This window comes from Bacillus sp. 1A (assembly GCF_052682215.1).
The window spans coordinates 625,172-682,842 of sequence record NZ_JBQYLZ010000001.1 but is presented as its reverse complement, the minus strand read 5'-3'; the positions used below and the strand labels follow the sequence as shown (position 1 = coordinate 682,842).

Sequence of the window (57,671 nt, the reverse complement as noted above, 5' to 3'; positions counted from 1 at the left end):
CCCCGCCTTGCCCATGAACAATGAACCATTGACTATCCTTGTTTGTTCCATTTTGAATTGGAATTAAACACTCACTGTCTATTCCTCTATTCCTACTTATTACATCACTTAATTGTTCAATAGTAGCCTTTTGAAATAATAAACTTAATGGCAGTTGCACATTAAACATTCTCTTGATATTTTCGAATAACTTTAATCCCTTAAGAGAATGACCACCTAATTCAAAGAAATTATCATTTATACCAATATTATTTACCCCTAATATACTACTCCAAATATCAATTAAACTACTATCTATTTCATTTCTTGGTGGTACATAATTACTATTGCTCATTGTATTTAGCTTCGGTAACTTGCTTCTATCTATTTTTCCATTTTGTGTTAATGGTATATTGTGAATTGATATGAGTTGTTGAGGTATCATATAATGTGGTAACTTTGTTGCCAAATATGCTCTTACCTCTGGAATAGGAATATCTTTTTCGGTAACTACGTATGCACATAAATACTTTTCTCCAGCTTCATCTTCTTGATCTATTACTACGGCCGTTTTGATTGTCTCATATTTTAACAAACTCGCTTCTATCTCACCTAGTTCTATTCGATATCCCCTTATTTTTACTTGATGATCGACTCGGCCCAAGTATTCAATGTTACCATCAGGTAGCCACCTTGCTATATCTCCTGTTTTATATAGTTTCTCACCTGGTTCAAATGGATGATCAATAAATTTATCTGCTGTTAATTCTTTTCGATTGATGTATCCTCTAGCTAACCCTATGCCAGAAATACATATTTCGCCTGGAACACCTATAGGTTGTATCCTGTGAAATGAATCCAATATATAAATTTTAGTATTTAACAATGGCGAACCTATCGGTACGTTTTGTGTTGTAATTTCTTTATCACTCTCATATCGATAAGTTGTACAACAGACTGTAGCCTCTGTAGGTCCGTATCCATTTAATATTTGGAGGTTCCCCCTAAATAGATGATCGTATTTTGCGAGTAATTCTGTTTTAATTGGTTCTACTCCCACAAGTAGCTTATTTAACACTATCTTCTGGTTATCTCTAACAAAATAATCATATATTTCATTTAATAAAGTAGGTGGAATATATGATAACGTGACCTGTTCCTCAAGAATGACTTGTACAAGTTTTGGTACATCAAACTTCTCACCTTGATAAATGGTCATTCTTGCGCCATATACCAATGGGACAAATATTTCAAATATAGTAACATCAAAAGAGATACTACTAGAGAATAGAACGTTATCAGTTATCCCTATATCTTGAGAGAAATCTTCATACATTGCACACAAAAAATTAGTCAAGGATCGATGTTCAATCATTACTCCTTTAGGTTGGCCTGTAGAACCTGATGTATAAATAACATACGCTAAGTTGTGAGGTTCTATCATCATTTGCATGTCTTCTCCTTGTTCTTCTTCAAAAGACATATCCATTAGATCTATTACATTACCTTGGAATTCTATCCCCTTTATAATAGAGTTTTGATGTATTAATACATGTGAACACCCACTGTCTGTCAGCATATATTTCACTCTTTGTTTTGGTAAGTCGGTATCAATTGGTAAATACGCTCCACCTGCTTTTAAGACACCTAATATGCCTATAACCATCTCGATGGAGCGTTCCATCATCACTCCAACAATGGATTCTCTTTTAACTCCTTCGTCTAATAACCTTCTCGCCAACTGATTAGCTTTTATATTTAATTGCTTATATGTAATTTCTTTTTCATTACATACAACGGCTATTTGATTAGGGTTCCGTTTTACTTGTTCTTCAAACATTTTATGCACTAATAAATGATTAGAATTTAAATTCTCTTTTTTGTTAAATTCATTCATTATACAATGTTCTTCTTCTACAGATAACATATTAATATTACGCAATCGTATTTTAGGGTTATTAGTTACTTCCTGAACTATATTTGTAAAATGTACCATTAACCTTTCTATTGTCTCCGCTTTAAATAACTTAGTACTATATTCTACTTTTAAATGAATATTATTATCTATTTCCGTTGCTACTAATGACAAATCAAATTTTGAAACTGACTGCTTAAACTGATACGGTGTAAATTCTAATTCACCAATAGATATTGGATCCATATCCATGTTTTGAAAAACAAACATGGTATCAAATAATGGATTTCTACTTGTATCCCTATGCAAGTCTAAATCTTCTAATAGTTCTTCAAAAGGATAGTCTTGATTTTCATAAGCTTCTAATGTATTGAGTTTTAATCTACTCAAAAACTCAATAAACTCATCGTCATTTTCTAGATAATTTCTCATTACCAAAGTATTAATAAACATACCAATCATATGATTAGTATCAGAATGAGACCTTCCAGCAATAGGCGAACCTACAATAATGTCTTGTTGACCTGTGTATCTAGATAAAAGTATGTTATAAATGGCCAATAAAATCATATATGGCGTGGTACCAGTTTCAGTTGCTAGCTTATTTACTTTAAAAGTTAAATCTGTTCCCAAATTAAAGGAACAAACCTTACCTTTAAAGCTTTGTATAGTCGGTCTTTGAAAATCGGTTGGAAAATTTAAAACCGGGAGTTCTCCTTTTAAAGTTGTTAACCAATAATTCTTTTGTTCACTAATTAGATTCTTATAGTAAGGTCCATTTTGCCACATCACATAGTCTTTGTACTGTACTCTCAATCTTGGAAGTTCATTTCCTTTATACAATTCTACAAACTCTTTTATTAATATCCCCATTGATAAACCATCAGATATTATATGATGCATATCTACTACAAGGATATGTCTTTCTTCTGCTATCCTTAAAAGCAACACCCTTAATAATGGAGGTTTTGATAAATCAAATGGACTTATAAAATCATGTATTAAATAATCCGCATCTTTTTCATTTACATGAACGTATTCAATATTGAATTCTACATTAGGCTCAATTTTCTGCACTAATTCCCCATCTAAAATTTGAAAAGAAGTTCTTAATATTTCATGTCTCTGAATTAAAGATTGAAATATATTTTCAAACTTATCTTTACAAATATCCCCTTCTACTTTAAGTATTGTGGGCATATTATAAGTTGTATTTGTACCATCTTCAAATTGATCTACTATAAACATTCTCTTTTGTGACGTAGAAGCTAAATAATACTCTTGTTGTTTTACAGGTTCTATGGAAATATAATTACTTTTTTCCATTTCTAATATACATTTTGAAAAATCAACCAAAACAGGAAACTTAAATAGGGATTTAATAGATAATTGCACATTAAATTCTTTATTAACGATAGAAATTAGCCTAGCAGCCTTTAATGAATGACCACCTATCTCAAAAAAATTATCCTGTATTCCTACCCTTTGTATTCCTAATACATCTTTCCAAATCTCAACTAATTTTCTTTCTGTAGAATTTGTCGGCTCTAGATGACTAGATTTCAAATTATAAATAGGTTGAGGTAATTTTTTTCTATCTATTTTTCCGTTTTGTGTTAACGGTATGTTTTGAATGGATATGATTTGTTGAGGTATCATATAATATGGTAACTTGGTTGCTAAATATGCTCTTACCTCTGGAATAGGAATATCTTTTTCGGTAACTACGTACGCACATAAATACTTTTCTCCACTTTCATCTTCTCGCTGTATTACTACGGCCGTTTTGATTGTCTCATATTTTAACAAACTTGCTTCTATTTCACCTAGTTCTATTCGGTATCCCCTTATTTTTACTTGATGATCGACTCGGCCCAAGTATTCAATTTTACCATCAGGTAGCCACCTTGCTATATCTCCTGTTTTATATAGTTTTTTACCAAGTTCAAATGGATCATCAATGAATTTATCTGCTGTTAATTCTTTTCGATTGATGTATCCTCTAGCTAACCCTATGCCAGAAATACATATTTCTCCTGGAACACCTATGGGTTGTATCCTGTGAAATGAATCCAATATATAAATTTTAGTATTTAACAATGGCGAACCTATCGGTACGTTTTGTGTTGTAATTTCTTTATCCCTCTCATATTGATAAGATGTACAACAGACTGTAGCCTCTGTAGGTCCGTATAAATTTAATATTTGGAGGTTCCCCCTAAATAGATGATCGTATTTTGCGAGTAATTTTGTTTTAATTGGTTCTACTCCCACGAAAAGTTTATTTAACGATATCTTCTGATTCGCCCTTACAAAATAATCATATATTTCATTTAATAAGGTAGGTGGAATATATGCTAACGTGACCTGTTCCTCAAGAATGACTTGTACAAGTTTTGGTACATCAAACTTCTCACCTTGATGAATAGTCATTCTTGCGCCATATACCAATGGGACAAATATTTCAAATATAGTAACATCAAAAGAGATACTGCTTGAGAATAGAACATTATCAGTTATCCCTATATCTTGAGAGAAGTCCTCATACATTGCACACAAAAAATTAGTCAAGGATCGATGTTCAATCATTACTCCTTTAGGTTGGCCTGTAGAACCTGATGTATAAATAACATATGCCAAGTTGTGAGGTTCCATCGTTATCTGCAAATTTTCTACTTGTTCTTCTTCAAAAGGAATATCCATTAGATTTATTACACTACCTTGGAATGCTACTCCCTTTATAATAGAGTTTTGATATGTTAGTACATGTGAACACCCACTGTCTGTCAGCATGTATTCCACTCTTTGTTTTGGTAAATCGGTATCAATCGGTAAATACGCCCCACCTGCTTTTAAGATACCTAATATGCCTACAATCATCTCAATAGAGCGTTCCATCATCACACCAACAATGGATTCTCTTTTAACTCCTTCGTCTAATAACCTTCTCGCCAACTGATTAGCTTTTATATTTAATTGCTTATATGTAATTTCTTTTTCATTACATACAATCGCTATTTGATTAGGATTCTGTTTTACCTGCTCTTCAAATAATTGAGGAGCTGTTACAGTCTCACAAAGTAATGTTTTATGAACTCTAGTCGTATGATTGAAATCATATAATATTTGATTCTTTTCTGCTTTAGACATTACATCTAGATCCATTGCAGATTTATTTGGATCTTTCATTAATATATCTAAAATATTATATAAATGATTAACTATTCTACGAACTAACCCTTCACTATATAAAGTAGAATTATAATCCACTTGAACCTTTAACTGTTCTTCATTTTTCATAAACCTAATAACCATATCAGAGTTTATTTTATCTGTACTCTCATAACAATGAATATCATCTAACATTACTATTGTATTTAATAAGGGAAGATTATTACTCTCTCCATCTAGACTTAATAATTGAGTAAGTTTATTAAAAGGAAAATGACAATGTTCATTTGACTCTAAAATTGTTTCTTTAATTTTATATATTATTTCTTTGAAATTATCTTCTTGATTTATTTGAGTACGTAATAATAAAAAGTTGTTTTGAAAAACCGTCTCTTCTTGACCTTTCTTAAAAACTGGCATTCCAATTACTACATCATCCCTATCGGTATATCTACTTAAGAGGTATTTCACACCTGATAATAAAATAGTGTACAGTAACATATCAGAATTATTGCTAATTGCTACAGCTCTCTTCGCAATATCCGATGGGAATTGACAATAATAACTTTCTTTAGAAGCCTGAATATTATTTAAAGACAGACAATCACAAGGAAATCTACTTAACTCAACATCACCTGATAACTTGTCTAACCAATATTCTTTTTCTTTTTTAAATTTTTCACTAGATAATAAAACCTGCTGGGTAAATTTATCAAGCATTTTTTCTTCCCACCATTCTCTATGATATTGATACTAAATACTACATATTTAGTGGTTATGTTCCCCATAGACCCATCCGTTTTATCATGAGGGAGCACAATCATACTCGTCATTGGGAGTTTTCTTCCTCGGTAATAAAACTCCCAATGACGACCAATTGGATTGCTACTTTAGCGATAGAAGTTTCAACATAAAGCATAGAAATGCACTTTTCTCTTACTCAGATACATCCCTTAATTTTTTCACTTCACAGATTTTACCCTATCTAATATTTTCATAATTAACTCGCCCACGATGTCAGCTTGATGTAGTAAAAACATATGACCACCATTAACTGTTAAAAAATGAACCTCATTGCCCCATTCTACCCACTTCTTAGCCCCTTTTACTGTATAATTGGAGTCTGTTGTTCCACTAATAATGTACAGAGGCGCTTTCAACAATGTTGTGTCATCATTTATATAATTCTCAATGGCACGAAAGTCTGATCGAATAACTGGAAGGATATAGTTTAAAAGCTCCTGATGTTGTAATACTTCATCCGGTAATCCTCCCAAAGACTTTATATAATCTATAAAGTCTTTATCATCTAAATGATTTGTTTTTCTTCTTATTTCCGGTGGATTCATAGCAGAGATAATAACATTTTTAGGATTTATGTCCTTACTTTCTAAAATCTGAGCCATACGGTGAACTATAATTCCTCCCATGCTATGGCCAAATAATGTAACCTCTCCCTCTAAAATTGGTTGCATCTCCTTTAAATATAAATTAACAAGATCATCTATGTTATCAACTAGTGCAGAAAGATTGGGACCATGGCCTGGAGGATCAAATGAAATAAGTTTTATATCTTCCGGTAAATAATTCTTTAAAGGTAAAAAAGAATTTGAATAGCCCCCAGCATAAGGAACACAAACCAAATATTTGTTACTATTCAATCCTGGCGATAAATCTTTCATTAATTTTCTCAAGTGACTTCTCCTTTATTAAATAAAATTTTCATCAAATAGTTGTTTAGTCAAACAAATTATCAATTTCTTCATCACTAAGGTTTAAGGTTTCAAAATCTGATGAAGTAAATTCTTTTGTTTGCATTTGACAACAGGAATGGATATATGTCTGTAGTCGTTCTAGATAATCTAAAAATAAATTTTCTACAAAATTCTTTTGAAAATGATTCGTACTAAATGTCACATGAATTTCTAAGTTTTTATTCTTAACCATGGCCACAATATCTAATAATGCAGTAATATGATTATCTTTCGATTGTTCTCTTCCACTTTGATAATCAACAATAGTAAACCATCCATCTCCGAGAGAATTATCTATCTCTCCTAAATAATTAAAACGAATTGTATTTTGAGTTACATCTTTGCAAGAAGGAAACTTCTCTTTTAGAATTCCATATCCAATTCCCTTATTAGGTCTTTTACGAACTTCTTCTTTCACACTCTTTATTTGATTAGCAATATTAGGTGAAACTTGTAATACAATAGGATACATCGTCGTAAACCACCCTACTGTACGTGAAATATCAAGATACTCAAACAATTCCTCTCGACCATGGCCTTCTAACTCAAATTTAATTTGATCTTGGTTTGTATATCTACCTAAATTTTCTGTCAACACAGCAAGTAACAACTCCATTGGCTGTGTGTTATAAGGCACATTTGCAGTAGTTAATAGTTTTCTTGTATCATCTGCATTCAATGTAAAGGTAAGAGTAGTACAACTTTCAACAGTACTATTTTCTTTTTCTCTATTAATTTGAAAATTATTATCTAGCGTGTTATCTATGGATTCCCAATAATCTAATTCAGCACGTACTAAATTAACTCCTCGACTATTTAAAGCTTCAGACCAATCTTGGAAAGAGTTAGTTTTTAATGGTAGCGATGGAACTTCTCCTAAATACAAGCTATTCAAACATCGGTTTGCATCTTCAATTAAAATACGCCAGGACACAGCATCAACAATAAGATGGTGTGCAGTTAATAACAACAACTGTTGATCATTTGGAAGCCGGAATAAGACCCCTTTAAATAATGGTCCTTCATTCAAATTTAAACTTCCTTTTAACTCTTCGCCTTTTATATGAACTTGATTCAAAGCTATTTCAATTGGAATTTCAGACAGATCAAACATGGTAACCTTAGAATCAGCAATGGACATATCTTCGTCATAATAGAAGTAATCTTGCTTATCCTCATACCTTAGCCGCAACAAATCATGATGATGCATGATCGTATTTAACATCTCATTAATATATTCTTCTTTAACTGGCTTCTTCAAAGACAGTAGTACCGATTGATTCCAATGATGCGGGTTCTTAAACTGTTGATCAAGGAACCAACGCATAATAGGAGTAGGCTCTACCTTGCCTGTTACCAATGTTTGTGAGACTGTAACATCTTTTTGTTTAACTAACATTGCTGCCAATTCACTTACAACTGGATAATTTAGTACATCTTTAACTCTAACTTTCCATCCCAGTTCTTGTAATCTAGCGCTCACTTGGATCGCTTTAATAGAATCTCCACCTAAATGATAAAAATTACTATGCAATTCGATTCTATCAGTCTGTAATATTTCCTTGAGAACTTCACTAACCATTCCAGTAACATCTTCATCTACTTCTTCTAAATGAGTATGGTTAGAACCGTTATTTAACATCGGATCTGGCAACGCTTGACGATCTACCTTTCCGTTGATAGTAAGCGGTAGCTGATCCATATAGATAAAAAATGAAGGAATCATATAACTTGGTAGCATATGCGAAATAAAACTGCGTATTTCTATATTTTGAACACTGCCTTTCAAAACAATGTAAGCAACTAGATGATTTGAATTATCCTCACCTTGCCAATTTATCACTACTACATCTTTAATAAACTTGTATTGTAACAGTGCATTCTCAACTTCCCCTATTTCAATACGATATCCTTTAACTTTCACTTGAGAATCCATTCGTCCTTGATACTCAATTAATCCATTTGGCAACATGACAGCTAAGTCACCACTTCGATACATCTTCTCACTCGAAATAAATGGATTGGATAAAAAACGTTGCGCTGTTAAATCCGGACGATTCAAATAACCTTTAGCTACCCCATCACCCGATATATAAATTTCTCCTTTTACACCTATAGGAACCGGCTGAAGATTCTTATCCAATAAATAAATTTGAACATTATCAGCTGGTATACCAATTGGTACGGATGCCCTTCGATCTAGCTCTGGATTATAACGATGAATCATACATCCAACCACGGTTTCAGTTGGTCCATATTCATTAATTATTTCAACTTTACCGCTAAAAAGATCGTATATCTTCTCGGCTACTGAGGTTTTCAAATCCTCTCCACCCACAATCAATCTACGAAGAGATGAAACTCTTGGGAGTTCATAGTTATTTAACAACGCTAAATGTGAAGGCGTAACCTTCAACACTGTAACTAAATTTTCCTTTAGTATTTTTGACAAAATAAACTCATCTTCATTATCATGATATATCACTAACAATAAACCGCTTATTAAAGAAGTGAATATTGAAGTTACTGTTAAATCAAAAGAAACGGATGAATATAATGCAAAAACATCATTTTCACTACTAATATAGTTCTTTTTAGCCCAGGAAATATAGTTAACTAATCCACGTTGAGTGATTACAGTGCCTTTAGGATTCCCCGTGGTTCCAGAGGTATAAATTATATATATTGGATCATTTGTTGCAGTTACTAGGGTTAAATTGGAATTATCTCCTTCATAAAGTTTCTGATCACATATATTAATTTTCTCACCTAAATATTCTAAATTCCCCTCATTTGTATAGTCAGTTAAAAGTAATGTTGTGCCACTATCATTCAAAATATAACGAATTCGATCCTCTGGGTAGGAAGGATCTATAGGCAAATATGTACCTCCAGCCTTAATAACTCCCCAAATTGCAATTACTATCTCAAGTGAATGTTTAGCTAGTATACCCACGACTTGACCATTTTTGACTCCTTTTTCTCGTAACTTTCTTGCTAACTGATTAGATTTCTTATTTAATTCAAGATAAGTCATTGATCTATCAGCATGTTGAATTGCTATTTTTTCTGGTGTCTGTTTTACTTGTTCTTCAAATAATTCTTGAATAGTTTTTTCTTTCGGATACACAACAGCTGTATTGTTAAATTTCTCTAACATAAACTTTTGCTCATCATCCGATAACAAAGATAATTCTTTTATCGATTGATCTTCATTACGTAAAACTTGTTCTATTAAAGCTAAAAACCTCTCATGCATACAATTGATTTGATCTTCTTCAAAATCCGCGACTTTATAATCATATTGAATTTCTAAACCTTCATCTGCCCATTCCTTAATAACTAACTGCAATGAATAGGCTTGGTAGCCACTATAAAACTCCACGTTTTCTAAAGAAAATCCATCGATAGTATTTTTAAGTTTTGTATTATAGTAATTCACACTATATTGAAATAAACCATCGTATCCTTTACTAGTCAATTGCAAGTCTTTTACCAATAAGTTATAAGGATAACGCTGGTGAAATAGACATTGTTTTATTTCATGATTTACTCTTTTAATGAAAGATAGAACACTCTCATCTTCATCCACATTTAACCGTAACGGCATTGTGCTAGTAAACATACCTACTATTTTCTTTTCTAGTACACCGGAACGATTTAGTACAGGAGATCCAATGATTATGTCTGATTGATCATACATTTTATGAATATAAATAAGCATAAAGGTTGAAAATAATGTATTCATAGATATTCTATGTTTTTGTATAAAAGACTGTAGAGCAACCGATTTTTCTTTTTCAATTAAAAATATCTTTCGTTTCCCTTCTAGAGAATGAGATGTTTTTGATAAAAAGAAATCTGGCAGATTCATAAATTTCTCATTCCAATAATTCTTATTTTTTACGTATCGAGGGGATTCCAGATATTTCTCCTCTGCCTGTAAATAAGACAGATAAGTAGATTCAACCGTATCATTTATATGCTCATCATTCTTTAACTTAGAGTAAAAATCGATAATTTGACTCGTCATAAGTTGGATTGTCCAACCATCAGCTATAATATGATGAAACTTAACAAAATAGGAGCTTTCTACATCACTTATTTTCAAGAGCACAAATTCAAACAGAGGGCCTCCTTCAAGTGGAATTTTTTTTTGAAATTCATCCTGGGCCCATTTTCTAGCTTCTAAACTTGGATTATGATGATTAGAAAAATCAATTAAACGTATTGGTGTAGGTTCAAATGGTGATATAAATTGGTGGGGTTCTCTATGTTGTTGAAAAATCCGTAGACGTAAACCATCATTTTTCTTAATGAATAATTGAATTGCTTTTTCTAAAATTGTAAAATTAATTTCCCCCTTAATAAGAACCATCCCTCCGATGTTATACATAGATGTGTTTGGATAAATTTGTTCATTATACCAAACTCTTTTTTGTGGATGCGTAAGAGAATGCTTTACAATTGTTTGTTGCATATTTCCACTTCCCCTCTATCCACATCCGTTGGTGTTTCCGGAAATTGTATATTAATATAGTGAGGATAAGGATTTATATTCTCAAGATTATGTTCTAAAATTAATATTCCATTTTCGTTGCTAGTTTCCTTAAATCCAGCTAATCGGTACGTAACAAACATCATACGGTTACGGTCTGTCTGTCGAAACTCAGCCAAAAAGCGTTTACCTGCCTGTTTTGTTCTTTCCATTAGATATGTGAGGAGTATAGTACCAACGCCACGGGACATTACACGACAAGACATGAGAAGAAGTTTTAGGCAGTCGGCTTCCTCCGTCCTTTTTACAAGTGTTAAACCAATCTTCCCATAGGAGCCATATTTATCTGATAACTCACAAACTAATAATAAATAATCTGGATGATTACAATAATAGTTTAATTCATCATAATCATAGGTAATACCAGTCGAATTTAATTGATTCGTACGTACTGTTAACTCCTCTGCCCGCTGCAAATCTTCCTCACGAGCCTCACTAATCACAAAATTCATCCCAAGTGAAGCTAAAAATTCTTCTTTTGGGCCTTCATATTCTTCTTCATCCTTCGTTCTCTTAAGATTTTCTAAATACATCAGTCTTCGACGACGTGAATCTTCTGTAATTCTTTTTGGTTGTAGTCGTGGCAAGTCTAATAACGACTTATATTCATTTACATGTATACACAGAATATCATTATGAACACTCTGTACTTCTTCTAATTCAAAAGGTTGGTCATCAATGAACGCAAAAGTATCAATACCTATGTTTAAATTTTTTCTAATTTTCTCAATGGAACTAGATTTAGAGTTCCAATGAATCTCTGGATATAAAAAATACTCTTCTATTCCAAATTCCCGTAATTTAGCTATTGCATCTTCGTAGTTATTTTTACTAGCAACTGATTGCAGTATTCCACGTCGATCTAATTCACATATAATTTCATAAATTCCAGGTTTTAAAGTAACTGTACCACTCTCTAATAAAACACCATCCCAAATTGTACAATCTAAGTCCCAAACAACACATTTAATTTCCTTACTCATGATAATGCCTCCTTTGTTTTATTCATTTTCACAGTTCCCATCTCCATCACTATAAGCTTATCTGCCAAATGAAAATATTGATCGTCGTGAGTAATAGCAATAATACATTTACCCTTCGCTCGCATTTGAGGTAACAATTCTTCATAAAAGAAGCGTCTATAACCAGGATCTTGATCCGCTGCCCATTCATCAAATAAAAGTATAGGTCGATCTTCCAAATACGTAACCAGCAATGCCAACCTTTTCTTTTGTCCAGTTGATAGTTGCGTAGTAGTAAAGCGCCCATTCTCAATGCCAACCTTGTCACTCAGTTGGAGAAGTTCTAAATAATGATCGATTTCTGCTTTCATTCCTTCTGTATTAATTCCATATAGCCTATCAAAAACATGAAAATCACTCAGGATAGCTGAATAGTATTGATTCAATTCCTCTGGAGCTATTTCTTTTCCATTTAATAAAATGTTACCTTCATTAGGTTCATATAACCCAGTAATCAGTTTTGATAAAGTAGATTTTCCACTCCCATTACCACCAGCAATAAAGACTATTTCTCCAGAATTAAACTCCATGTCTATTGGACCAATACCAAAACCAGTAAAATCTCCATCTTTATTCTTATACTTATAACTTACATTTTGTAGCTGCAAACAAATTGGCACATCTAAGTACTCTTTTGTTGTCGCGATTTGCTCATTTGCCTTTATATGATCTACACTCTTCACCATTTGTTGAATACGTTGCCAAGAAATACGTACATTTACGAGCTGAGGGATACCGCCCAGTATTTCATTAACTGGACCTGTCATATACAGAAAAACGATTACATAGTTACTTATCGTCTCTTTCGGCATATTAACAAAAATTTCTGGAAATACGAAAACTACAATACCAATAACAAAAATGAATAATAGTTCTCCCAGAACAAACACATTTGCAAATTTAATATCTCCTATCGTTCGTTTAACACGATAGTTATTACAGCTTTCATTCATAACTTCTCGAAAATCGTTTCGTTTTCCAGTATGAAGCCTAAGCTCTTTGAAACCATGCCTTAGATCACCAATCAAACGAAAATATACATTCTGAATATCTCTTGTTTCATTCCAAACTTTATCTGCTTGTCGTCCGATCAAAGAATATACCCCTGCAGTAATAAAGATGATACACAAGGATAGTAAAAAGGCATACATATTCATTACACCAAGATAGAGAAAACAAAATAGTAACGTTAATAAACTTGTTCCAGCAGTAACTAATAGATTGAGAGAACGAGAGATAACTTCCGTATCGTTATTTAATGTCGCCTCTATTCGGCCCTTCTCAATCAACTCCAATTTGTAATAAGGAGTCTGTAACAACTTATCTGTTAATTCCATCCTTTTTTCATAAACTAGCTCGTTTGTATACGATACAATGCTAGTTCTAATAATACGTTGTGAAAAGACATACATAACGATTCCAAGTACAAAGTAAAACAACAAGCCATTTTCCAAATTATTTGATCTAACAAACGTTTCATTAATCACAAAAATGAGAAAGGCATTACCAAATCCTGATATTAATCCCAAAACAATTAAAGTCAAAAGCGACTTTCCCTTTTGTCTTGGAAAACAAAGATTTAAGAATGTATGGATAACATAGGCCAAACCCACCCCAGCAATTGCATATATTGCAAGTACAACAGTTGAAGGAGCCCAAACTTTTATAAATGCCCACGGAAGCCCTCCAAACAAGAGATTTGGTAGTTGATAAAGTGCATAAATCATTAGCCCATATATCGCAACAACTAATACCATATGTAACCATGTTTTTCCCGTTGGTAATATAAACTTTCTTTTTCTAAAAATAATCTCCCTGATTAAATGAAATAACATGACCAATAACGTTAGTAAACACAAAGATGAGATCACAAATAAGGCTGTTCCTATTTGATCCGTTTTCTTATATTCATCATAGAGTAACGGTTTAACTTCTTTATCTATCATCATATTTAAAAGACTGCTACCGATATAGTAAGTGTAATTACTATTCAGATTCGCTAATACTACGACCCCTATCTGTTCCTCATCACGGAAACCAATATACGATGAATAATTTGGGTTACTTCCACCATGTGAAATTTCCCCTCCACCACTTTGATAGACCTCCCATCCAGCTGCATATGAAGCTCCATTGCTATCTGGGGCAACCTTTCTATTCGCTTTATGAGAATCGTTAATCAATTCCTCCGGAAACATCCTAGGCTTTTCAACCCCAAGCTGTAATTTTAACCATCTTTCCATATCATTTATATTTGAAATAAAATATCCAGCCGGTGTATTCCCCCTATAATTAGGAGCGTCATAGGGTAATGATTGTAAGAAATTACGCTTGTAACCTTGGGCTATGTTATCTAATGGGGCCATCTCACGTCCAGCGTATGTACTCAATAAATCCAACTTTGATAGCACATGATCTTGAACATATCTTTCAAATGATTGATTAGTTGCCTTCTCGATTACTAAGCCTAATAGATCGTAGTTAACCGTAGAATATTCAAAACTGCTACCCGGCTCTCGGTTTAGTCCTATTGGCATAACATTCCTAATCGTTTTCTCAATAGAATCTTTGCCATTGGTTATAGGTATATATCCAATGGCCTTTTCCGGTATTCCACTAGTATGGTGTAATAAGTCATAAAGTGTAATTTCATAAGGTTTGCCTTTATACTCCATTTCAAACCATGAAACATATTTAGTTAAAGAATCACTAAGTTTAATTTTCCCTTCTTTTTCTAGCTGCAATACAGCTAATGCCGTAAAAGCTTTTGAAGTAGAACCTAGCTCGAAAAGCGTCTCATTCGTAACTTGACGTTTATTGTCTATATCGGCATAACCATAATTCTTCTTATAAATCGTTTCGTTTCCTTTTACAATTACTACTGAAAGTCCAGGAATACCCGCTTGAGATATTTGTTCTTCTATATGCTTCTGTATTTTCTTCTCATTAAACTGTACCGTTTCCTGTGCTTCCACCTGTCGATAAGGGAGTACTATTAAAGTCATTAAAATGATAAACTTCAACCATATGTTTAACTTCATATTTTTAGCCCTCTTTTAGTTAACTTGGATTAACTTTTCAATTTTCTTTTTAAATGGTTGCACAACATTTTGACCAATACGTTCAATTTCATGCTCACTAATTTGAGAAGTAATAAGAAAATAATTTGCCCCTATTTCCCAAAAATCAGTTAACGTCGAGATGACTTCCTCATAGCTACCAACAATAGAAATTGAATTAGATGGGTTAACTAAACTTAGACCTCCCCAAAGATGATCATCTATCCACATACTATCTTTTGTAATTAAATCTTTGTATCGGCGAAGTCCAACAGAATCTGCATTATCTAAAAATAGCTTAGTCATCCGCTTTAAGGCTGCTGGTGTTCTCTCAAGTAATTCATATGCTTCTTTATATGCTTCTTCCGAAGTCTCACGAGCAATGATGTCTACTAAAATAGCACCTGGAATTTTCTCGCGCCCATATTGCTTAGCGTAATTATTAACTGTTTGATAGTGTTCTCTAAGACTTTTGCGGTCTGTTGCATAAAGTATATAAGCATCACCATACTCTGCAGCTACTCTCATTGCCTCCTCGGAGGACCCCGCTACAAAGTAGCGGGCACTTCGAGAGAGATCTTCCTTTGGATAAATATCACTATTTTCTACTTGATAAAACTCACCTTTATAGCTAGTTACTCCTCGTCTTAATTGTTGTAACAGCTCAATATATTCTTTTGTCCTAGCATATCGAACATGGTGCGGTTCTGGTAATCCATCACGCGCAAGGACAAGCGAGGCACTTCCAGTTACAATGTTAATATCTGCACGATTACCAATTAAACTATTTAAAGTATTCAATGCTTTTGCTGTTACGGTAGGAAGCATCTGGTTTGTATTTTGCGCAACCAAAATCTTTACAAACTCCGTATTCATTCCAATCATAGACGCTGCTATCATTGGATCAACAGATGTTGGTGCAATAGAAACCAATACCGAGTCAAAGTTATTCTTCTCAGCTCTTTTAGCTTGATTAACATATTCCTCTAGAAGTTCTTTTGTTTGTGGTGTTGGAATAACAGGTAATCCCCAGCAAAACTCAACTTTTGACGGAACTACTTCTTTATTAATCATGTTGTTCCCCTCCCTTTACTACTTTCTACTTTTTAAAGCAGATAATGTATTTTTCATAACCGATTTCGCTTTCAATAACTCTTTTTTATTTGTTAAATTGTTATTTACTTCTTGATTACTTAAATATTTAGCAAGAGATTTAATTGACGTATGCTCATAAAGAACAACTATAGGTAAGTCTCGTTTAAAGGCCTCTTTTAATTTCACATTAATACGAACAAGATCTAAAGAACTCATTCCTAGATCGAAGAAATTATCGTAAATTCCTATTTCTTCGATTCCAAACATATCTTTTAATAATTCGTATAATTGTTGTTCAATTTCATTAGTTGGTGGTCTATACGTTGTGGAAACATCTGAACGATTCTGCTTTAATCTATTCTTACTTCCTTTTTCCAATAGTTCATTATAATAGTTGGCACCATTTAAAAGTTTCCAATGTAAATCTATTGGAGAAACCACGACTTGTTGTTGATTTCTATTGATGATACTACGGAATACTTTTAAACCCTCTTCTACAGTTACACCATCATGTAATACACTTTCCATATCCATATTAAATTGCTTTGCCCATATTTCAGCCGACTTAAGTGACATACCCACCTCTTGCCAATCTGGCCAATTAATAGCTACAGTGAACACTCCATCATGAGCCCGCTTATAAAACGCAAATGCATCTAAAAATTCATTCGCTGCATTATAACCACTCTGACCAAATTTCATATGATACGCCACATTACCAATCGATGAACATAATACGAAGAAATCAATTGGTTCATCTTTTAATAAAGCATCGAGTACTAGTGTACCTTTAATTTTCGGAGCTAAAATTTTATTATTAGATTCTTTTTCACGATTCATCATAATACCTAGATAATCAGCGACACCTGCTGCATGAATTACGCCATTAATAGAACCAAAACGAGATTTAGCCTTATCAATTGCCTGTTTTATATCATCTTGATTGGAAACATCAGAACTTAGGATCATGTATTCTGCACCTTGAGACTCCATTGTCAACAAATCAGAAATAACTCGGCTTACACGCTCGTCTTTATTTTCTAAGTACTGTTCCCATTGATTACGAGGTGGGAACTCTGAGCGGCCAATCAATATAAGTTTGACATTTGGTACTCTATTAGCTAAATCTTTTGCAATTTCAAATCCAATTCCACCAAGTCCACCAGTAATTAAATAAACGCCACCCTCTCGTAATCTATCAATTTCTACATCTTCTTCCTCAAAAGGACTTTGAATAATCGTTTGCGCCCATCGATGACGTCCTCGATAAGCTACAACTATATCAGTAGAATCCACAAAACTCTCCATTAAACCCACTTCTTCAAACATTTGTTGAGAATCTGTATCCATATCAATGGTACGACATTTTATATTTTGAAACTCAAGATTGCATATTTTTGAAAAGCCTAGAATTGTAGCTTGCTCTGGCTTTAAGTTCAGCTCTGTACCTGTAACTTCAAACATACGGTCAGTAAAAATGTTTAACTGTAATGCTCCCTCATAATTAATTTTCCCAATTGCTTGTGCAATATAAAGTAACGAATAATATCCTTCATCCATTGATCGTTCAATTCTCTCTTGATCGAGAATAACCTCATTAACTGGATTAAAGCTCCAAGCATGTATAATCTTATTTGGTAATAAATCTTTTTGTTCTAATTCTGAAAATAGCATTTCATAATGCATTTTTTGAGATGGACATATCGTATATAAACCGTCGGATTTTTCAGAGAAAATACCACCTGTTTTAACTTCAATTACATCATGACCTTCTCTTTTTAATTTTTCTATCAGTCGATTGAATCGATTTAGATGATCATTGAAAATAAGCCATTTATATTTTTGTTCTTTCTTTATTTGTATAGATTTTAATGTTTTGCGTTCCCAAGAAGGCAAATAAAACCAGTCTTTAATATTAGCCTGTTTATTATGGCCTCTTGTTTCCTGAGTTAAACTCTGAGATTGAGTATTAAAAAATGGATCAGCTTTAAATCGTTTTTTCATGAAAGGATACGTTGGTAAATCTAATAACCTTTTATTCTCACTGTTATTAAAAGTATTCCAATTTATAGTTCCACCTTGCATCCATAACCGTCCCATTTGCTTGCATAAATGCTCGAAGTCATTTGATTTATCCAGAGGATGACGTAACATGTTTAAAGCCAATTGATCTTTACTTCTATTTAAATGTTTTAATACAAAAGTTGATAATGCATTACCTGGTCCAATCTCAAGGCAAATTACATTTTTCAAATGAAAAATTTCAGATAATCCCTTTGAAAATTGAACAGTACTTCGTAGATGCTGTGCCCAATAAGAAGGTGATGTGGCTTGATTTGCTGTAATCATTTCACCTGTAACATTAGATATATAAGGTATTTTAGGACTTGATAATTTTATATTTCCTACAGCTTGCTCAAATGCATCTAGAACTTCATCCATCATTCGAGAATGGAAAGCATGCGAAGTAAATAGATGCGTTGTCTTTACTCCATGATTTAAAAATAATTCCTCAATCTTATTGATTGAAAGTACAGTACCAGAAATTACTGAATGTTGAGAGGAATTTACAGCTGCTATATCTACATCATCTGTTATATAGGTTTTTAATTCTTCAACAGATAAATTTACACTTAGCATAGCGCCTTCTGGTACGCTATTCATTAACTTCCCTCTAATCATTACTAAATGTAATGCATCTTCATAAGACATTACTTCTGCTAAACAAGCTGCTACAAACTCACCAATACTATGGCCAAACATGACCCTTGGATAAACTCCCCAATTCATTAGAAGCTTGGCTAATGCATATTCAATAGTGAATAGTAGAGGTTGCGTCATTGAAGTTCTATTTAACTGTTCAGTTGCTTTATCCTCTGTCTCCTTTGTAGGATACAAAATATTTTTCATGTCTATTTCTAACCAATTTGAGAGTAAGGCTAAACCTTGATCAACGTGTTCACGAAATACAGGTTCATTTTCATATAAATCTCTACCCATATTGATATACTGTGATCCTTGACCTGAAAAAAGAAAGGCTAAAGGTCTACTCTCCATTGCGTTTGTTTTCTCTAGTCCCGTATCACCAAGTTTTTCTATGGCATCCTCTATTCCATTAGCAACTACAGCAGTTCTATATGGAAATTCACGACGACCTTTTTGTAATGTATAAGCTGTATCAGATAGTGATATCTCTGGATTCTCCTTCAAATGCAATAATAGATCGTTAGTAGCTTTATCTAAGGATTCCTCTGTTTTTGCTGAAACAGTTAATAAGTTCCAAGATTGTTTTTCAAAATTCTTAGCATTGTCAGGAACAGACTCTAACACTATATGTGCATTAGTTCCACCCATCCCAAACGAACTAACACCCGCTCTTCTTACCTCTTCTTTCCATGGGATAAGTTCCGTATTTACACGAAACGGATTTTTTCCAAAATCAATGCTAGGGTTTGGGTTATGATAATGAAGGCTCGGCGGAATTTTCTTGTTTTTCAAAGCTAAGACCGTTTTTATAAATCCTCCAACTCCTGCTGCAGCATCTAAATGTCCAATGTTTGTCTTCACTGATCCAATTAAAACTCTACCTGGTTCTTGCTTACCAAAAGCTAACTTCAATGCTTCTACTTCTATAGGATCACCTAGTTGCGTACCAGTACCATGAGTTTCTATATATGAGATTTCTTCAGGCTTAACACCAGCTATTTCATGAGCCGATTTTATAACAGCAGCTTGTCCATCAACCCCTGGCGCTGTAAATCCAGCCTTATTGGACCCATCATTATTTACTGCAGCTCCTTTAATAACTCCATGTATTAAATTTCCATCTCGAAGAGCGTCCTCCAATCTTTTCAGTACTACAATACCAGCACCATTTCCACCCACTGTTCCTTGAGCATCCTTATCAAAAGCTCGACAATGACCATCTGGTGAGAAAATCATACCATCTTCATATAAATATCCTGTTTTTGTTGGATAAGTTATACTTACTCCCCCGGCCAAGGCTATATCGCATCGTCCATCGATAAGATCTGCCCATGCGTTTTGAATAGCAACTAAAGAGGTAGAACAAGCTGTTTGTACTGTAATCGCTGGTCCTTTTAGATTTAATTTATAAGCCAATCGAGTAGCAAAGAAATCTTTTTCGTTTAACAACATTGCTTGGAAATCTTCTAATGTATTAGAAGATTCACTAGCAATAGAACGAAGCCAGTGGAAATTTGGTGATCCTCCAACATAAACTCCTGTATTCATATGAGAAGAATTAACCTCACCTGCTTGTTCTAGTGCTTCCCATGCGCATTCATGAAGTATACGCAGTTGTGGATCCATCATTTCAGCTTCTTTTAGACTGTAATCAAAAAATTCATTATCAAATGCATCTACATCTTCTAAATACCCTTTAGATTTTATATAATTAGGTTTTTGAATCACTTCTTTTGGTATGCCCATCTCACTAAGTTCTTCATCTGTAAATGTACGAATGGATTCTATCCCTTTTTCTAAGTTTGACCAGAATTGCTTAAGATTAGATGCACCTGGCATACGAACCGCCATACCAACCACTGCTACATCATTTTTATTCATAGATAAAAGATTTTCTTTCTTAACTTCTTCAGGATGGTGGTCCATATCATTATCACTTCTAAAGTAGGAAGCTTGATCATGAACCGTTGGGTATCGGAATAACATAGGCATTGTAAGTTCTTTTTCAAACTTGCTTCGTAAACGAGAGAACAATCGAACCATTTTTAAGGAGTTCCCTCCAACATCAAAGAAATTATCATACAATCCTACTTTTTCTACCCCCAAAACTTCCTTCCAAACATCAGCTACCGTTGTTTCAAGCTCATCTAGTAAATCATTTGGTTGTACTAACTTAGTAGGCTTAGGTAAAGCACGACGATTAACTTTTCCATTCGTAGTTAATGGCATTTCACTTAAAAGCACAAAATACATAGGTATCATATACGAAGGTATTTTGTCAGTAAGATAATAACGTAATTCATTTTGAGATATATCTTGATCAGTTAGTATATAAGCACACAGTTCTTGCTCCTCTCCAAAAGCAATAGATAAAACTACCGCTTCCTTCACATCCGCATGCTGTTGTAAATGGTGTTCTATTTCTCCTGTTTCGATTCGATAACCACGTATCTTCACTTGATGATCACTACGACCTATATACTCCATCTCGCCATTTTCAAGAATACGAACTAAATCTCCTGATCTATATAATCTTTCACTTGGATTATAAGGATTCTGTATAAAACGTTCACTGTTTAGTTCAGGACGATTTAGATATCCCCGCGCAACTCCATGTCCTCCAACATAAAGTTCCCCTTGCATTCCCTTAGGTGTAGGATTCATATGTTTGTCAAATACATAGCACGAATACGTAGGAAGAGGCACGCCTATAGCACTAAGATTACTGTGCATTTCTTTTTCTCCAATTTCCTTATAAGTAACATGTACTGTCGTCTCAGTTATTCCATACATATTTACTATGACCGTATTAGGTGAACGCTTAAACCAACTTTGCAGTAAACCTGGCTTCAGCATTTCCCCTCCAAATGTAATTAACCTAATTTTAAAAGCAAGTTTAGGCATCTCTTCAGCTACTTGTTGAAAAACATAGAATGCAGATGGAGTTTGATTCAATACCGTTACTCCCTCATCTGCAATCAACTGAGCAAGTTTATACGTATCACGGATTGTTTCTTTTGTTGCCAGGACAAGACGCCCACCATAAGTAAGTGATCCAAATATCTCCCAAACCGACATATCAAAACAGAAAGAATGAAACAGTAACCACACATCATTACTAGAGAATTTAAAACTATTTGGTTGATGCATGACAAGTTGTATTACATTACTATGTTCAATCATAACCCCTTTAGGACGTCCTGTTGTTCCAGAAGTATAAATGACATATGCTAAATTATTTGGGGCAACATCTACTCTCTCGAAATCTTGCATCGGTGTCTCATTAAGTTCTTCAATAAAAAGCATTGTGCTATCAAATTTAACTTTATCCTCAAATAAATTTGAGGTTATTATTACATTTGAACCACTATCTTGAAGAATAAAATCAATTCGTTCCTGAGGATAATCAGGATCAATTGGAACATAAGCCCCACCTGCTTTTAAAATACCAAGTAGAGAGATAATCATATTAAATGAGTAATCCAACATTACAGCTACTGGAGAATCTAAAGTTACACCTTCTTTTAGAAGAGCAAATGCCACTTTATCCGCACGCTCATTCAACTCTCCATAAGTCATCTCACTATTCTCAAATGTAAGTGCCACTCTCTCAGGATGCTTTTCAGCTTGCATCTCAATTAATTGATGAAGTGTTGTGTGTGGGAATGTAGCACTTTGATTTTGACCACCTTGAAGCAAAAACTTTTCTTCTACCTCATCTAACATTTTAAGAGTTTGTATTGGTTGTCCTTCATCTAAAAGCATTGAATCTAATAACTGTATAAAATGGTTAGTTATACTGGTAATAATGGATTCATCAAATACATCTTCAGGCCACATCATTGCAAGTTTAATAGAATCGAAACACTCTATTGAGACGGTTAAATCATAGTTGGTCATTTCATTTACTTCATAACCTGAAATTCTTACACTTTCATCAATTTCTTTCAGCTTTTCTATATCAAGAGGATAATTCTCAACTACCATAATAGTGTCAAATGACACGTTTAAATCAACAATTGAAGTCGTTTCATATTCAGTTCTTCTTTGGACATCACTTTGAATTCTTTGTAAAAGATCTGAAACAGTCATTCTCCCATCAGCACTTACACGAAGTGGTGGTGTATTTATAAATAAACCTACCATTTCACTCAGACCATGCATTGAAATTGAACGCCCGGATACTGTTGTACCGAATATTACGTCCTCTGAATTTTTGTACCTTTGTAATAATAGACCCCAGGCTGTATAAAATAATGTAGCCAATGTTACACCTTGATTACTTGCAAAACTTCGAAATCTATCACTTCGCTCTTTATCTAGCTCTTTTACATATGTTTTTGCTTTTTTTAGTTGATTAGAATTTTTATTGGATAAATTTATTTGTTCAGTTAATTCATTTAAATATTGTTCCCAAAAAAGCTTTTGTTTTGATTTATCTTGTTTTTGTTGCCATAGTATATATTCTTTAAATTTCTTTTTATTTATAGATGATGGTACATCTCCCTTTATTAACTCTCGATATACCTTAATAAACTCTTGTAAAATAATACTATTACTCCAACCATCAAACAAAATATGATGATGACGTAAAACCATTTCATATTCGCCTTCGTTCAAGTGGCACAGTTCGATAGAAAAGGGAACTGTTTGTAAATCAAAGCTTTCTGTATCATTAGAGACTTTACCATCACTATATATAATGTTCGGAGTATGCTCTTTTAGTATAAGTTGTACAGGTTGTTTAACTTTTTCCCATCGAAAAATTGTACGCAGCATTTCATTTTTCCGCGTTACATAATTCCACGCCTCTTCAAACTTTGGAATATTAATTTTTCCAGTTAAGCAAAGTCGAAGTTCTTCATGATATAGCTTTCCTTCGGGTTCTTTCAAATAATGATAAAGAATACCTTCCTGCACTGGTGTAAGGGCGATTACATCTTCAATATCTTCTTTATGAATCTTTACTGCTTTCCTCATTAACAGAACCTCCTACAAGTGTGGTATGGTGTGAATATTTATCGGAACCTAATAAGGCAAGTGCTTTTCTATCTATCTTTCCGCTATCCGTTAATGGCATTTCATTTACACGTACAAAACTGTTAGGTATCATATAATCTGGTAAAAATAAGCGAAGATATTTTTTTAACCTCTCTAACTCAATATCATTTTCTGACTCATAGAAAGCTATTAACTTAACTACCATCTCAGATTCTTGTCTTACAATTACCGCACATTGTAAAACTCCTTCACAAGACATTAAACACGATTCTATTTCCCCTAACTCAATACGAAGCCCATTAACTTTAACTTGAAAATCAATTCTTCCATGAAACTCAATATTCCCATCCGATCTTATTAAAGCTAAGTCACCGGTTTTATATATACGGGTATCAAGGGAATATTGTACAAACTTTTCTGCCGTTAATTGCGGCCTATTTACATATCCACGTGCTAATCCTATACCTGAGATACATAATTCTCCTATATGGCCTTCCGGAAGTTTATTACCATATTTATCAACAACAAACATCTCAATATTCCTAATTGGTCGCCCTATTGGAACGCTCCCTTCTGTAATCTCATGTGTCGGACAATCATAAGCAGTCACATCAATGGTTGCTTCAGTAGGTCCGTACAGATTAGTAAGAAGTGTATCATTAGAGAAATTTAGCAGCTTGTTAAAACGGTTTACATGTTGAGACAGTAGTGCCTCACCACTAACAAATACTTGTTTCAACGATTTTATTCGGTTAGTTCCACCTGTCACATCAAGATAGTGTAAAAATGCACTTAACATAGATGGTACAAAATGCATAATTGTCACGTCATTACTTTCAGTTGTCTCAATAATAGCCTGTGGAAACTTCTCCATCCCTGGCGCAAGAATACATACTTTGGCTCCAACTATGGCCCACCAGAACATCTCCCATACGGATACATCAAATGTATAAGGGGTCTTTTGTAATATAGTATCCTTTGAACTAATTGGATAAGCCTCTTGCATCCACTCAATTCGATTTATTAAGGCCGAATGCTCAATCATAACACCCTTAGGTTTCCCGGTTGAACCGGAAGTGTATATTACGTACACAAGATCAGAGGGTTTGTTAATACACTCTAAATTTTCACCATTTCCTTCATAGGAAATCGAATCTAAAGCCAACATATCAGCTTTCAAACTATCTTGAAAACGATGTAGGATTTGCTTTTGCGTAAGTATTAATTTAGCACCGCTATCTTCTATAATGAATTGTAATCGTGATGATGGATGATTCGGGGAAAGCGGAAGATATGCTCCGCCCGCTTTCAATATCCCGAAAATTCCGACAACCATTTCGATAGATCGCTCTACCATAATACCTACAACTGTATCTGGACCAACTCCACCTTCACGTAAAAGACGAGCTAATTGGTTACTTTTTTCATTTAATTCCTTATAGGTTAATGTTTCTTTTTTAAAGATAACAGCAACCTCATCTGGCGTACGGACTACTTGTTCTTCAAACAGCTTTTGTATACATGTACTCATCCGGGTTGTATCACTCCTTTAGTTACAGGTATTTTTTCAATGGCACGTTTCGCTTTTTTAGCAAATCCCTTACCAAGTAATAGCTGATGAATCTGATTACTCCCCTCAACGATCTCCATTGTTTTAGAATCTCTAAAGCACCTTGATATTGAATAATTATCATTACAACCAAGTGCTCCCATAATCTGTACAGCATTCGTTGAATGCCTTGTACCTGAGCGCGATGCAAAATATTTTGCAACCATAATCTTTTCAGTAGCATCAGCTCGATGTTCATTTTTGGCCTTACAAGCTTCTAAACTAAGGAGTATAGAAGCTTCTAAATCTACTCCCATATCCGTAACCATATGTGAAATCATGCCATGATCAATTAGAGAGTTACCAAATGTGCTTCTATGTAATACATGATTCCCACAGATTTCTAAACAAGTACGTAATACACCAAGAGCAGCAAAGGCAATTGAAATACGCCCAAATTCTAAAGCATACGGTGCAAGGTAAGTAAAAGCAAATCCTGGTCTACCAATGATATTTTCTAAAGGTATTTCTACATTATTGAATTCAATTTCTGCCAAATATGCAGCTTTAAATCCAAGCATGTCTCTTATATGAGTAACATTTACACCCACACTATCTTTTGGTACTAAACAAGCAATTGGTTGTTCACCATTTAGTTTTCCAAATACCAAAAACACATCAGCAGTTGCACCAAAAGTGATCCACTTCTTCACTCCATTAAGTATTAATTTATCCCCGTGTTGATCGAAGTTCGTTTTAATCATATTTAAATCTGATCCTGCTCCAGGTTCAGTAAGAGCTAATGCAGCTATTTGATTACCAGATGCAAGTAATGGTAACCACTGATTTTTTTGATTTTCTGTTCCCCATTTTAAAATCGTTTCTGTTACCATCGTATGGACATTAAATAATCCCGAAAGAGAGACACTACCTCTTGCTATTGCTTCAGTAAATAACCCATACGTTACATAATCCCATTCTAATCCACCATACTCCGCTGGAAGTGTTCCACCTAAATAACCATTTTTAGCACAAGTCTGTATTATGTCTGATGGAATGCCCTGTTCAATCTCCCAACTATTAGCGTAAGGTTCTATATTTTCACAAACAAATTCCAAAAAATTCTGATACATTTTATATTGAGATTGCTCTAAGTATTGTTTCATGTCCATTACCGAACCATTTGCTTATTTCTTATAAAATTACCAATAGAATTTACAGACTTATAGTTATCCATATCTAAGTCATCCATAGTTACCTTTATGGCAAATTCTTTTTCAAGAAAAGTCATCAATTGGATTGCAAATAAAGAATTAACTAATCCTTCTTCAAAAATCTCAGTATCATCATTAAATTCAATACCTACATGATCTTGAATATACATATGAATAATTTGTTCTAAATTTTTATCTTGCATTTTATACACCCCTATTTGTAATTTTTAATTTTAATAAGCGTAAAAGCCTTTACCACTCTTTCTACCATATTCACCTGCATCTACCATCTTTTTAAGTAATGGACAACATCTAAACTTTGGATCTTGATATTCCTCATAAAGTACATTTAATGAATGTAATACTGTATCTAACCCAATTAAATCTGCTGTTTCTAATGGACCCATTGTGTGTCCAAAGCATTTTTTAAATATATCGTCTACCTGTTTAGGTGTTGCTACACCATCCATTACAACCCAAGCTGATTCATTCATGAATAAGTGGGAGATACGGTTAGAAACAAAACCAGTCTGATCATTAACAACAATTGCATCTTTATCTAATTGTTTTAGGAAAGCTTGAGCCTTCGTGACCGTTTCATCTGAAGTTAAATATCCTCTAATAACTTCTATAGATGGTTTCATATATACCGGATTCATAAAATGCATTCCTATTATTTTATCTGGACGCTTTGTTACTCCTCCTACTTTTGTTATTGAGATACAAGACGTATTTACTCCGAAAATTGTATCCTTTTTACATATCTCATCTAATCTTCTATAGATCGGCTCTTTAATTTGCCAGTTTTCTGGAACATTTTCTACTATATAATCACATTCAGCCACTTCATCAAGATTAGTAGAGCTACTTATTAACGAAAGTACTTCTTCCTTATGCATTCTAGGAAATGCTTTATTAATTAGAGGAGCAAAGCGAACTGTCTCTAATATTTTCTCTTCCGCTTTTTCTAACTGCTCTTCTGTAACATCAATTAATACCGTTTCTAGACCATGCAGCACTAAATCTACTGCCATGCCGATCCCCATTATTCCAGCACCTACAATACCAATTTTTTTGAACATTTATCCATCATCGCTCCCTTAATATATTTATAATTTATATCTAAAAACTTTTACATTGAAGAACTCTTTGCAGGTAACGTTTTTGTTCTCTCTCTTTAATTTGTTTTTCAATAAGTGCTGTTTTCATCATTTGGATTGCTTCTTCTACATCACTTTTCTCCACTGAATACCCCGAATTAATTTTTTCTTCGAATTGACTTTGGACCTTTTGAAATGGGCGTACTACCTTTTTCTGATACTCACTTAAATCTGTATTATAATTTTTTGTACTTACAACTACAGTTAAACACCCTGATATTACTTCTTCATAATCAGATTCTTGTAATGTAAAAGAATTTTTTGTATTTAGGATATCTTTCTCCCTTTCATAATTACATGTCGATATAGCAGGGTTAATAGCTTGCAGAAGATACTTCAAGACTTCCTTTGGTCCCATTTCAATAGCTTTCATAGACCCTTGATTCATTAGATAGTGAATCATGTCCAACCATTTCACAGGCTTTATTAATTGTAAGTAAAGGTTTTCTCTTATATTTTCTACACCTTTATACATTGAACTATCATGATTCGCTATGACAGGTATTAATGGCTGTTTCATATCTATATTTTCTAGTACACTCTTATATTTTTCAGCAGCAGGTTGCATCATAGGAGAATGGAATGGCCCACTTAATTTAAGGGGGATTGCAATTCCCCCATGCTCTACTAGCATTTCACAAGCTAACTGAACCGCAGAGCTTGTACCAGAAATTGATGTTTTATTTGGAGTGTCATAAGCCGATATATATACTTCCTGTCCCTTGGTTAACAATTCTGAACAAATACCTTCAACAATTTCTGGAGCAAGATTGTTAACCCATGCCATAGTTCCATCTATAGTCAATGCATAGCTACTCAAAATCGTACTACGTTCTTGTACTAATTTTAAGGTATCTGAAAATGCAATTGCTCCAGAAGCACATAGAGCTGTATATTCTCCCAAAGAATATCCAATCATTGCCTCTGGTTTATTGCCTATTTCCTGTTCAAAAACTCGAAAAGCTGCCATGCTAGTTGTTACTAAAGCAGTCTGTGAATTTTGTAACTTTTCAAGGTCAGCTTTGTATATCTTCTCCATACAAAGGGAAGCCATGTCTATTTTTAGAGTGTCACTTGCTTCTTCAAATATCTCACGTGCTACAGGGAAGTTTTCATAAAGGTACTTACCCATTCCAGAATAATGGGATCCTACGCCAGGAAACATAAATACAATATTCATCTTTTTATCTCCCTTATTTTCATCTTAAGCTATCTTCAACTCTATCTAATAAAGCTCGTCCCTCTTCAGTTTTTCTTAAATTCACTAAATCAACTACATAGCGAATATCTGAAACATCATTCCATCCTAGATCTAGTGCAAGATTCATATGCTTTAACGAAAGATCGATTCTATCAATTAATGAATAACCACATGAAAGTAAAAAGTGATGCCATGCATTTAAATCTCCTATAGTACGAGCTTTTTGTACAAACTCACTAGCTTTATTAAAATCTGAATAGTATCTCAATTGATGGTATGCGGTAAAAACGAAATTATCTAATTCGTTATAAGGAAACACATAAGCTGTATAGGTTTGAAGATTTGTGAATCCAACTTTTCCCGCTAGTTTAATAGATGGAATACGAAAATCCTCTGTCTTCCAATGTGGTGTTCTTCCTTGTTTTAAACAGTCATCCAAGAATGCTCTTGCAGCCAACCAAGCATACCCTTTACCTCGCTGGAATAAATCATAAGTGTTAATTCCAATTTCCACATCAGTATCTGTTGCAAAAACCGATAAGCAACTAGTTACAACTTGTTCATGTACCATTACTACATAACCAAATCCATTTCGGATGAAATCCTGAGTTGACTCCCAAAAATCAGCAATATCATCCCGTACCATTGCGAACTTTTTATCTGATAGCATGTCGATTGTAATACGTTCCACCGTTACCTCATCAGGCATATTAGGTTTAGATAACTTATTATAAGACTCTGGATCAAAAGTAAATGTTACTCGAGTGTAAGGTTTAGGAATAAACATTTGCAATTGTTCCTCGACAACCTGTTTCCATTTTGATTCGGGTAATAATTCAACCTGAAAAAAGTCATCCCCTATCTGCTCAGCCTCAGGTGCAATTACTTCTTTAATAAAAGTTGGTAGACTTGAAACAAAATTACTTGTAGGATCACCTAATAAATAAAAAATTTCTTGTTCTGCCCATACAAGTGCACATCTAGGGTTATTAGGATTATCCACATAAATATGTCCCTTATTGTAACCATGAGCTATACCGTTAAGTATTGGATGGTTCTTATAATCAACGAGAAGTGGAGATATTTGTTTGAATTCATCCTTTTCTTTTACCAATTCATAAATCATATTCTTAAAAGTCCTCCCTTTTGAGAACAAGTGTGAAGTGCATGCTGCGCAATAATTGGCTGAAGTACCTGCGAGGTACCTTCAATAATTTCTAAAACCTTTGCTTCCCTAAATAAACGCTCAACAGGATATTCTCTTGAAAATCCGTTTCCACCAAACACTTGGACAGCGTCTGTGGCTACCTTCATAGCCACCTTTGAGGCAAAGTATTTTGCAATGGTTGTTTCAATTACAGCATCAGTATGTCTATCCTGACGCTTTTTCCCAGCCTCTTGGCATAACGAACGAGCTGCTTTTATATTTACACTTGCTTCTGCTAAAATTGTTTGAATTGCTTCATATTCACATATATATTTATTTCCTTGTTTTCTTCTTCTTGAATAAGCTACCATTGCTTCTAGTGCTTCTTGAGCAATGGCTACTCCCGCCCAGGCAATACTATATCTACCATGATCAAGAGCTGTGTTAACTACATAACTCCATCCACCCCCAATTGGTCCTAACAAATTTTCAGCTGGTACCTTTACATCTTGCAAATGAATCTCAGCTATATGCGAGGAATTACTTGCTAACAGTTTACTCATTTTATTTGTAGAAACACCCGTCATTGACCGTTCAACAATAAAAGCGCTAACTTTTCCCTCACTAGACGCAAAAACTAAAAAACAATCCGCAATGTCAGCAAAAGAAATCCATTTTTTGTGCCCATTAAGAATAAAATGATCATTAACTTGTTTATAGGAAGTTCCAACAGCTTTTGCATCAGAACCAACCTCTGGCTCAGTTAGGGCAAATGAAAATAATAGGTTCCCCTTTGCCATCTCAGGTAACCATTTTCTCTTTTGCTCTTCAGTCCCCCACCTTTTAATTGACTCCCCTACTAAAGATACATGAACTGTAAGTAATTCACGAACCGAATTACAAGCTTTACCAATGATTTCAGTAAGACGACCATAATCTAAAGAATCAAGAGAAAGTCCCTCATATTCTTTTGGAATCGTTGCACCTAATACACCATAACTTGAGAGTTCTTGTATCACATCATAGGGAAGCTCTTCATTACTTTCAAACTCACTTGCTCGAGGCCGAAGCTTCTTTTCCGCAAACTCATCAACTACTCCCAGAATCTCTTCTGCATTACTCATACTGTGAAATTCCCATTCTTCTTTTTGTTAATTAGATCAACCATATTATTAATAGTAGAAAAGTTAATAATATCAAGTTCATCATTATCTACTACTATATCAAACTCCGTTTCTATAAAATTTAACATTTGCATAGCAAAGAGCGAATTCACATAACCTTTTTCAAATATGTTGTCATCATTAGCAACAATAGTTTCCTCTGCATTAAAAATAATAAGATTTTTTTTAATGTATTGACGTATTTTTTCATGATTATCCATGTAATTACTCCTTCTGAGACCTGGGAAATCAATTAACCAATATCCCAATTAAAATCGGTCTCTATTTTTATTTTTTCTTTCTCCTGAGTCGCAGATAAAACAAGTTCTTTTTCCTCACTTGTTAACATTTGAATATCTTTTAGACTAACATTAGGATGAGTTGTTATTTCTTCTAATAGAAGGTTAAATCGCCTTCCAAATTCTACTATTGTTGATTTATCAAATAAAGATGTAGCATATTCAAAAGTGAATTCATATATATCTTTATTTTCTTCAGCAATAAGAGTTAAATCAAACTTACTTGTTAGTGTATCTGTGTTTGTTTCCGTGCTAATTTCTAATCCATCCACAACTGTATGTTTTTCATCCGAATTTTGTAATACAAACATGACATCAAATAAAGCACTTCGGCTTAAGTCTCTAGAAAGATCTAATTTTTCCACTAACTGATCAAATGGATACACCTGATGTTCGAAAGCTTCTAACGTATCGTTTTTCACTTTTTTCAAGTGATTAATAAAAGATTGATCTGGATTTATTTGATAACGTAATGCAATTGTATTTACAAACAACCCCATAAGAGGTAACAGATCAGCATGCGGCCTACCTGCAACTGGTGATCCTATAATGACATCCTTTTGTTCCCCATGCTTGTACAGAAAAATAGTGAAGGTAGCCATAAGTAACATAAAAGGTGTCGTATCAGTTTCTAGTGCTATTTTTTTTATTTTCCGAGTAATTTCCTTGTTTACTTGGAAATTATATTGTTCACCCTCAAAACTCTTTACAGGCGGCCGACCTCGATCATATGGTAATTCAAGAACTGGTATATCCCCTGAGAATAATTCTTCCCAGTATTTCTCATGGATATCAAATTCTTTAGAAGATAATAATTTTTGTTCCCACACAGCATAATCTTTATATTGCAAACGATTTTCCGGCAATGTTTTCCCAGCATATAGGGCCTTAAAATCATGCATAAAGATACTTAAAGACACGCCATCTGTTATGATGTGATGAAGGTCAATTACAAGTAAATAACTATTATCTTTTAACTCCTTTAGTCCAGCCCGCATTAACGGAACCTTAGAAAGATTAAATGGTTGCAACCATTCTTTATCCTCTCCCTTTATCATTTCTAGCTCAAAAGTTACCTGTTCTAATACTCTCTGTACTAATTGATCTCCCTGCCACTCAAACTGTGTTCTTAGTATTTCATGGCGTTTAATAAGCTTTTCAAAGACTAATTCTATCCTTTGCCGGTCCACCGTTCCTTTAAGAATAAAACAACTTGGCACATTGTATGTCATCTGTACCCCATCCATCTCTTGTAATAACATCATTCTTTTTTGAGTCGATGAAACCGGGTATACCTCAGATTTCGGTACTACTTCTATATCTTGCAACCTATTTTCTTTTGAATTTTTAATAAAATGACTTAAAGTGCTTATTGTTGGATACTCAAAAAGATTTGCCAATGATAATTGCACGTTAAATTCTTTCCATATTTTAGCGTTGATTACAGTAGCATGAAGGGAATGACCACCAAGTGCGAAAAAATTATCTTCTACACCAATACAAGGATTACCTATAACTTCTTTCCATATATCAACTAGCTTTCTCTCCATATCATCGAGTGGTTTTACATAATTAGTAGTCTCCATCGATGGAGAAGAATCTATAATTACATTCTTTGTATTACCTTCTATAACAGAAATAAGAAATGTCATTATTTGTTCAGCTAAATTTTGCTCGTATTCTGCAGCATGGTGAATTTTATCTGAAATATTTACTATTCCTTCTTTAGTTACTGATTTTGTTAAGTGCATTTTTATCAATGATCCACGAATTACTCCCCAATTGGCAGCTGCTGTCTTCATAGATTCAGCGATAGTTTGGAAGTCCGAGTGATAATGCTCACCAAGAAACGAAAGCATTTTTGAAAACTTTACTCGGCCATCTACAATTTGACCCAAATGTGAGAATAACGGAACATCATTAAAGTCTAAATATCCATCTGTCTCTTTATTCAAATCAAACTTACTTATTAGTTGCGTAGCAAAAAGGTGCACTTGTGAAAAAATATGTTTTTCATCTTTTATATGTTTTATCCAATTTGACAAATCGGTTGTAATCGATTGTATGTCTGTGATCTCATCTTCAGTAACTTTTAAAGTACTTACTTTTTGATAACCCTTATGAAAAAGTTCTGTTGAAAGTTTTGTATTTTTAACCATAAAATATGGATCGGTAATAATTAAACAGTCTTCTTCGGGCTCATATCCTACAACAATAAATGAATGAACAATATGATTTTTTAGATAATTCTCATCCCAAGGAAGCCAGTATGCATTCATGGTTACCACCACAGGCAATCCCGAGTATAATTGTTCTAATATAATTTCAAATCCTTCACCGGATGAATCTGTATCAAATATAGTACTTTTTATACCATGATATTTTTCTAAATCACTTACAAAATAACCAGACTCTGTATATAAGCCATCCCCTAAATTTCCATTATCGACAGGAGAAAAACCAAAATCCCATAATCTAGCGTACATTAAATAATGTTTACGCTTAAACCAATTAGCTAACGTAGCAATTACATCATCAATACAATTCTGTTCCGAACTTTTACAAGGCTCAACATCATATAAGATTGAAGAAGTATAATTTCCCATTTACTCACCTCTATATTTTTACCAACAGGAAAAACTATTGTAATTTGGTTATTTCTCTATACTAAGTTGACAGAGATATGTATATCTTCTTTAAAAAGCTATCAATTATTATTAACACATTTAATATGAAGAATCTTATTTCTCGAATTACTTTTTTTATTTTAATCATTCTAAAATAGGGAGGAGAATTCCCTAACTCATAGTCACCAGAATAAACACTAACATTCCAGAAAGCTAAGAGGGAAAGCTCCTTTAATCCCACAGTATAGCAAGTGTAAATTTAAACTCTTAAAAGTCTTGTTTACAATATGAAGTAATACTAATTATTTTTCTTTTCTGCTATATAAGCAGCTAGTTGTTTAATATTGCGCTTTGTATATGCGACTAGGTCATCCGTATTAAGATTCTCGTTTTCTAAAGCAAGATCAAGCTCAATAGCTAGTAGAGAATTCCCTCCTAAGTCAAAGAAATCATCCTCAATACCGACAGCTTCAATCTTAAGTATACTTTTCCATATTTCAACCAAACGAGATTCTAACTCATTACTAGGAGACATCATACTCTCCTCCTCATTCTTAGGTAAAGATCTAGGTGAAGGTAAGGAATGTCGGTCAACCTTTCCACTTGGTGTTAATGGTATTTTTTCAACTTCAACAAAGAAAGTAGGTATCATATAACTCGGTACTAATTTCGCAAGATGCAATTTCAAATCAGAAATGGATGCAAGTGATTTTGCTACGAAATAAGCTACAAGCTTTTTCTGCCCATCTTCATCTTGAATGTCTACTATCACTGCTTCTTTAATTGCATGGTGTGAAGATAAAGCATCTAAAATTTCACCTGGCTCAATTCGATATCCTCTAATTTTTAATTGTTCATCATTTCTACCGAGGAATTCTATATTCCCATCAGGTAACCAGCGTGAAAGATCTCCTGTCCTGTACATTTTCTCCCCTTTTACAAATGGGTCTGGTAAAAACTTTTCTTCAGTTAATCTCATTTGATTTACATATCCTCTTGCAAGCCCTTCTCCCGCAATATACAGCTCTCCTACCGCGCCAATAGGTTGAAGTCTCTGTTTCTGATTAAGTATATAAAGCCTTACATTTGGAATAGGCTTTCCAATAGGAATAGTATTATAGTTTTCACTTTCTTGAAGTGAAAACGTACTTGCGATAACCGTCGCCTCAGTAGGACCATACATATTTTCTATTTGGGTCGATAGTCGATGCTTTTTAAACTTATTAACCACCTCATGTGTCAAAGCTTCACCCGCAAGTAATATATACTTTACTTTATTTAAAACCTGGCAATTTTCATTATTAAGTGTATTTACGAAAGCTCTAAACATAGACGGCACAAAATTTAATAATTTCACATCATATTTATCTATAGTTCTTAAAATTGCTCTTGGGTTTCGATGTTCCTCATTTTCCATTATTACTAATTTACTACCTACTATGGTCCACCCAAACAACTCTAGAACAGATACATCAAATATATAAGGTGTCTTCAGTAAATACATATCTGATTCATCCATAGGATATAAATGAGACATTGAAAATAAGAAATTCACAATACTACAATGTTCAATCATGACTCCTTTTGGTCTACCTGTAGAACCGGAGGTGTATAAAATATAAGCTAAGTTATTTGGTTTTCTAGTAACCTCCAGGTTGCTTGTATCACCAACGTACAAATTTTCTTGCTTTAAATCAATAATCTCTCCTACAAATGGAATTTCACCTACGTATTTAGATTCTGTAAGTACAAATTGAGGATTACAATCCTCTAAAATATGTTCCATTCGACGCTTTGGATATTCAGGATCAATTGGTACATATGCAGCTCCAGATTTTAGCACAGCAAATATAGCTATAATCATTTCTACGGATCTTTCCACAACGATACCAATTCTAGTTTCCTGATCTACCCCTTTTTGTCTAAGAAAACGAGCAAGCTGATTTGCTCGATTATTGATATATGAATAACTGTACGATACATCATTTGAAATAACTGCGATTTCTTCTGGTTTATTTTCAACCTGATCCTCAAAAAATTGATGAACTAATTTACCCTGAGGAAAATCTAATTTTGTATTATTAAGTTCATTTAACATCCTTGTGGATTCACTTTTACTTAAGACATTAACATCTTCAATTTTTGCTTCAGGATTAGCTACCATCCACTCTAGCGTATTAATAAAATGCATCATAAACCGCTCTATAGTTTGCGGATAATATAGTCCTGTCGCGTATTCCAATTCTAATCGCAGACCCCCTTCTTCCGGAAATACTTCTATACTCATATCTACCTTTGAAGCTTGATGCTTAATTTCGTATGATTTAAATGTAATATCTTTTATTTTTTCTGATGTTCTTCCGATATTCTGCATCACTAACATGACATCAAATACAGGATTCCGGTTAGTATGATAAGCCATGTCTAACTTATTTACTAACTCATCAAATGGGTATTCTTGATATTGAAATGCTTCTAGCGCATTTTCTTTTACTTCATTTAAGAATTGAATTATCGTCTTTTCCGCTTTAGGATGATTTCTCATAGGTAGTGTATTTACAAACATACCTATGATAGGCTCAAGATCATGATGAATTCTTCCTGCAATTGGAGAACCTACTATAATATCTTCCTGTTGCGTATACACATGCAACACTATATTCAGTGATGAAAGAAGTACCATATATAAAGTAGCTTCTCTTTCATCTGCAAAGGACTTTAATTTATTAGAAAGTTCAGGTGTTAGATGGAATACTAATCTATCACCTTCAAAAGTTTGATTTAGCCCACGTGGCTTATCGGTTGGGAACATAAGAATTGGTAACTCACCTTTAAACTTATCTACCCAATACTCTTCAATTTCTTTCAATCCTTCATCATGTAAACGATTGGTTTGCCAATTAGCATAGTCTTTGTATTGTATTTTAATAGGCTCTAAGACTTTGCCTGAATATAGGTCTATAAACTCTTTTTCTAACTTCGCTAAAGATACTCCATCTGCAATTATGTGATGAAGATCAAATAGTAACAGATATTGATTGAATTCTAATTTCATTAAACCGACGCGCATAAGTGGAGCCCTATCTAACTGAAAAGGACGAACAAATTCCTGTATTAACTCTTCAATTGTTGATCTATCAGATTTATATAAATGTTCAATTCTAATATCTAAACTATCATGAATAAATTGAACTGGTTCACCTTTAATAAATTGGAATGAAGTTCTTAATGATTCATGACGTTCCACTAATTCTTTGACACATTGTTCTGCCTTTATAAAATCAAACTCACCTTCAATTAACATTGCACCTGGTATATTGTAGGCAGTTCCTATTCCAGCAAAGCGGTTTAATATATATAATCTTTTTTGTGAAGAAGAAGCTTGATAAAATTCTCTATTAGGTACGATCTCAATTTGAGAATAATTTTTCTTCCCTTCATATTTCTCTATATACTCCGCTAATAGCATAATTGTAGGCCTTTGAAACATTTCACGTATAGGTACATCTACACCTAAACGTTTATATATGTGTGAAACAACAGAAGTAATTTGTAATGAATTACCTCCTAATTCGAAAAAGTTATCATTCACACCTATTTTCTCTATTCCAAGTACTACTTTCCATATCTCAGAGAGCATTTGTTCAATTTCGTTACGTGGTTCAATAAATAAAGCTGTGGATTGCTCCCAAATTGGATCCGGAAGAGCTTTCCGATCTATTTTACCGTTTGATGAGATTGGAAACTGCTCAATCGGGATGATGTATGCAGGAATCATATAAAACGGTAAATACTCTCTAAGGAATTGGCGTACTTCTTCTACTTTAGCTGAAGAATTCATAACTACATATGCACATAAAACCGGAGCATCTTCTCCCTCTTTTTTACGTGTAATTACAATAGCTTCACCAATTTCAGGATAACGTAATAGTTGCTTTTCTATTTCTCCCAATTCAATTCGTAATCCACGAATTTTGACTTGATCATCCATACGGCCTAAATATTCAAGATTTCCATCTGGTAACCAGCGAGCCAAATCTCCAGTACGATATACCTTGTCATCTATAATAGAAGAACCCGCTTTGTTGATTTGTAAAGGAACAAATTTGTCCATAGTTAACTTAGGTTGATTTAAATACCCTCTTGCTAATCCTTCTCCTGAAATACACAATTCCCCAGGAATTCCAACGGGTTGTAATTGTTGATTATCACCCATAATATAAACTGTTTGATTAGCTAGAGGTCTTCCTATTGGTAATTGATTCATAAATTCTAACTCAGCGTGCTGAACATGATAACATGTAGAATCTACAGTTGTCTCTGTAGGTCCATAAGCATTTGTTAAATTTGGTCGGCAGTTTTCATTAAATAAACCAAGGAATTTCCGTGCTAATTTCGGTGGTAATTCCTCTCCAGCAATAATAAAATGTTTAAATGAATATTCTACCTCTTCATCTATAAAATTAGTTAATAATCGAAGATGCATCGGCGTTCCATCCGCGATATTTATTTGCTTTTCTTGATAAAAATTAATTAGCTTCTGCCCATCAGTTCTTGCTTCCTCTGGTACTATAAATAAACTATTTCCTAATAAAAGCGCACCAAACATGTTTTGTACTGAAGCGTCAAACTCAAAAGGTGAAACTAACCCGATTCGCATAGAGGAACTATATTTATCATATATTTCATTTTTTAACCCGAATATTAAATTTACAACACTACGATTTTCAACCATAATTCCTTTAGGATTACCTGTTGTTCCAGAGGTAAAAATAACATATGCCAAATCGTAAGGTGTACTTACTGAAGGGAAACTAACCAATTTTGTTTCAAGTAGTTCATTAAAACTTACCATACTACAATCTTGGATTTCCCTTGTAAAATCTTCACTAATAACTTCTGGTTTTACTATACAAAGTGGAGATTTACATTCTTTTAGCATTGCTTCTATCCGTTTATACGGCAAATATATGTTAATAGGTAAATAAGCAGCCCCACTTTTTAAAATACCTAGCAATGCAATGACTGCATCAATTGATCGATCCATCATAAGGCCAACAATGTGTCCTTTTCCAATTCCTTTTTTATATAGAGAACTGGCAACCAGATCTACCTTTTCTTTTAATTGAGCGTATGTTATTTCTCTTTTGTCATCAGAAACAGCAAGTTTATTTGGATTATGCATGACTTGTTCTTCAAATAACTGTATCACCGTTAAATGATGCGGGTAATCTAACTCAGTTTGATTAAATGCAATTAACTCTCTTATATCATTATCACTAACCCAATCTAAATCTATATGGGGCGTATTCGGTTGTAGTAAAGCTTGCTCTAACAAGTCTATAAAATGATGACCAAATCGCGTAACAGTAGATGTTTTGTATAGATGTTCATTAAAATACATATCACCTTCTATACACCCATTTACTTGACGGAAAGAGAATATAATTTCAGCATTGCTCTCACTTAAATAATTTAAATCTTGAATTTCCTCTAGCAAAATTGCAGTACGGAATGGATAATTACGCCCCTCTGGAAGGTAGTTACTCAAAACCGGTTGTAAACTTTCCAATGGGAAATTTTGATGTTCTAAAGCATTAACCATTACTGTACTAACATGCTGGAGAATTTGTCTAAATGTCATATGTTCCTCAAGACCATGTCTTAAAACTAACAAAGTATTAATAAGGTTAGTATCACTGTCTTGTTTTAAAACAGGTGTACCAATGCATATATCTTGCAATCTAGTATATTTATTTAACAGCAAAGTAAGTCCAGCAGTAAGAATCATGTGCAATTGAAGATCTGATCCATTTGCTAACTTTAAAATCTTCTCGGACAATTCCTCTTTTAGTTTTATGCTAACATTTGATAAATTCACCTGTTTGTTTGATGTCCGGTAATCATAAGGGAAATGGCAGTCAGCAAGTTCCCCTGATAAGTTTTCTAACCAAAATTCTCTTTCCTTTATTCGTTCATTTGCGGCAATTACTTTATCTTTATTCGCTATTCGTTCAACCATAGTTACTCACTCCTGACAATAATCAATTAAAAGTTAAAATCCCCAAAATCTACTGATACCTTAACTGGTTGCAGTTCTTGAATTTCTTGTTTAAATGAAATATCTTTTAATAAAATTTCAGGATGATCTACAATTTGTTCAAAAATCTCAACATAACGCTCACATAACTTTTGAACCGTGTCCCTAGTATATAAAGAGGTTGCATATTCCATAGTCAGTTCAATTGTATCTTCCAATTCAACCACTCTTAGCAATAAATCCATTTGCGCGCGCTTAAAGTCGTGATCATATGTCTTTAGTTCTAAACCATCGATAAACATATGATCTGCATCCATATTTTGCATAACAAATGAAACATCGAAAAGTGGGTTCCTATTATACGTTCCTTGAAGTCCTAATTGATTAACCAGGTCCTCATATTGACATTTTTGATGTTCAAACGCTTGTAAGACCTGTTCTTTTACTTCAAATAGGAATTGAGTAAACCTTTGTTCAGCTCTTGGATAATTCCTTATCCCTAACATGTTTACAAATACTCCTATAATATCTTGTAAATCCGCATGTGGGCGACCAGTAATTGGTGAACCAATAACAACATCCTCTTGGCCAGTATATTTACCTAGCAAAATATTATATACAGAGAGCATTAGCGTATATAATGTAGTTTCTTCTTTTGCTAATAAACGCTTAATTTTCTTGGTAACATTTGAATCAATAGTAAAGGATATTTTACTACCTTTCAGATCTATTATTTCAGGTCTCGTATAATCAGTAGGCATATTCAAGACAGGTACACCATCTTTAAATTGCTCTAGCCAATACTGTTCATGTTTGAGAGCAATTTCTTTTTCTTTTTCACTCTGCTGCCATTCTGAGTAATCCTTATACTGTATTTTCAAGCTTGGTAATTTCTCTCCAGAGTAAAGCGCAAATAGATCTCTAACGAAAATATCATAGGAAACTCCATCGGTTACTATATGATGGAAATCAATAATTAAAATATGTTTTTGTTCTTCCAATCTAATTAACCCTACACGGAAATATGGAGCATTATTAAAATTAAATGGGCGAATAAACTCATTAATTATTTGTTCCACTTCAGATTCAAAGCCCTCAATTTGAGTAATATGGAAATCAGCATGATCATGAATAATTTGTACCGGTTTATCATTTTTCATTTCAATAGTAGTTCTAAATATCTCATGACGCTTAATTAATTGAGTGAACGCCTTTTCTAAACGTTCAATGTTTAATTTTCCATTCAAAAGAATAACGGAAGTATCATTATAAGCTGTACTTTCTGGATACAATCGGTGTAATACATAAAATCTCTTCTGAGCTGAAGAAAGCTGATAATGAGATTTAGGTTCAGCTGGAACAATAACATCAAATTCACTCTTATCTGCCCTTGAAATATAATTTGCTAGTTTCTCAATATTTGATAGAGTAAAGAGTTCTTTAATAGGAACTTCAACATTAAACTCTTTATGAATTTTTGAAACAATAGTAATAGCCTTAAGTGAATCTCCACCTAGTTCCAGAAGATCATCATGAACACCAACTTCTGAAACTTTAAATATATTTCTCCAAATTTTTGAAAGCTTTTCTTCTACCTCATTACGAGGTGCTACATATTCAGTCAAGAGTTGTGGTCTAGAATGGTATAACGTAGAATCTAATTCTTCTTCCTTCTCATCATTGAAAGTATTTAATAACACCCATTGATCAATACGCGCTTGCAGTTCCCCTGGAGAATGAATCAGTACGTCCCCTTGTTTCCATGACAGTGCTATATTAAAGGCCTGAACTCCTTCTTCAGGTGTCATAGATAATTCATGTACACTTGCACCTATCTGCATATCTTTTTCTTCATCTTCCCAGTATTTCCAATCACTCCAATTGACACTTATCCAAGGCAGGTTGGAATAACGATTTATATATTGTGCAAAAACATCCATGTATATATTTGAAGCAGCATATGATACATAACCTAATCCACCTAAGACCGCTGAAATTGAAGACATTAGAACACAAAAATCTAAATCTTTATTTCGTAAGCACTCTTCTAAATTGAGAAGACCATAAATTTTTGCAGAAAATTGTTCCTCACAGTCCTCTTTTTCAAGTTCCTGAATCAAATTAAAAGTCTTTCCACCAAGAATACCTGCACCATGAATTACACCATTAATCTTTCCAAATTTTTGTTCTGCCTTATGAATTGCTTCGTATAGTTGTGATTGATCTGTAACATCAGCAGCAAGTACATAAACTTTAGATCCCATTTCTTCTATCTCTAAAACTTTACGAATTCTGTCCGAATACATCGTATTTTCCTTCAAATGCATATCCCACTCATCACGATTTGGCAGACCTGTACGTGTAAGAAGAACTAAGTTGGCTTGTACAGTTTGAGCCAAATGTTTCGCAAGAATTGTACCAATGCCTCCGAGTCCTCCTGTAATAAGGTAAGCTCCATTTTTTCGTAAAGGCAATTTCTCTTTAGCTGGCTGTTCTAGTTGTATAGGCTCATAAGTTTGAACAAATCTTTTATTTCCTCGATAAGCAATCATTTTATCATTCGTATGTGAAAGACATTCTTCTACTAATTGATTTATTAGCCTACTCTTCAATTCTTTGTTTAGAGGTAAAATAACATCAACACTTGAACAAGAAAGATAAGAATACTCTTGCGGAACAACTAATGACGTTCCAAGTACAGTTGATTTTTCTGGAATTAATTCTTCATCACCAAACACTTGTTGAACACCATTTGTAATGATTCGAATTGAGATTGAATCAGAGATATTCTTGTCTCCTAGTGCCTGAGTTAAGTAAAAAATTGAATAGAATCCTAAGTTTTGTTTACAATTTACATATTCAATTGAGGCTTGTCTTTCCTCATCCGTAATTCCCCACATATGAACTATTCTTGTAGGTAAACCACATATTTCTTGTACTTCATCCAATAACTTAACGTAATCTGTACGTTCTTCAGGATTTATAATGAAGCGATCGTTATTCTCCTTATTAAAACCAAAGCCAGGTTCTACTGTAACTACTCTCTGCCCTTTATTTAATAAGTCCTTAACTAGTTCATTACCTAATCCTTCTTGATCTACAAAAACAATCCATGTCTCATTCACATCATGATTTGGTTCAAACAATGTAGAACTTTTCCATTGCGGCGTATAGAACCATTCAGAAATGTTGTTATTCTTACTAATTTTAGATTGCTTACTATTAAGCTTTTGACCTAAATCATACGGATTACCTTGTAATTTATAAGATATTTTATTGAAAGAATACATTGGTAATGGGATACGTCTTCTCTTCTCATCTTTATAAAATTGTTCCCAATCTATAGAAATACCTGTTACCCACATTCGAGTGATGTGACTAAATAAGAAATACATATCTGATACATCTTGTTGAACAGATCGAACCGTATTAAATATTCTTTCATTACCATTTTCATAGTCTAAAAGGCGACTAGTAAGCCTACTAAGGTCATTTCCAGGACCAATCTCTATGAAAAGACTTGTATTGTCCCTATTCAACTCTTGAATTCCATCAGAGAATCGAACAGTTCCACGCATATGTTTTACCCAATAAACTGGGTTTGTTGCTTCTTCAGGTCGTATCCAAGTACCGGTCAAGTTTGACAAATAAGGTATTTTAGGTTCTCTAAGTGTCAATGTACTAACATAGGAAGCATACTCGTCCAGAATTGAATCCAGTTCGTGTGAATGTGCTGCTCCTTCTATTGTTACTCGCATACACATTAAACGCTTTTTCTTTAATTCATTTTCAAAATCTACAATTGCTTCTTCTGTCCCAGAAACTATACAAGCTGGACCATTAACTACTGCTAAAGAAATGGTATGTTGATATTCTTTTTCAAAAGAATTAATCAAATGAATTAATTCCTCTTCTGGAAGTGGAACGCTAAGCATTACTCCTGCAGGAAGACTACTCATTAGCTGACCTCTTTTTACAACCAATTTAAGTGCATCTTCCAAAGTAAATACTTCTGCTAAACAAGCAGCCACATATTCACCAAATGAATATCCAATCATTGCTTCAGGTTTAATTCCCCAACCCATTAATAGTTTCGCAACTGAGTATTCAAACGCGAAAAGAATTGGTTGACTAAATTCCATTCTTTTTAATTTTTCCGTCGCCTCATCAATACTGAAAGTAGTTGGGTATAACACTTCTTTCATGTTTACATTCGTAACAGATTGAAGGATTGCAAAGCATTCATCCATAGCTTCACGGAAAATTACCTCTTGTTCGTATAATTCTAACCCCATGTTTACATATTGCGATCCGTTCCCAGAAAACAGGAAGTTAATTTTAGGATGTTCCTCTTTTACATTTGCATATTGTACTCTTCTTCCTTCTGGCTGGTTTAATTGTTCAATTCCCTCTTGGGTACTGGAACAAACTAAAGCTCTCCTATGCTTGAATTCCTTACGTCCAATTTGCAATGTATAACTAGCGTCTGCCAAATTCACATGAGGATTCTGTTCAAGGTGATTTCCTAAATTCAAAGTCATACGATCCAAAGCATCTTTCGATTTTGCCGAAATCATTAACATCTGGTATGGTCTACTATTTGATGTTGCTTCAAGCTTTGGTGCCTCCTCCAAAATAATATGTGCATTTGTACCACCAATACCAAATGAACTAACACCTGCACGTAATGGTTTATTATCCTCTTTCCACTCATTTAAGTGTTGATTTACATAAAACGGTGTCTTTTCAAATCCAATTTGCGTGTTTGGTTTTGTAAAATTCACACTTGGCGGAAGAACCTGATCTTTCATCGCAAAGACCGTTTTAATTAGTCCAGCAACACCGGACGCTGCATTTAGATGTCCTACATTTGCTTTAACAGACCCAATTGGTACCGATTGTTTTTCATTAGAGTTAAACACTTCACTAAGCGCCTTGATCTCAATCGTGTCTCCTAGTTTAGTAGCAGTTCCATGTGTTTCAATATAGGAAATGGACTCAGGTTCTACATTTGCTTCATGTTGCGCCATTTTAATAACTTCTACTTGGCCCTCTACACTAGGTGCAGTGTAACCAATTTTCCGATTCCCATCATTATTGATCGCCGTTCCTTTTATCACTGCATGTATAGTATCTCCATCATTTATAGCTTCCTGTAAAGGCTTCAGGACAACAATCCCAACTCCGTCTCCAAAAAGCATTCCATTTGCATTTTCATCAAAAGGACGACAATGACCATCTGAAGAAAACAGCATTCCTTCTTGGTAGGTATAACCTGCTTTTTCAGGTTGAGTTAATGTAATTCCCCCAGCTATAGCAATATCACAATGCCCCTGTAATAATGCTTGACATGCATTATGAATCGCCACCAATGATGTTGAACATCCCGTAAAGATATTCATACTTGGTCCTTTAAGGTTAAATTTGTAAGAAATTTGAGTACTAAGCGAGTCTTTGTCGTTAAGTAATGAAATTAAAAATTGCCCAGCTGGTTCATTTGCCTCTGAAAGAGTAGATAACACTTGCCAATATAAGTTAGGAGATGCCCCACTATATACACCAATTAGGCCCGGGTATGTCTCGATATTATATCCAGCATGTTCAAGGGCAGACCACGCACATTCATGAAATACTCGTAGTTGCGGATCCATTAACGATGCATCTTGAGGTGTATAATCAAAGAATGGAGCATCAAAATTATCAGTTCCCTCTAAATACCCTTTCGCTTTAACATAATTAGGGCTTTTTACTTCCATAGGATTTACACCAGATTCAATTAACTCTTCATCTGTAAAAAATTGAATAGACTCTGTACCAGACTTTATATTATTCCAGAATTCATTTACATTCTGTGCTCCAGGAAAACGTCCATCTATTCCTATAATTGCAATATCGTTATCTTCTTTCGTTTTTCGATTAAATCGTTTTGTATGTTTAACTTGATTCTTTTGTTTATCTCCACTTAAGTATTTCGCTAAAGAACGAATACTTGGATACTCAAACATAACTCCAATTGAAATATGTTTTTCTAATCTATTAATTAATCTCTCATGAATTTGAATTATATGAAGTGAAGTTGCACCAAGATCAAAGAAATTTTCATTTACATTTACAGTATCAACACTGTAAAACTCTTTCCAAATTCCTATAATTATTTCCTCTACTTCATCTTGATTTCTAAACTTATCTCCCGTTTTCGTTTGAGTTTCCAATTCAGAAATTCGTTTGCGAGAATTCAGATTGATCCATTGATCAAAACGTTTATTTAAATCTCCTGAAGAAATAATTACCTGATTTAAACCACTTAAACCAAGCACACATTGGAATGTTTTTTGCCCTTCCTCAGATGTCATTTCAAGTGCTTCTATACTTTGAGCATTGAATATTTTATTAACCTGTTCAGTTCCCGTGTACTGCCAATCTCCCCAGTTAATACTAGTCCATCGATTATTAGATGTATTACTCACTTTGTCTGAAAAACTATCTAAGTAAAGGTTTGCTGCTGAATAGGCTACAAAACCTAATCCACCCAAAATAGGTGAAAGTGATGAAACAAGATAACAAAAATCAAGATCATAATTACTCAATAACTTATCAAGAACTAGCACACCATGTACTTTAGGAAGAAATTGCTCTTCACATTCAATCCTACTTATCTTTTCCATTGGACACTGAGCTGATTTAACACGTAAGACACCTGCTGCATGAATTACCCCATTTATGTGACCAAAATTAGCCTCAGCCTGATGAATCACGTTTCTCATCTGCTCTTCATCAGCAACATCTGCGACAGCTGTCATTACTTTTGCTCCCAATGACTCCAACTTCTGAATATGGTTAATACGTTGACATAATTGTTCATTTTCAATCTGTGATTGAAGAATTTCATCCCATTCTTCACGATCAGGAAGAGCTGTTCTACTAACTAATATTAGTTTAGCCTTTACTGTACGCGCCAAATATTCTGCTAATTTAAGGCCTACTCCTCCCATTCCACCAGTAATTAAATAAACCCCTTCCGATCGAATATTCGGAATTTTTGAAGCTAATTCATTTTCATTTATTACTAGCATTTCACTTACTTTTTCATCAGGTATAGGCTCATAAATTCGAATGTAACGAGTGTTATTTCGAATTGCTATTACAGTGTCGATAATGTCCGCTTGAACTTCAGAATATAAGTTTGATATTAATTCTTCTTCATTATCAGACAACATAAAGTCCACACTACGACATCTAATATTTGGATACTCTTGTGGAAATACTTTTATAGGAGCCAAAAGAGTAGATTTTTCAGCAATAATAGACTCGTCCCCTACTACCTTTTGCATATTATTCGTCATCACATTTATATTAATAGGATAAAGTAAATTAAATTTACTAATTGTCTTTGCAAGTGATATTAATGAATAGAATCCAGTATCTAAGGTCTCGATACCTAAATCCTTATTATCGACATTCCATAGGTGAACAATCTCCTCTGGTAAACACTCTTGTTTTTGTAGCTCGTTAAATAACTGATAATAATCTTCTTGTTCAGTAGGGCATATCGTAAATTCATTTAAACTAATCTTTTTATATAAAGGACCCACACCGACTGTTATAACACGATGTCCATCTCTTTCAAGTTTTTCTTTAAGAGCAAAGCCTATATGCTCATTGTCTAAAAATAACAACCAACTTTTAGTAGATCCTTTAGTTACATCTACAATTTCTTTTTCCATCCACCCTGGAGTATAGAACCACTCAGCTATATTAGAACGTTTCTTTATCGATGTTTCTTCACTTTTAGTTATATTTTGCTGTTCAGCTGGATCTATCCAATATCGCTTTTTCTCAAAAGGATACGTTGGTAAGGCAATACGTAATCTATATTCCTCTTCATACAGTTTACTCCAATTAATTTCTACCCCTAACTCCCACGCTTGTCCCAATACCTCTAACAAGTCGTCCTGTAAAATAATCTGATTATTATTAATTTCAGAATTTAATAAATCTCCAATATGTACAATCACAGAATTAGGATCTACATCCGTAACTTGTGTTAGAAGTTCTACTTTTTCTCCATGCGTCCATTCTGTCTGTAACTCTGTATAGTTTTCAACTAATTGATTCAGAACATCTTCTGGCTTAAGAGATTTATTATAAATATCTGAAACCATTCCAGCTAAACCTGTACCAATAATGTTAGAAGGACGTACATCACATTCAATTAATACATCGATAATCGATTGCAAGCAGACGAAGAAGGTTAAATCTTCAACCAAGCTATCATCTGTTCCTTTAAAGAATGCTTCTTTCAATGCTTGTCCAGTATACATTTGGGCATCAGTCATATTACGCTCAAATACTTTTAAGAATAATGGTTCCTTTTGGTATAGTTCTTTTATATTCTCAATAATTGATGAGTATTCGCTAGGTAACACAAATACCAAATCTGGATTTTCTTGCGTTTTTACGTGAAAATCTTTAACTGTTTTTAAATTGCCTATGGCGCTATCTATATCCTTACATAAGACTGCTCTTCTATACGGAAATGATCGACGGCCAGTTTGCAATGTGTATGCTACATCTGCTAATTCAACATCTTTATTAGATTCCAGATATTGAACCATATTTACTGTAGCATTATTTAAAGCTTCTTTTGATCTAGCAGAAAGAACCATTAGTTTTTTCTCTCTAGTAGAAACAGAACTTTTAACTTTAGGGGCTTCTTCTAATACAATATGAACGTTAGTTCCACCATATCCGAAAGCACTTACACCAGCTCGAAGAAGATCATTATCATCACTTTGCCAATTTACCAAATCAGTATTGATATAAAATGGGCTATCTATAAAATCAATTTTCGAGTTAGGGCGTTTCACATTTAAAGTTGGCGGGAGTTGTTTATGTCTCATAGATAAAACTGTCTTTATAAGTCCGGTCACCCCTGCAGCTGTATCTAAATGACCTACATTACTCTTAACAGAACCAATTGCACAAAAAGATTTCTTCTCCACATCTTGAAACGCTCTCTTTAGAGCCTCTACTTCAATAGAGTCGCCTAATGGCGTTGCTGTCCCATGCGTTTCTACATAACTAATAGTAGAAGGATCAACTTCAGCAAAACTATGAGCTGCTTGAATTACTTCAGCCTGTCCCTCAACACTCGGAGCAGTATAGCCTACTTTTCGGCCTCCATCATTATTTGCTGCTGATCCCTTAATTACACCATATATCGTATCTCCATCAGCAATCGCATCTTCTAATCTCTTTAGTATTACCATACCTACACCATCACTAAAAACTGCACCCTGGGCTTCTGCATCAAAAGTACGTACTTTTCCATCAGGTGAACTTGTCATTCCTTCATGATATTTATAACCATTCTTTTTAGGATACGTTATAGATACTCCACCTGCAGCTGCAATAGAGCATTCTCCAGTTAACAATGATCTACATGCAAGATGAATGCTCAATAGAGATGTAGAGCAAGCTGTATACAATGTAAAACTCGGTCCCTTAAGTCCCAACTTATAGGATGTAAGCGTTGAAATTGCATCTTTATAGGAAAGAGTACCCGCCTCTGAAAACTCAACCACACTATCACTGTTTAATAATGGCGTGTGCTTCATCCAATTAAAATTAGTAGATGCTCCTACGTATAATCCTATTAATCCTTCATAATCAAATGGATTATAGCCTGCCATCTCTAATGCTTCCCATGTTGTTTCCTGTAACATACGGATTTGAGGATCCATTATTTTCGCTTCTCTAGGTGTATAAGCAAAAAAGGATTCATCAAAATATTCTACTTCCTCCAAATACCCTTTTGCTTTCACAAAATTAGGATGTTGTAAAACATCTAAATTAACACCTTCTTTAATTAACTCGTCTTCAGTAAATATAGAAATTGAATCAACACCATTTTTTAGGTTATCCCAGAATTGGTTTATTTCATTTGCACCTGGAAATTTACCTGCCATTCCAATAATCGCTATTTCCAAACCAGTTTTACTATCATCGTGATGCTTCATTTTCACTTTCCTCCTATTTTGTTTAATTCGTATTTTCTATGCTTTACATACTCTTAGCTACAATATTTAGCGCTAATACTCCTATTTCATAAACTTAAGCAAAAGAAAAAACACATGAAATTACCCATAAAGTAGCTAAAGTGATTTACATACCTGACAGAAAACAAAAAATTTTAATTACGATTTCTATTCCTGGATTTCAATGATATTTTGAGCAATCATTTTTATTCTAAAAACCTAATACTTTGGTAATAATTCTGTTAATATTACACTTTATGTAGTTAGTAACATATTCACAAGAAGTTTTCTTTAAGAAATTAATTTGTAGAGTAATAATTTTGTAGGGGATTTATGTTATAAAATTAAGCATACTTTTTCCAATATCATATAGAAAAAAACAAAAAAGTGACATACAGTGAATATTGAGAAATAAAATTCATTTATTCCATATCTAACCAAAATAGAACGAATTTTCAATTTTAAATTAGATTTTCTTGCATTTATAATTGCATTCTCTATAAATCATCTATGGTGAGCTTTTAAACTATAAACATAAATGAAGTTATATGCGATATTTTTTAGTTTAGATGAGGATCTATAAGTGAATTCATTCAAGAGGACTTATATATGCTACAGATTTAATATTCTTCATAAAGTTATATACATAAACTAAATTCCTTCAAACGTTTTAAGAAAATATTGGGGATGAACATCATATCTAGATTTGTTTGAAAGATCATAAATAAGAAAAACAATTCTACTAAAGTAATAAAACCTTACAAAAGCCAACTTTGACCTTTTTTAACATTTTAAAAATATGTTGTATTATAAAAAATTGGTTATTATATTCTAATTTATCTTAATACAGGATTTCACGCTAATTGACACTCTCATTTCTTAAGAGACAAACTGATTGACGTTAGTAGAATTCTTACTACCAAAGGCATATTTTTTTCTAGTATTGCTGCCTTACAATTTTGCATTGTACGTCTCCTAAGATAGACCAAATAAGTTCATATGCTAAAGTACTGTTTACCATACTGTACGGTTTGTTGATTTTCTGTTATGTTTTGCTATGCACACACGATATTTTTCCCTATCCCTATAATTATTGTCCTGCAGACGTTTTATAGTATCTTCAGGCCTACTATTTTACTGAACTGTAAAATTAAAAACGCCAAATTTTGAATAAACTGAAAACTAATGAGAAATTGACAAGAAATCTCAATAAGATCTTTTCAATATATCTTAACTTCAAACGCATGGAAACCCAATAATGATGCTATACAGGGAATATTCTATTAAGTAGAATTACAGAAACGATTCTGCGTATGCGGACAAATTAAAAATTTTCCATTTAATCCTTTAACCTTTGTAAAAAATAAGGTATTTATTTAAATGTTATAAAAAAATGTAGGAATATTAATTCCTACGTTTTTTTAAGTTAATGAATCAATTAATTTATTAATTGATTTACTATTATAATTCTTCAAATTCATCAATTTCAGCTTTACGCTTTAAAAATATTTCGATATCTTCATTTTCTCTTTCTATTAAACCAAGAGCATGTTTATCGTTTAAAGCTAATTCTTTATAACCCCACATGTATTCTATTGTTGTCGCTTTACTTTTTTTATGATCCGCAAAATACCATTCTAAAGGTTGTAAAGGGTTCGATACTTCGAACAATTCAGCTGGGTACCATGAAGGCAAGTTTTCATTTTCACCCAAGGTTAGATAGTCTAATTCTCCATCCAATGAACTAATACCATAAACCACATATTCCTTATGGATTTCTAAATTTATTATCGAATCTCGATTATATCCTTGTTTTAATAAACCCTCTGAAAAAGTATCTCCTGAATTTTTTATACACTTTACTTTCATATACAAGCTCCTATCAACAAAAATTAATTTTTAAATTTAAAATCATCAAATTCGCCTGTTCTAGTATTTTTAACATAATGAATTTCTACACCATTTACATTATGCGCCATTTTCACCCATCCATCTTCTTTCGGCCATCGAGGATCTGTCATTGGTATTCTCGTTAGAACGATTCCTTGCGGATTTGATTTAACCTCTTTCATTGCTAATTGCTCTTCTAATGTATTTGCAGTGGTTCTACCTGTAGAGCCCCTTCCTAATACTTTCACTTCATGTTTTGTATTCTTTGCTGCCGCTTCTAGTGCTTTACCCTTCTTTTCAAGGTCACCAATCTTCCCTACAACTTTACCGATAACCCGTGTTGTACCACCAGATACGACGGCCAATGTGCCCCATGCATAATCGTCTGGACCGTATTTTTGACCTGTTACTAAGTCTTCACCTTTGATAAGTTGTCCAATTTCTTTTCCTGTACCAATTATTGGTGTAATACCCAATACGAATGATAAATCCCCATCATTCGCACGGTTATAAATACGAGATGGATCTCCACCTAAATCAAGCAATGCGTTATTCAAATTTATATTCCCAATGTTAGCTGCCGCTGCAGGGATATTATACTTATGTTGGGCAATTTTTGAAGCTGTTCCCATAAACGCATTTCCAAAGTCTAATCCTGTATTAACATCATTATAGATACCTGGTACTCTTTCTTGCAATGCTTGTAAATCTTTTGCTATGACTGGAACATTTTTTCTTGTTACTTGTACAAGTTCCTCCATCCCAGGTTTCGCCGCATCTATAGAGTGTTTTAATCGAATCGTACTTGTTGCAATGTTTCCTAAATCCTCAAATGTACCATTGTCGTGTAATACTTGCTGAATACGCTTATGACTCTCTGCTAATTCATGAAACGCATCTGTAGTTTGTTTTAAATACACATTAAATTGATCCTGGAACTTTAATACGTTTTGTGTATCTTCCATAATGACTGCATAAATTTGATTATTAAACTCCACCATTTGATCAAGAGATTTTAGCACTTCTTCCTGGAATCGAAGCATTTCCTTAGACCCTCTAAGGATTAGTTCTGAAAAATGCTTTGCTCGGTCTTCTGCATATTGTCCAAGATCATCACCATAAATTCCAGCTCTTTTTGCATCAGCCTGAAACATTTCTATCAGCTGTCGCATCTCTTCTTTTGTTAAGTGGTCCCAGTCATTTTTAATTTTTTTTCCCAGGACTTTCATTTTTTGATCAAATTCTAGTATTTGTTTTTTCTGTTCTTCTAGGTCATGTTTCGCATCTTCAGCATCTTTTGCAACATTATTCATCAATTCAATTGAATCAGTGGTACTATTTTCTAAATCTTGTAGAGTTTTTAATGTATTATTGAGTAAAGGCTCGTCACTTTTGATGTATTTAAAAACACCTTCAAAAATTTTCAATTTACCGTTTAATAAAGATAACGGTGTCTTTGCTTCTTGGTCAAAAATAATGGCATCATGGATACGTACATACCCTTTTTCACCTTTATATTTTACTTCATACCAAGAACCAACTTTTCCTGTTACTTCTATTAATTCTCCAGCATTTACTCGCTTTGCTCGTAAAACTTTCTTTAAGTCTGGTTCTGGATATACTTTTTTTACAAGAGATTCTAACGTAATCCAACCTTTTATCATTTCTCCATCATTATTAAAAGAGAAAACCTTGTCTTTATAGGTAAAATCTCCTGTTTGTAAGGCACCATTTGGATGTAACAGATACCAATCATATTCTAACTTCATCCAACCACTTTTCGGCTCACTTTCATAACTAAAGTAGTACGGTTTTCCATCCACTTGTTGCATTCCTCGGGATAAGATACCACTTTTATCAAAATAATGCATTTTACCATCAATATACTGAATACCTTTTTGTAACGCACCAGATTTATTCGCATAATATTTCGCGCCACCTATATCAACCCAACCGGTTTGCATAAAGCCATCAGGTCCAAAATAGTATTGTTTATTATCAATGGTCTGAAGGCCTGTTACACGACTTCCATTTTTTAAATAATACGTCCATTTCCCCTCTTCTTGCACCCATCCTTTTGCATTATCAAATAACAACATAGATTTTAATTGTTGGAAATCATAATACACATTATTTACGTTCTCAATTAACTCGTGAATTTCTTTCTCCTGGTTTTTAATTACATTTGGAGGAAAGTATTTTTCTGGATCTTTTTTATACTCCGTTAGTATAAATCGCGTGAGGCTTGTTCCTTCTTTTACAACATCCCAAGAACGTGTGGGATTTTCTCCTATGACTACGGATTCAAATATTCTTACATACCCTATTTCTCCTTGGTATTTTACTTGATACCAAATACCTTGTTTACCAATAACCTCTAATATATCTCCGTCTTTTACAGGCTTCGATTCCAATAAAAATTTTGTTTCTGGTTTAGGATACATTCTTTTAATTTTAGAACGTAATGTAATCCATCCTTTTTCCATTTCCCCATATTTATTAATTTCAAATTGTTTCCCTTGATAGGTAATAACACCTGTTGCATATTTCCCATCACGTATATAACTCCAAGCTGTTCCTGAAAAACTCCATCCGGTTTGTAATTTTCCAGGTTCTTTATAATGAAGCCATTCATTTCCGACTTGTTTTTTCCCTTCAAACAACCTACCATCTTTGAAGAATTCATATTCTATTCCATCTAATGTGATTGTTTCTGTTCTTTTACTGCCATCTTTTTCATAATAATACCAATTTTCTTTCTCCTTCACCCAGCCTACTTTATTTAAAACTTCGGCTGCTGCTGTAAATGTTGGTGCATAGGTAGAGAATAATAAAAATAATGATACTATAAGTCCTATGACTTTCTTCATACTCGCATCTCCTTATCAATTTATTAAAAACTTTTTAATTATATATTAGATTTTAAAGTTATTAAAAATATTCAATATAAATATGCATAATTGCATATTTATATTCTCGATAGTGCGATCCCAATCATATTGGGAAGGAATCTTTTCCGTACCCCTAAGTTATCTTTACCCCAAAAAGAACCTGTTTTCCATGGAAAACAGGTTCTTTTTCATTATTACTTCTCCGCTATATATTCTTTTATTTTTTGTACTCAAATAATTAAGATTTTTAAATAAAAAGTTTCGAAGTGAAATCCTTCTTCTCTTTTGCTCAAAATAGATAGAGTATACTACAACAGTATTGGTTCTTTAATTAATGGTAAATACCCTATACTCATAGCATAATTTAATAACAAATTGATATACTCTTGATTTGGTTCTAAACAATGTACATTCTTCAAATATCCTTGCGTATATAAACAAGATGGTATAGCTACTGATAGCTCTTCTACAGATTCTAATAAAGGCATTATGAGCTCTAAAGCTTTCTGTTCATCAGTAGTTAGATTCGTATTAAAAAACTTCTCTATATACTTCTCTTGTTTCATTAACAGGATATCGTATCCAAAAGCTTGTAAACTATTAATAAATTGGTCCCATTTAAGCTGATTTGGATTACAAATATGCATGGTTTTATTTACTGTATTGGCCTTATAAGATAATTCAGTAATAGCTAAACTTCCATAGTCTACAGGCGTTAAATCTACATACGTATTGACGTCAGGAGCTATGCTAGATAGACATATCCCTTTTAATAATCTATAAAATGCGTTTTCATTAATATTGTATTGAAATTTACCCGTTTTAGAGTTACCCACTAAATTCCCCACGCGGTATATTGTGGCACGAACTCCTTTTTCCATTGCTTCTCTGACCATTTTCTCGCCTTGAAACTTACTTTCTAGGTACAGATTATCTAAATTTTGCCCTCTATCAAAATCAGACTCAAAGAATTCAAATTCTTTTGGATCGCTTTCAGCCTGACCTACTACACTTAAAGTCGATATATAATGAAAACGTGCATTTGTGTTCTTAGCTAATTCCAATAAGTATTTTGTAGACTGGACATTTACCTTTTGAAAATGCTCACGTTCTCCATAGTGTCTAACTTCTCCACCACAATGTATGATTGATTCTACATTTTTCTTTAAATGGTCCAATTGCTTTGAATCTAGACCTAGATTCATCAAAGATAAATCTCCTTCAATTAATTCTACTCTCTCCTTCAACTTTTGGAGGATTTCTTTACCGAAATAAAACTCCATTCTTTCTTTTAACTTTGCACCAATTACTTGATTCTCATTTTTTCTTACCAAACAGTAAATAGTCGTAGATGGCAACTGTAATAACCTTTCTAAAATATGTGCTCCTAAATATCCTGTTGCCCCTGTAAGGAAAACTGTTTTTGGATAATTCACCATATCTAACTCACATTCTTCTAATTTAGTTCTTTCATAAACAGGAGTCGTTTTCGTTTCATTTTCCATACATGCTACATTCATATTTTTCTCTTTCTTAAACGACATATCTTCCATCTCTTCAATATGAGAGGATAATTTTTCTATTGTTCTATGCTTAAAGAAATCTTGAATTTTCAAGTTAGGATATAACGGTTTTAATTTGACTAATGCCGGCATAACTTTTAAAGAATGTCCACCCAGATTAAAGAAATCATCTTTTAAACCTATAGATTTTATGTTTAGAACTTCAGACCATACCTTTGCAATGTTTTTTTGCACTTTAGTTTGAGGTTTAAGTTTACACTCATCGTTTTGCTCATGATCAAACTCTATTTCTGGTAGTTTCTCAAAATCAATTTTTCCATTCGCCGTTATTGGTATTTCTAACACATGAGAGTAATATTTAGGGATCATATATTCTGGCAATACATTTGATAAATGTAAAGCTAACTTATTTTTCTCTATCCCTATACCGTCCACTGTTTTATAATAAGCTTGCAGTAACATTCCATCTTTCGTTTGTTTTACCACAGCCTGACTTATCCCCTCAAGTTGTAACATTGCATCTTCTATTTCTCCTAATTCAATTCTGTGCCCTCTAATTTTAACCTGCTTATCTTTTCTTCCCATAAATTCTATATTTCCATTTGGTAGCCATCTTGCTAAATCACCTGTTCGATATAATCTTTTACTATTTTCTTTTGAAAATGGGTTT

Annotated in this window: 21 protein-coding genes (2 of these 21 running past the window's edge); all 21 read right to left on the bottom strand. The window is 33.6% G+C overall.

Features of this window, described 5'->3' with window-relative positions:
• Positions 1-5,785 carry the 5' portion of an amino acid adenylation domain-containing protein gene (locus ACUN0F_RS03520; protein WP_445539124.1) on the bottom strand. Its footprint begins 752 nt before the window's first position, so only the first 5,785 of its 6,537 coding nucleotides appear in the window; the start codon lies at positions 5,783-5,785; its stop codon lies off the left edge, out of view.
• A 242-nt stretch (positions 5,786-6,027) separates the two neighbouring features.
• On the bottom strand, positions 6,028-6,759 hold the full coding sequence (locus ACUN0F_RS03515) for a thioesterase II family protein (RefSeq protein WP_445539123.1): 732 nt from the start codon (positions 6,757-6,759) through the stop codon (positions 6,028-6,030).
• A 43-nt stretch (positions 6,760-6,802) separates the two neighbouring features.
• Positions 6,803-11,299, bottom strand: a complete 4,497-nt coding sequence (locus ACUN0F_RS03510) for an amino acid adenylation domain-containing protein (protein WP_445539122.1) — start codon at positions 11,297-11,299, stop codon at positions 6,803-6,805.
• Complete coding sequence (locus tag ACUN0F_RS03505) at positions 11,281-12,360, bottom strand: HAD-IIIC family phosphatase (protein WP_445539121.1); 1,080 nt, start codon at positions 12,358-12,360, stop codon at positions 11,281-11,283. Before ACUN0F_RS03505 ends, ACUN0F_RS03510 begins: the two co-directional genes overlap by 19 nt.
• On the bottom strand, positions 12,357-15,440 hold the full coding sequence (locus tag ACUN0F_RS03500) for a cyclic peptide export ABC transporter (RefSeq protein ID WP_445539120.1): 3,084 nt from the start codon (positions 15,438-15,440) through the stop codon (positions 12,357-12,359). Before ACUN0F_RS03500 ends, ACUN0F_RS03505 begins: the two co-directional genes overlap by 4 nt.
• 15 nt (positions 15,441-15,455) lie before the next feature.
• Positions 15,456-16,532 (bottom strand): LLM class flavin-dependent oxidoreductase, encoded by a 1,077-nt coding sequence (locus tag ACUN0F_RS03495; protein ID WP_000608549.1) that lies wholly within the window; start codon positions 16,530-16,532, stop codon positions 15,456-15,458.
• 18 nt (positions 16,533-16,550) lie between these two features.
• Entirely contained in the window at positions 16,551-24,239 is a 7,689-nt protein-coding gene (locus ACUN0F_RS03490) for an amino acid adenylation domain-containing protein (protein ID WP_445539119.1), read from the bottom strand.
• Positions 24,214-25,791, bottom strand: coding sequence for a zwittermicin A synthase ZmaJ (zmaJ, locus tag ACUN0F_RS03485; protein WP_048559780.1), 1,578 nt, complete (start codon positions 25,789-25,791; stop codon positions 24,214-24,216). Before zmaJ ends, ACUN0F_RS03490 begins: the two co-directional genes overlap by 26 nt.
• Positions 25,788-26,981, bottom strand: coding sequence for an acyl-CoA dehydrogenase family protein (locus ACUN0F_RS03480; protein ID WP_327986897.1), 1,194 nt, complete (start codon positions 26,979-26,981; stop codon positions 25,788-25,790). Before ACUN0F_RS03480 ends, zmaJ begins: the two co-directional genes overlap by 4 nt.
• Positions 26,981-27,226, bottom strand: a complete 246-nt coding sequence (locus ACUN0F_RS03475) for an acyl carrier protein (protein ID WP_001152970.1) — start codon at positions 27,224-27,226, stop codon at positions 26,981-26,983. Before ACUN0F_RS03475 ends, ACUN0F_RS03480 begins: the two co-directional genes overlap by 1 nt.
• A 30-nt stretch (positions 27,227-27,256) precedes the next feature.
• Positions 27,257-28,105: a 3-hydroxyacyl-CoA dehydrogenase family protein gene (locus ACUN0F_RS03470; protein WP_445539118.1), complete on the bottom strand. Its 849-nt coding sequence runs from the start codon at positions 28,103-28,105 to the stop codon at positions 27,257-27,259.
• Between the two features lie 40 nt (positions 28,106-28,145).
• Positions 28,146-29,363 carry an ACP S-malonyltransferase gene (locus tag ACUN0F_RS03465; RefSeq protein WP_445539117.1) on the bottom strand — a complete coding sequence of 406 codons (1,218 nt, stop codon included), beginning with the start codon at positions 29,361-29,363 and terminating at the stop codon, positions 28,146-28,148.
• A gap of 19 nt (positions 29,364-29,382) precedes the next feature.
• Positions 29,383-30,510, bottom strand: coding sequence for a GNAT family N-acetyltransferase (locus ACUN0F_RS03460; protein WP_087986119.1), 1,128 nt, complete (start codon positions 30,508-30,510; stop codon positions 29,383-29,385).
• Positions 30,507-31,655: an acyl-CoA dehydrogenase family protein gene (locus ACUN0F_RS03455; RefSeq protein ID WP_445539116.1), complete on the bottom strand. Its 1,149-nt coding sequence runs from the start codon at positions 31,653-31,655 to the stop codon at positions 30,507-30,509. The genes ACUN0F_RS03460 and ACUN0F_RS03455 overlap by 4 nt, the downstream gene beginning before the upstream one ends.
• A complete protein-coding gene (locus ACUN0F_RS03450) occupies positions 31,652-31,915 on the bottom strand; it encodes an acyl carrier protein (protein WP_000368639.1) in 264 nt (87 codons plus the stop codon). The genes ACUN0F_RS03455 and ACUN0F_RS03450 overlap by 4 nt, the downstream gene beginning before the upstream one ends.
• A 32-nt stretch (positions 31,916-31,947) precedes the next feature.
• Positions 31,948-34,599: a condensation domain-containing protein gene (locus tag ACUN0F_RS03445; RefSeq protein WP_445539115.1), complete on the bottom strand. Its 2,652-nt coding sequence runs from the start codon at positions 34,597-34,599 to the stop codon at positions 31,948-31,950.
• Positions 34,600-34,918: 319 nt separating this feature from the next.
• Positions 34,919-40,642, bottom strand: coding sequence for an amino acid adenylation domain-containing protein (locus ACUN0F_RS03440; RefSeq protein ID WP_445539114.1), 5,724 nt, complete (start codon positions 40,640-40,642; stop codon positions 34,919-34,921).
• Between the two features lie 26 nt (positions 40,643-40,668).
• The gene (locus tag ACUN0F_RS03435; RefSeq protein WP_445539113.1) at positions 40,669-50,679 is read right to left on the bottom strand and encodes an SDR family NAD(P)-dependent oxidoreductase; all 10,011 of its coding nucleotides are present in this window, start codon (positions 50,677-50,679) and stop codon (positions 40,669-40,671) included.
• 1,479 nt (positions 50,680-52,158) lie between these two features.
• The gene (locus ACUN0F_RS03430; protein ID WP_327988296.1) at positions 52,159-52,566 is read right to left on the bottom strand and encodes a hypothetical protein; all 408 of its coding nucleotides are present in this window, start codon (positions 52,564-52,566) and stop codon (positions 52,159-52,161) included.
• Positions 52,567-52,589: 23 nt separating this feature from the next.
• The gene (locus ACUN0F_RS03425) at positions 52,590-55,457 is read right to left on the bottom strand and encodes a pre-toxin TG domain-containing protein (protein ID WP_327988297.1); all 2,868 of its coding nucleotides are present in this window, start codon (positions 55,455-55,457) and stop codon (positions 52,590-52,592) included.
• Positions 55,458-55,786: 329 nt separating this feature from the next.
• Positions 55,787-57,671: the 3' end of a non-ribosomal peptide synthetase gene (locus ACUN0F_RS03420; protein ID WP_327988298.1), read on the bottom strand. The gene runs 5,714 nt beyond the window's last position; the window shows 1,885 of its 7,599 coding nt (coding positions 5,715-7,599); the start codon falls outside the window, past its right edge; its stop codon occupies positions 55,787-55,789.

What these genes read in the sequence shown, in the direction of transcription:
- ACUN0F_RS03510 (WP_445539122.1), bottom strand. Translation starts at nt 11,299, where the DNA reads ATGCAACAAACAATTGTAAAGCATTCTCTTACGCATCCACAAAAAAGA.
- ACUN0F_RS03505 (WP_445539121.1), bottom strand. Translation starts at nt 12,360, where the DNA reads ATGAGTAAGGAAATTAAATGTGTTGTTTGGGACTTAGATTGTACAATT.
- ACUN0F_RS03500 (WP_445539120.1), bottom strand. Translation starts at nt 15,440, where the DNA reads ATGAAGTTAAACATATGGTTGAAGTTTATCATTTTAATGACTTTAATA.
- ACUN0F_RS03495 (WP_000608549.1), bottom strand. Translation starts at nt 16,532, where the DNA reads ATGATTAATAAAGAAGTAGTTCCGTCAAAAGTTGAGTTTTGCTGGGGA.
- ACUN0F_RS03490 (WP_445539119.1), bottom strand. Translation starts at nt 24,239, where the DNA reads ATGAGGAAAGCAGTAAAGATTCATAAAGAAGATATTGAAGATGTAATC.
- zmaJ (WP_048559780.1), bottom strand. Translation starts at nt 25,791, where the DNA reads ATGAGTACATGTATACAAAAGCTGTTTGAAGAACAAGTAGTCCGTACG.
- ACUN0F_RS03480 (WP_327986897.1), bottom strand. Translation starts at nt 26,981, where the DNA reads ATGGACATGAAACAATACTTAGAGCAATCTCAATATAAAATGTATCAG.
- ACUN0F_RS03475 (WP_001152970.1), bottom strand. Translation starts at nt 27,226, where the DNA reads ATGCAAGATAAAAATTTAGAACAAATTATTCATATGTATATTCAAGAT.
- ACUN0F_RS03470 (WP_445539118.1), bottom strand. Translation starts at nt 28,105, where the DNA reads ATGTTCAAAAAAATTGGTATTGTAGGTGCTGGAATAATGGGGATCGGC.
- ACUN0F_RS03465 (WP_445539117.1), bottom strand. Translation starts at nt 29,363, where the DNA reads ATGAATATTGTATTTATGTTTCCTGGCGTAGGATCCCATTATTCTGGA.
- ACUN0F_RS03460 (WP_087986119.1), bottom strand. Translation starts at nt 30,510, where the DNA reads ATGATTTATGAATTGGTAAAAGAAAAGGATGAATTCAAACAAATATCT.
- ACUN0F_RS03455 (WP_445539116.1), bottom strand. Translation starts at nt 31,655, where the DNA reads ATGAGTAATGCAGAAGAGATTCTGGGAGTAGTTGATGAGTTTGCGGAA.
- ACUN0F_RS03450 (WP_000368639.1), bottom strand. Translation starts at nt 31,915, where the DNA reads ATGGATAATCATGAAAAAATACGTCAATACATTAAAAAAAATCTTATT.
- ACUN0F_RS03445 (WP_445539115.1), bottom strand. Translation starts at nt 34,599, where the DNA reads ATGGGAAATTATACTTCTTCAATCTTATATGATGTTGAGCCTTGTAAA.
- ACUN0F_RS03440 (WP_445539114.1), bottom strand. Translation starts at nt 40,642, where the DNA reads ATGGTTGAACGAATAGCGAATAAAGATAAAGTAATTGCCGCAAATGAA.
- ACUN0F_RS03435 (WP_445539113.1), bottom strand. Translation starts at nt 50,679, where the DNA reads ATGAAGCATCACGATGATAGTAAAACTGGTTTGGAAATAGCGATTATT.
- ACUN0F_RS03430 (WP_327988296.1), bottom strand. Translation starts at nt 52,566, where the DNA reads ATGAAAGTAAAGTGTATAAAAAATTCAGGAGATACTTTTTCAGAGGGT.
- ACUN0F_RS03425 (WP_327988297.1), bottom strand. Translation starts at nt 55,457, where the DNA reads ATGAAGAAAGTCATAGGACTTATAGTATCATTATTTTTATTATTCTCT.